This is a genomic window from Altibacter sp. (assembly GCF_019913785.1).
Classification (GTDB): Bacteria; Bacteroidota; Bacteroidia; order Flavobacteriales; family Flavobacteriaceae; genus Altibacter.
Window position 1 is genome coordinate 1 of the sequence record NZ_JAIOHK010000058.1, and the last position, 47,353, is coordinate 47,353.

Sequence of the window (47,353 nt, forward strand, 5' to 3'; positions counted from 1 at the left end):
AAATACGTAAGCTGTTTGGTGGATACACAAGAGGAAAAACCAACTGCAATCAGTAGAAACAGAATCAGACTAGAAAATCTCATAAACGGCAGGATAGTTATGGAACAAATATAACGTAACGAAATTAATAATAAAATATATTTCAGTGTAAGTGGGTAAAATCTGTTTATTTTGCAAAAAATTGAATCTGTGAATTATTTATCTGTTGAGAATGTTTCTAAATCGTACGGAGAACGTGTATTGTTCAACGGAATTTCCTTCGGAATCAACGCCGGACAAAAGATAGGTTTTGTCGCCAAAAATGGAACCGGAAAAACATCGCTACTAAACATACTGTCGGGCGATGATAGTCCGGACGAGGGTGAGGTTGTCTACCGGAAGAACTTGAAAGTCTCCTTTCTTTCTCAAGATCCCAACTTAAACAACGCACTTTCTATCGAGGAAACCATCTTTGCATCGGATAACCCAATTCTCAAGATCATTGCAGCCTACGAAAAAGCCATTGAAAATCCCGATGATTCTAAAGCCTATCAAAAAGCATTCGACCAGATGGAGGCACATCACGCCTGGGATTTTGAAACCCGTTATAAACAGATCCTCTTTAAGTTGAAACTGGAAGACCTTTCTCAAAAAGTATCCAATTTAAGCGGGGGGCAGAAAAAGCGATTGGCACTTGCCAACGCCCTACTTACACAGCCGGACCTCCTTATTATGGACGAACCTACCAACCACCTGGACCTTGAAATGATCGAATGGTTGGAAAATCTCTTCGCCAAAGAAAATATGACCCTCTTTATGGTCACCCACGACCGTTATTTTTTGGAACGAGTTTGCAATGAAATAGTCGAGTTAGACGAAGGAGTGCTGTATAGCTACAAAGGTAATTACAGCTACTATCTTGAAAAAAGGGACGCCCGAATTGAAAACCAACTTACCGAAACCGAAAAGTCAAAACAACTCTATAAGAAAGAGCTGGAATGGATGCGTCGTCAACCCAAGGCGCGAACCACCAAAAGTAAATCGAGAATAGACGATTTCCACGAAATAAAATCCAGAGCCCACCAACGGCGTAACGACCACGAAGTACAGCTGGAACTCAATATGGAACGATTGGGCACGAAGGTGGTAGAACTTCATAAAATCTCAAAATCGTATGATGATATCAACCTCTTCGAGAAATTCGACTATAGCTTTTTGCGAGGCGAACGGGTAGGTATTATTGGTAAGAACGGCACCGGAAAATCTACCTTCTTGAATATCATTACCGGAAGTGTAAAACCGGATAGCGGGAAAGTAGTGATAGGGGATACCGTTAAATTTGGCTACTACACACAAAAAGGAATATCCATCAAAGAAGGTCAAAAAGTGATCGATGTGGTACGGGAGTTTGGCGATTATATTCCTTTAAAGAAAGGCAGGCAAATCTCGGCACAGCAATTACTGGAACGCTTTCTCTTTGACCGCAAGAAGCAGTATGACTTTGTTGAAAAATTAAGTGGTGGAGAACGGAAACGACTTTATTTATGTACTGTCCTTATTAAAAACCCCAATTTCCTAATTCTCGACGAACCCACCAACGATCTCGATATCGTCACTTTGAATGTACTGGAAAGCTTTCTGTTGGATTTTCCGGGCTGTTTAATAGTAGTCTCTCACGACCGGTATTTTATGGATAAGATCGTGGATCATTTGTTTGTGTTTCGTGGCGACGGTGAAATACAGGACTTTCCGGGAAATTATTCCGACTTTAGAGCGTATGAAGACAGTGCGGTTGCTGAAAAAAGAGCGGAAAGCACTTCAGAAACAAAAGCCAAGGTCAATTGGAAGACCGACGATAGCAAGGCGAAGCTCAGTTATAACGAACAGAAAGAATATCAGAAGCTGGAAAAAGAGATTGCTAAATTAGAGTCAGAAAGAGTAGTGCTTCAAAATAAATTTGCCACCGAAAACTGGGATGGAGAAGAAATTGACAAACAGAGCCAGAAGTTACAGGAACTCTTCAATCAAATTGAATTGAAAACCGAACGCTGGTTCGAGTTATCGGCTAAATTGGAGGAATAAAACCCACATGTGCTATCAACTAAAATCATATCTAAAATTTCTGTGGCGGTCCACTAACCAACACGGTGTGCACTCTCCGTTTGTCTACGATCTCGTTACAAAGTGCTTTTATGATACTACCGGATATTGCCAATATGCGCTTTTAAAGGATTTCAGAAAAAAATTATTAATGTCGGCAGAAGAAATTGAAGTCATCGACTTCGGACAGGGCTCCCGTGTCTTTAGATCCAATAAAAGAAAGGTAGCCGCCATAGCGAAACATGCGGGTATTTCTCCAAAACGCCAACGTTTGCTCTTTCGATTGACGCAATATCTCAAGCCTGAAAAAGTGTTGGAATTGGGTACTTCTCTAGGCATCGCCACCACGGCCATCGCATTGGGAAATCCTTCGGCAGTTGTAACAACTATAGAAGGTTGTTCCAATACCGCCAAGGTGGCACAAGAAGCCTTCAATTCTTTCCAGCTTATTGAAATTCAGCTATATGCCAAACCCTTCGAAACGTTTTTTGCTGAAAGGCCATCCGAAAAATACAATCTGGTCTTTGTGGATGGCAACCACAATAAGGAAGCTACGCTTCACTATTTTGAATTGTTACTGAAAAACACCACCACCAATGCAGTTCTTATTTTCGATGATATTTATTGGAGTCCACAAATGACCGAAGCATGGGAAGTCATTCAGAAACACCCAAAAGTGAGCGTAAGTATTGATACCTTTCAATGGGGAATGGTTTTTTTCAGACCCGAACAACAAAAAGAACATTTTATCATTCGTTTGTAACATCCCACCCCCCTATGCGTCTTATGGTAAAAATAGTATCTTGCAGCAAATAAATAACGCACCATTCTGTCTATGAGCTTAGTTATAAAAATTAGAGACATTACCCGAGATTTTCCACTAGGACAAGAAGTAGTAAAAGTGTTAAAAGGTATTGATCTGGATATTGAACGTGGTGAATACGTTGCGTTGATGGGGCCTTCGGGATCGGGGAAATCTACCCTTATGAATCTTTTGGGATGTCTAGATACGGCAACCTCGGGAACGTATGAATTGAACGAGCAGGATGTAAGTGATATGAGCGACGATGAACTCGCCGAAATTAGGAATAAGGAGATTGGGTTTGTATTTCAAACGTTTAACCTCTTACCTCGTACTACAGCATTGGAAAATGTGGCACTTCCTATGATCTATGCAGGGTATTCTAAAAGTGATCGCATCAAACGCGCCACCGAAGTCTTACAGGATGTAGGCTTGGCAGATCGTATGGATCACAAACCCAATCAACTGTCGGGTGGGCAGCGCCAACGTGTTGCCGTTGGGAGAGCTTTGGTGAATAAGCCTTCCATTATTTTGGCAGATGAGCCAACCGGAAATCTGGACTCCAAGACTTCTTTGGAGATCATGAATCTTTTTGATGAAATTCACAGAAACGGAAATACCGTTATTGTTGTGACCCACGAAGAAGAAGTGGCACAGCATGCACACCGCGTTATTCGCCTTAGGGACGGAATGGTTGAGTCGGACGTCCGAAAATAGTCGCTTTCGACGGAGTTCAATTTCGATAATTTGATTTGGGATTTCCCCTATATCACCTATCTTTGAATATGGATTTCTTAGACCTATCAAACCCCTATCTTGTCGTCATCTTATTACTTCTTGTATTGGTGGTACTTGTCTTTTGGAATAGGTACAATTCGAATACCCTTAGAAAACGTCGAAACAGAAGCTTTAGGAATCGCTATCACGAAAAGAAAAATACAAAAGATGAAGATCTATACTAAAACCGGAGATAAAGGCACCACCGCCCTATTTGGTGGAACACGGGTTCCCAAACATCACATTCGCATAGAAAGTTACGGCACGGTGGATGAATTAAATTCCTATTTAGGTTTGATTAGGGATCAACAGATAGCCGAATACTATAAAAAGTTGATCATGCACATTCAGGATCGACTGTTCACCTTGGGCGCCATCTTAGCTACAGATCCGCGGAAGGCGACCTTAAAGAGTGGAAAGGAACGATTGAACATTCCAAAAATTTCGGAGGCGAATATCACACGTCTGGAAAACGAAATAGACCAAATGAACGAATTACTTCCCCCAATGACAAACTTTGTATTGCCGGGGGGACACACCACCGTGTCATATTGTCACATCGCACGCTGTGTATGCCGCCGCGCAGAGCGTTTGGCCACACTATTGCACGAGCAGGAGCCCGTGGACGATCGTGTTTTAATGTACCTTAACCGGCTTTCGGACTTTCTTTTTGTACTGGCACGAAAATTGACTTATGACCTGCAGGCTGAAGAGATTAAGTGGATTCCAGAAAAACTGTAAGCCCTTCAGAAAAAATATTTTTAAAACATTGTTATTCAGTGTTTTATACACGTTCTTGAAAATACTGCAGAAATAATTACGATTTTCCTTGACTTTTTAATCTAAAAAATTATTTTTGCACAAAATTAAAACCCTAAGTGTTATGTACTGGACATTAGAATTAGCATCTTATTTAAGTGATGCACCTTGGCCGGCAACAAAAGACGAGCTAATTGATTACGCAATTAGAACCGGAGCTCCTTTGGAGGTGGTAGAAAACCTACAAGCAATTGAAGATGAAGGCGATTCATACGATTCTATTGAAGAAATTTGGCCCGACTATCCAACAGATGAAGATTATCTGTGGAATGAAGATGAATATTAAACAACAATAAGTAACAATATAAAAGTCTCGTTTTGAGGCTTTTTTTTTGCTTAAAAAACAACATTATAAAACACAAGAACCTCTTGGCAATCTGTTTTTTTTACAGTTCTTTTGTGGAAGAAATTACAAGCGTGCTACCTTTGTGTTCTGAGCAATATTTACAACAATAGATCATGGGATTATTAGATAATGTATTAAAAGTTTTTGTAGGAGATAAATCCAAAAAAGACATAGGCGATATTCAACCCTTTGTAATCGAAATAAAAAAATACGAAGCGGCCTTTGAAAAGCTTACGCTAGATGAATTAAGGGCGAAGTCGGATGCATTCCGAAATAAAATAAAGGAAGACCAGAAGGAGATTCAAACACAGATCGATCAGCTCTCTATTGAAGCGGATGGCATGGAGGATATCGACAAGAAAGAAGAGATCTACAACCAGATTGATAGCCTGAAGAACGATCGCTACGAAGTCGAAAAGCAAACCCTTGACGAAATTTTACCCGAAGCCTTTGCCGTAGTAAAAGAAACCGCAAAGCGTTTTAAGGATAATGAAACCCTAACGGTTACTGCAACCCCATTTGATCGTGAATTATCAGGTTTGAAGGATTATGTCGCTTTGGACGGTGAAAAGGCCATTTGGAAGAATTCTTGGGACGCTGCCGGAAAAGAAGTCACCTGGGATATGGTACATTACGATGTACAGCTCATTGGTGGTGTGGCATTACATCAGGGGAAAGTAGCCGAAATGCATACCGGAGAAGGAAAAACATTGGTGGCTACCCTGCCTGTTTATTTGAATGCCCTAGCCGGAAACGGTGTCCACTTGGTTACGGTGAACGACTATCTGGCCAAACGTGATAGTGCCTGGATGGCACCTATCTTTGAGTTTCACGGACTTAGTGTAGATTGTATAGATCATCACCGACCCAATTCGGAAGAGCGAAGAAAGGCCTATAACGCCGATGTAACCTACGGAACAAACAACGAGTTTGGTTTCGATTACCTGCGTGATAATATGGCCCATGCCCCACTGGATCTGGTGCAACGCCCACACCATTACGCAATTGTGGATGAGGTGGATAGTGTTTTAATCGATGATGCACGTACCCCCTTGATTATTTCAGGACCGGTTCCTCAAGGAGATCGTCATGAGTTCAACGAACTGAAGCCAAAGATCGAAAGTATAGTCGAAGTACAGCGAAAATACCTAACCGGAGTCTTAGCCGAAGCCAAGCGTTTAATCAAAGAAGGCGATACCAAAGAGGGAGGCCTCCAATTGTTTCGGGTGTATCGAGGATTACCAAAGAATAAGGCTTTGATCAAATTCTTATCGGAAGAAGGTGTAAAACAAATTCTTCAAAAGACCGAGAACTTCTATATGCAGGACAACAATCGGGAAATGCCGAAGGTAGATACCGAACTGTATTTTGTGATTGAAGAGAAGAACAACCAAATAGAACTTACCGATAAGGGAATTGAATTTATTTCGGGAAAAGACGACCCTGAATTTTTTGTCATGCCCGAAATTGGCACCGAGATCGCTATGATCGACTCCGAAGATCTATCTCCTGCCGAAGCTGCCGAAAAGAAAGAAGAACTCTTCCGTGAATTCGGAATAAAGAGTGAACGCATTCACACCTTGAACCAATTACTAAAGGCCTATACCTTATTTGAAAAAGACACCCAATATGTGGTGATGGAAAACAAGGTAATGATCGTGGACGAATCTACCGGACGTATCATGGACGGGCGTCGTTATAGCGATGGTTTACACCAAGCGATCGAAGCCAAGGAAAACGTAAAGATTGAAGCCGCGACCCAAACCTTTGCAACGATAACGCTTCAGAACTACTTCCGTATGTACCGCAAACTTTCAGGGATGACCGGTACGGCTGTTACCGAAGCCGGGGAACTCTGGGAGATCTACAAATTGGATGTGGTTGAAATTCCCACCAATAGACCGATTGCACGTGACGATCGCGAAGATAAAATTTATAAGACTAAGCGTGAAAAATACAATGCAGTCATCGATGAAGTGACCGAACTTTCAAATGCAGGACGACCTATTCTTATTGGTACGACTTCGGTAGAAATTTCAGAATTACTGAGTCGGATGTTGAGCATTAGAAATATTCAGCACAACGTTTTGAACGCAAAACTGCATAAGAAAGAAGCAGACATTGTAGCCGAAGCCGGTAAAAGCGGCATGGTCACCATTGCTACCAATATGGCAGGTCGTGGAACCGATATCAAGCTTAGCGACGCAGTAAAAAAAGCGGGAGGACTGGCCATTGTAGGTACAGAGCGTCACGATTCGCGTCGGGTGGACCGTCAGTTACGGGGTCGTAGTGGACGACAAGGGGATCCCGGGAGTTCGCAGTTCTACGTTTCATTAGAGGATAATCTAATGCGTCTCTTCGGAAGTGAGCGTATTGCCAAAATGATGGACCGTTTGGGCTTGAAAGAAGGTGAAGTGATTCAGCATTCTATGATTTCAAAATCCATTGAACGCGCACAGAAGAAAGTAGAAGAAAACAACTTTGGTATTCGTAAGCGATTGCTTGAATACGATGACGTAATGAACGCACAACGTGAAGTGGTATACAAACGTCGCTATCACGCGCTATTCGGAGAGCGTCTTCGCGTTGATATTGCCAATATGATCTATGATACTTCGGAATTAATTGCCGAAACCAACAAGCTGGCACAGGATTATAAGAATTTCGAATTCGAATTGATCCGCTATTTCTCTATGAGTTCTCCTATTTCCGAAGCAGAATTCGAAAAGATGGATGTAAAGCAAATTGCCGGTAAGGCCTATAAAGCTGCGTACAAACACTATCAAGAAAAGATGACCCGAAGTGCCGAAGCTGCCTTCCCGGTGATCAAAAATGTATACGAAACACAAAAAGACAAATACAAACGTATTTTAGTACCGTTCACAGACGGAATAAAAACCTTAAATGTAGCTACCGATCTAGAAAAGGCCTACAATACAGAAGGAAAGCAATTGGTAAATGATTTCGAAAAGAACATTACCTTGGCCATCATCGATGATTCCTGGAAGACCCATTTGCGCAAGATGGACGAGTTGAAACAGTCGGTTCAGTTAGCGGTGCACGAACAAAAAGATCCCTTACTCATCTACAAATTTGAAGCGTTCGAATTGTTTAAATCCATGATCGAAAAGGTGAATAAAGAAGTTATTTCTTTCTTGTTCAAAGGTGAATTACCACAGGAAAATCAGCAACAGATTCAGGAGGCCCGTGAGGTAAAATCGAAAGAAAAGCTAAACGAACAAAAAGACGAGATTCCAAACATGGACGAACGTGCGGCGCAATCGCGTGCTGCAGGGAATACGCAACGTCAACAAGTCACCGAAACTATTGTCCGCGACCGACCCAAAATTGGTCGAAACGACAAGGTGACTATCAAACATGTGATGAGTGGTGAAAATAAGACCATGAAATTCAAGCAGGCCATTCCGTTATTGGATAAGGGAGAATGGGTCCTGGTAGACGAATAGCGAATAAGTAATGATTTATAAAACCTCGGAGCTCACTAGTTTCGAGGTTTTTTATTTTTAGTATCTTCGAAATAGTCATTCAACTACTAACAAATGAAACATATAAAGATTGAACTGAAATGGGCCTTTATCTTTACCGTAATGGCACTGGCCTGGATGTTGCTTGAAAAAACTTTGGGTTGGCACGATGAGGATATAGCAGATCATTACTGGCTAACTATGTTATTTCTGCCCTTTGTAGTTTTTATGTATGTATTGGCCATTCGGGAGAAACGCAGACGTTTTTATGCCAAAAAAATAACTTGGAAGCAGGCTTTTTTTAGCGGTGTGATCATGAGTGTATTTGTGGCGATGCTCTCTCCGTTGGGTCAGTATGTTACGCACAATTATATAACCCCTGAGTATTTTAAAAACGTTATAGACTATTCGGTGACCAATAATCTTATGACCATTAAAAAGGCAAATGCGTATTTCAATATCAATAATTATATCATGCAGGCTGCCTTTGGAGCTCTTATTAGTGGTGTACTCATCTCGGCCATCGTGGCTATTTTTATGCGAAGAAAATAGCTTAGCGATATTGCTTTCCCAAATAGTGTTTTAAAAAAGGAATTTGCACCAGGAATAAGGCTGTAAATCCGATGGCATATACCACGGTTTTTGACAGTTTTAATGGACGCATTGAAAAGTTTAAATAGGTGTCCAAATGCAAGGCGCCAAAAATAGCATCGTCGCCTAATGGGAACGCTATAATAACCACTAACAAGATTGTTAGTACTACTGCAAGCACTCCCCATGTTCGATTTGAAATTAAGGGTTGATAAACACTTTGGGTTACCTTCCTCCTAGTCACTTCGGTCATTACTCGCATGGTAAAATCAACGGAAGGTTTCGAAAGTCCTGCTTCCTTTACTAATTTTTTAGTAAATAATTCCTCATTTTTATATGGCTTGTCCATTGTTATTTGATATTTCCGGCAGCACAAAATGTTTTAGTAAAGTAAACAATTTTTTTCTGCTTCGGTATAATTTTATTTTAATATTATCTTCTGAAAGCCCCGTGATTGCAGCGACTTCCTTTACAGATTGGTCTTCAAAATAATAGAAGGTGATGATCGCTGCCTCCGCTTTGGGTAATTGGGTTATGCATTCTTGAATAATCTGTTTTCGTTCCTGATCCTCCAAATAGCCTAATGCATTTTCAATTGATTCAAGGTTTCCTTCGGTAATTTCTTCTATTAACTCGGTAGCCACATATTTTTTATTTTTCCGAAGACGGTCCAATGCCTTTCGGTAGGCAATGCTGTACAACCAGCTCGAAAACTTCGATTCACCCCTAAAACTCGAAAGCGATTCGAACGCCTTAATAAAGGCATCCTGCGCTACTTCTTCGGCTTCTTCCCGAATCTTCAACATCCGCAACACTACGGTAAAGATAAAATCCTGATACCGTTCCACCAGTACCCCAAAGGCCTGTGTATCACCTTGCATCGTTTTGTCGATGTAATATTGGTCAGTGTTCCGGTTCATTATAAGGTAAGACGCATTACGATTCCAATTGGTTACAGAATAGCCTCTGAAAAAAAATATGGAAGACTTGTAACCAATTATTTAAAAGCTACGTCCTAGAAGAAAACGAACAGTAAAATCAATCTAAAAATCAAAATTATGGGATCAGAAATTGTTATAATGCCTATCATCTTCGGAGTGTTATTCGGAATCTTTTATTTGTTTATATCATCCAGACATAAAGAACGGCTTGCCTTAATTGAAAAGGGAGCAGATGCTTCTATCTTTTACAGTAAGGACAGGAAGGTCACGCCCATGTGGAAAGTGATCATCATCAATTTAGCATTATTACTAATGGGAATTGGAATTGGAATTTTTATTGCAGCCATGCTGCATTACAATCTAGGTGTAGACGAGGATGTGGCCTATCCCGGGACCATCTTTCTAATGGCGGGAATTGGACTTTTCTTAGGATTCTATTTTACAAAGAAATTGAATAACGACGCGTAGAACCGCTTTGTATTTAGTTGAAGTAAGATCATTTTGGACAGTCTCAGACTATTCGAAATGATCTTTTTTATTGCATTTTTACGTTGCTATACGTAGCATTGATGGTAACCGTTTTTCCCGAATTGTTTGACTTGTTAAATCCTTTCACCTTAACAAGCCCATTTTCTTTTGATGTGTTGAGTTGTAATGATTTGGGATACAGCAAGGTAGACTTTTTTCCATTGTAGGTAAATGTATAGGCCGTGACAGGCAATTTGAGCTTGGCATCGGTATTTTCCAAAACAATATCGATATTCCCAAAATCAGTCGAAATATCATTAATAAACAAGTTTCCAAACGAACCGGAAAGCATCGCATTTTTAAGAATTGTATTAATCACCACGTCACTGGAATTTGCATTTAATTGGATGTTCTTTACCGTATTTATTTTGCATTCATCTACATACTTGATCGCCAAGGTTCCGTCCTGCCAATTATTGACAATTACAGGAGCATAAGAGGCATTGATGAGGGTTTTACCCCCATCAATGCTATTAGCTGTCATTGTAGTATAATTGAGATTAGCTTTTAGGTTGTAGGCATCGGCCATTTTTAATTCGCCATGTCGCACATTGACCTCGGTCTTGGTTCCCTTTGGCATTCTTACAATAATGGTTCGGTTGACCTTCCCTTTGGCATGGGATTCATTATCATTATAGTACACATCAAAATTTTTACCGAATTCTTCTCCCCATTTTTCAGCATCCTTTTCAAATTCTTCGCTCCATTTCTCCATGCTCTCGCCAAATTCCTCGCCCCACTTTTCCATGCTCTTGCCAAATTCTTCACCCCACTTTTCCATCTTAACTTCAAATTCAGGTCCAAATTTTAACTCAAATTCTTTTCCAAACTTTTCACCCCATTTACCCATTACCTCTTCAATATTCTCGGACCAGGCTTCTACTTCCTCCAACCAATTGTCCACTTGAGCAACCGTTGCTTTCGAGTTGTACTTTTTGTTCAGTTCATCTACATAGGCTTGCTTGTTCTTTTTGTACTTATTGGAGTCGAAATGAATTGAATTATTGGAATTAAAATTATAGTTATAGTTGCCGTCACCCGAGATAACGGTAGGTTGCTTCTCTCCAAACGGCCACTTTGGCAATTTTTCCAATTCGGGGACCTCCGGGATCTCAATATTAAATTTAAGATCGTGTAAGTTTTTTAAGACCGGCATTTCGTGAATTCCTTCTAAAGCCTTTAAGGCTTCTTTTGGCATCACAAAGTCATAATTATAGGAAGTGTTGTAATTTTTCCAATGATTACCCACATTCGAAGTAATTACAATTTTCTTACTATTTCCCAGAATTTCAAATTTCCAATCCTTAAAGATGTCTTTCTTTTCTTGTTCCGAAAGTTTTTCACCATCGACATAGGCTTCAACTTCCACCTTGTCTTTATTCCATGTTTCAAAAATAACGTTCGTAAAGGAGGTATTCACCGATACCAAAACATCATTTGTCACATTAAAGCTCTCTACGTGTTTCGTTTGCGAAAATACATACGAGGAAGCGAATAGCACTATAAGTATTACTAGGCTATGCTTCGATACTATTGACTTGTTCATTGTTTTGATTTTTAAGTTCTTTTAATTTGTTTTTAAGTTTGAACAGCAATTCCAAACGTAATTTCAAATTATCTATTAAAGCGGTGATGGTTGCTTCGGTAGGACCCACTTCGTTTAACTCTAAATTAAGTGCTGCATATTCGGTATCCAGTTCACCTAAGCGAAGCAAATAACCGGTGATAAGCTCTTTATTTTCATCACTTTGATCGAGTGAGGCCAGTTGTACATTAATTCCGGTGAGATAAAAATCTTCCACCTTCTTTAAATCGGGTGAAATATCACCTATCGTAATTTGTGCGACATTCTCATTTTCAGCTTCTTTAATTTCTGAAGGGGTCTCGGCTATGGTATTGGACGAATCGGGTGACAACTTTTGAAACCCAAAATACCCAATACTCAAGAACACAATCACAACGGCCGCTACTTTTAACCAAAAGAAGGAACTGTTTTTCTGCTTGGGTGAAAACTCATTATCCAGTCTCGCTTCAAAACGAGCTTCGTGTCCTTTCGCTAGCCCGGAAGCCTGCTCCGGTTGTTCCTGCATCAACTTTCTAATATCCTGTGCCATATTGCAAATGTTTTAAATGTTCTTTTAATTGTAATTTTCCACGGTGCAGATTGGTCCTTGAGGCATTTTCAGAAATATCCAAAATTTCAGAAATTTCTTGATGGTCATAGCCTTCTAATAAGTACAATTGCACCACGGTCCTATAATTATGCGGAAGTTTTTTAATCGCACTAATAACCTCGGCATAGGTAATTTCATCCGAAACCTGCCAATCGTTATCAACATCCGGAAGACTCATCACCTCTTCATTTATGGAGTACAATTCCATTTTCCTAGCTTTGATGGCATCCAAACAGGTATTGATCACTATCCTTTTCAACCAGGCTCCAAAGGTGACGTCGCCTTTGAACTGGTCTAATTTCTGAAACGCTTTTACAAACGCTTCCTGCATGGCATCTTCTGCCGCTGCGGTGTCCCTTAAATACCTGCGAGCCACTATAAACATCCCCTCACAATAACGCTTATAAAGCGCCATCTGTGCCTTGCGGTTGCTTTGTTTGCATTGTTCAACAAGTAAAGAATCGGACAATTTCGATGGTTTTTTGGTTGCTGTTCGTGCTAAAGACGATAAAAACAAATAGGTGTTTCAAAAGTGAATGAAAATTTTATAAATTTCTATTAAAGAAAAATTAAATTACATGGAATTCTATTAATTTTGATCCAATTTTAAGTGACCCATGAAAAAGTACCCCGATTTCGAAAAACTAAACCGATTGTTGGTTGCCAGCTTTGAAGCTGAAAAATTGTACTACAATGCGGCCATGGAAGCACAAAAAACTGAATTGAAGCGCTTCTTGAATTATATGTCGGTAGAACGCAATCGAATGAGTCACGACATCTCCAACGAATTACATTCCAGAGATATCGAACCACTTAAGGAAGATGTGGAAAAGAATATTTTGGATCATTCCAAGAGTATTCCACAAAATGTAGATTTGGCAACGGCCATCAAACAATGTCTCTCCAGAGATCGCAACAATATAAAACGCTATGATGAGCTGCTGGAGCGAAAAGAATTGCCCGATTCGGTTTTGACGATTTTAGAACGCCAGCGACAAAAGATCGATCAGTACATCACCGAAGTTGAAAAACATTTAAAATAAAAAGCCCTATAACTAGGGCTTTCTAATCTATATTGTTGTTGAAATTATTCGTCCAATAACAAATTTAAATTTACTGTAATATTATCCTGAGTTGCTTTTGAAAAGGGGCAGATCTTATGCGCCGCCTTAATAATAGCTTCTCCTGTCTTTAGATCGACATTAGGAATATAGCAATCTAAGGTAGCTTCCAAAAATGCGCCATCTTCATCTTCACAAAACCCAATGGTGGCTGTAACACTGTAATCCGTACCTATATCAATGCGTTTCTTTTCGGCGATTACCGCAATAGCCCCGCCAAAACAGGCCGAATAGGCACAGCCAAACAACTGTTCCGGGTTTACACCATCACCGCCATCACCGCCCATGGATTTTGGCACTGATAACTTGAGATTTAGTTTTTTATCTTCGGTAGTGGCATGCCCTGCCCTACCACCTACTGTTGTTGAGCTGGCTTCGTATAACGTCTTCATAATATGTATATAATGATTAATAAGTCTAATATACCATCTAATTATGGGGTATAAAAGATGATATTCATAAAATTGTTATAAATTTCGGAAGTGACACGAAAAGCAAAACATAGCAGCGCCCTATCTGAAAAAGAAGGAGTACCACCTCAAAAGGCGGTAAGCGAAACCGCTACCAAAAAAATACAAGCCGAACGTAAAAAAACACCTTCGCCTGCACAATTGGTTGCAGGTATTCTAAACGGAGATAAAACAGCACTCAGCCGAGCTATTACCCTAGTGGAGAGTACCGCTGCCAAACACCAGTTATTGGCAAAGGAGGTAATTGAAGGCTGTTTGCCTTATGCCAACAATTCGGTACGGATTGGAATCACAGGTGTTCCAGGCGTAGGGAAGAGTACCTTTATTGAACAATTCGGGAAGCTGCTCATTCAGCAAAATCGGAAGGTGGCGGTTTTAACCGTTGACCCCAGTAGTTCTATCAGTAAAGGCAGCATTCTTGGCGACAAAACCCGAATGGAAGACTTGGTAAAGGCACCCAATGCCTTTATCCGTCCTTCGGCCAGTGGTGATTCGTTAGGTGGTGTCGCTCGAAAAACGAGGGAGGCCATTATTTTGTGCGAAGCCGCCGGGTTCGATACCATCATCATAGAAACGGTAGGTGTTGGGCAAAGTGAAACAGCGGTGCATTCCATGACCGATTTCTTTTTGTTGCTGAAATTGGCGGGTGCAGGCGATGAACTACAGGGAATAAAACGCGGTATTATGGAAATGGCCGACGCTATTGTGATCAATAAGGCAGATGGAGACAATATAAAAGCGGCGAAGCTGGCAAAAACCGAATTTAATAGGGCTTTGCATTTATATCCTCCCAAAGAGAGCAATTGGATCCCAAAGACCCTGAGCTGTAGTGCCATTAAAAATGAGGGCATCGAAGAAATTTGGGAATTGATTTCCCTTTATTTTTCTGAAACGAAATCCAATGGCTATTTTTCTGAAAAGCGGAAACAACAAAATAAGTTTTGGTTGCTCCAAACGATTGAAAATCGTTTAAATAGTGAATTTTTCAGGAATCCGGAAGTAAAAAAAGAACTGGAAAAACAGCTAAAGGCCTTGGATAAAAACACGACGACTCCTTTTGAAGCGGCTGAAAAAGTGCTTTCAAAAAAGAATGCATTAAGAAATTAATTTCCTTTTAGTTGCTTCATAATATCTCCCATCATTTCAATTTGTATTTGCTGAATATTGAGTAACTCTTCTTGTTGATGGATAATCAGGTGGTCAATTTTTTCATGAAGCATTCTAATCTCCAACTCCGATTTCAAATTAATCATATAATCTTGTTTCGACCGCTCTCTGTCCTTTTCTTCCTGTCGGTTTTGACTCATCATTATAACCGGGGCCTGAAGTGCCGCCAAACAAGAGAGAATTAAATTGAGAAGGATAAAAGGATAAGGATCAAAGGCTTTGGAAGCCAAAAAAATGATATTTATGATCATCCAGACAAAAATGAAACAACCAAAAATTATAATGAAATTCCAACTGCCTCCAAAGGCTGCAATCTTGTCTGCCAAACGTTGCCCAAACGTAAAACCACGTGCGTCTTCTTCGTCGCTGATTTTAGCTGAAAGTGTTTCTTGATTTTGAATTGTTTTTAAAACATCTTTCTCTAATACGGATAATTCACCCACTTCTCGCATTAAATATTCTGCAATATATTTTTGTCGATAGTGATTTAATTCAGAAACAGAGATAAGACTGTTTCTTGTAAAACTACTATGATCCTTTTTAATTAATTCAAAAATGGTCTTACGAATTGTTTTGGCATGTGTTTTTTCAGCTTCGGGAAATTCTTTGCCTGAAATACTGCTTATAAATGATTTCATATTTCGTACATATAGTATTCTTGAAAAGGTATTAACTTTCCTTTAAAGTTCGCTTTTTTTCTTCAAATACAACAAAGAGGAGTAGCACTACTAAAATTCCAAAGAGCACACCTGAAGAACCTATTGTACCTAGATCGAAACCTCCTTTATCGGTAGACTTTGTGAGCAAATCTCCAAAGGTTGCACCAAAAGGGCGAGTAAGGACAAAGGCGACCCAGAAAAGAATAACCGTGGAGATTTTAGTAAAAAACTTAGCCAACACCACCAATAGAATAAGCGATCCTATAAGCAAAGCACCACCTCCAAATCCAAGTCCGCTATCATCGGCTAAATAATCTCCTAGTGCAGTACCCAATGTATTGGATATTAAAATGGTAACCCAATAGAACATTTCGGGCCGAAACGTTTTTATATCTGTAACAGACAAGGATTTTTCACTTTTATGCCAAATCAACAACATCGAAACCAACATAAAAACTAATATCGTAGACCCCATTGCATATCCTAGCCCGAGAGTTCTATCCATATAATCAGACATGGTAGTTCCGGCCGTACTTGTTGTTAAAATGACAAGCCAATACAAGGCAGGATTGTATTTTTTTGACATTAGTTGGGCAATTAATGAAACGACAAAAAAGCTTATCAAAATGATTGAGCTAAGCCCATAACCTATATTAAAGGTCATCGACAGCATATCACCGGCTGTTTCCCCTAAGGTGGTGGCACAGATTTTCATGATCCAGAAAATAAGGTTCACCTCTGCCACTTTTTTCATGTTTGCCATACTTATTATTTATTTGACTTTAGGTTAAAAGGTAATTGTCACCCCTACGACACTAATTCCGTTGAATTTTGAGAAGGAATAATTAGTTTCAAAAACCGTTTTTCGAGTAGATAATTCGGTTTCAATCTTTTTATGAATTCTTCTGTTGGCAGCATTCTTACCAATGGCATAGCCTATTAAAATGGCTAAGGGATAGTCGGATGCCCAATGGACCCGCGAACTCATCATTTCGAAAGCCAATAATCCCATTAACGAATAACCCACTGGTTTTATCCATTTTACTTCGGGATAATTAATTGCTAAAACCGTCACGGTCGCCATAAAAGTAGCCACATGTCCGGATGGCATCGCATCGTAATTTGGAGTATCCTCATAATACGATTTGAAACTGGGAAAAGGCGTCCAATGCCCTCCCGGATTCCCGCTTTCAATGGCTGCACTTGGACTCTGCCGGCCTGTGATTCGTTTAATCACCTGTGTAGTGACTCCAGCTGAAATCAGGACTTCAATGAGCTCGTTGGCGGTATTTAACGCCCTGTAATCGTTGTAAATGAGTCCGCTGGCATAAAATCCGGCACTTATGAGAATTGGAGTCATTCCGTAACCAATGTAGTAGATTGCTCCGTTGATGTCTTGAGGGATTAATTCGACTCCCAACACCCTTATATATCGCACATCTTCAGACAATCCTAATGGTTCACCCAATTCGATAGAATTGTCCAATAACTTTTGATCAACGGGGATAAGTGCTACCGTACTCCCAACGGCCAAACTACTCCAAAGAACATTTTCCTTTTTCACCAAAAAGCTGCCGAAATCTGCTAAATCTTGTGGTAAATATGTAATTACATCAAATAGTTTAGGTTTTGTATATCCATAGCTTGTTGTTTCATTAATCCGTACATACTGGTACGAATCGACGATCGAATCGGCATTTTGCCCGAGAAGAAAATTACAATTAAGAAGCAATACTAAAAAAAGGAGAATACTTTTTCGGCCTTTATTTCTGGAAAGATTCGAAGTATCCATAATTCAAAATTTGTATTTGATTCCCAATAAATATACATCATTATCGCTTGAAAAAGTAAGCTCGTAATGATCTCTTTGATAAGGCGTGGTAAAGATGTATGTACTTCCAATTCCCACGATGGCACCTGCTAAGACATCCCAACCATCGTGGCGGTCGTTATAACCTTCGATCCTGCTATAGGCAACAAATCCGGCTAACGCATAGGCAGGAGCTCCATAGGTCCAACCATAGCGCCTTTGAATAAACGAAGCTCCTGAGAAAGCGGAGGCTGTATGCCCGGAAGGAAATGCCAAACCATCCGATGCTCCTTCTGGACGCGGCTTATTGATTAAGTATTTTACTCCGTAGGTAATAGCTATTGTGGTACCATAAGATTTCATTAACTGCCAAAAACCTTCTTCATCCTTAACAAATAAGGTCGTTAAGCCGGCACCAACAGGTAATGCAAGTTGGAGAATATCTCCGGTTTTTTGATATGCCTTTTCCCTTCGAATCTCTTTAGGTGAATCAACTTGTGCATAGGCATAGTTGATACAAAAAAACAGGAAGATACACATCAATTTATTCATAATTAATTGGTTTACGGAATACATACTTTTAATTTTCTGGGCAATACTGTTATTGCTATGTTGTTATCAATTGATTCGAGTAGCTCACCGTCCTTCTGAGCTACCATTTTTTGTTGGGAGGTATTGCAAATATGAAGGGAACTCGTTTTAACAAAGCGCACTTTCTTCAACCAATAATGTTTCTTTATAAGGAATAGCATTCCGAAGAGCACCATATAAAAGAAGGATAGTTTTGGTACGATGAGCATATCCAAGACCCCATCCTGTAGTGATGCTTGCGGAGTCAAGCTCATATGGTATCCCAACTCATTAGAATTGGAAACGAATAATAGAAAAGGGGATATCGTCTCGGTGGTATTGTCATAGGAAAGTTTGACTGTGTTTGAATAATTATATTTCTTAAGAGTTCGTAACACTGAAGTGATATAACTCCACAGTTTTCTTTTCGTAGATTTTTCAAAATCTGAAATAACATGGGCGTCAAAACCAATACCCATATTGCTGAAGAATATTTCGTTATTGATCGTCCCAACATCGATATCTATGCTTTTATACGACTTAATAATTTGAAGCGCCTTTTTTATATGCTTTGGAATTTTCAAATTGGACGCTAAACCATTTCCGGAACCCATGGGAATAATCCCTAGTAATATTTGTGTGTTCAGTAAGCAGGAAGCCACTTCATTGATAGTACCATCACCGCCACAAGCCACAATAATATCTGCGCCTTCATCAATAGATCTTTTTGTTAGCTCATGCGCATGTTTTGGGTATTGTGATTTCTTTACCTGAATTTCATAGAAGCCATTGCCAAAGAATTCTGACAAAAACTCTTCATCAAGTTTATTATGCCCCGAACCTGCAATAGGGTTCACTATAAAATGAATCTTAGTAATCATTTTTCAACGATTTTAATTTCAAACCTTCATTGTTGTATAAATAGTCCGATACCTGGTAATAAGAGATTGTTTCGGTAAAAAAGGTCGTATCAATTGGAACTGATTTAAGTTCATTGGATTCCCTGTCCCATGAATAAAAATTTGATTTTTTCATATCACCCAATACCATAAGCTTATTTCCTTTTAGCAACCCTAGTTTACGATAGTTGCCAATAAAGGCACGTGCTTCAGAATGAGAAGTTGTGAGGATATCACTGCCAAATAAGTTTGAATTGTACTTCCAATGTAATTGGGCAAATAGGGTGGGAAATACGTCAATTTGCGAAGCCAATGTTGAAATCTTAGCTGAAACACTTTCCGGAAGATTAAAGATCATACCAGGAATTAGATAATTTGCTACATCCAACTCCTGTCGCCCGGCACTCGATGCACAATGGTCTGACATAATCACAAAAACCGTATTCTTATACCAAGGCTTCGTTTTGGCAATTTTCAAGAACTCTCCTATGGCATAATCGGTATATTTAATAGCACCTTCTCTCCCACTGCCAGATGGAATGTCAATTTTACCTTCAGGATACGTGTAAGGCCTGTGATTGGAAGTGGTCATCACAAAATTGAAAAAAGGCATATCTAATTCAGAAGCTTTGTCCGCCTCCTTGATCACCTTATTGTAAATATCTATATCTGCAACACCCCAAGCGTTTTCAAAGGTGACCTCATCATCTTCAATGTTGGTTCTTGTTGTTGTGATATTTTTGTCTAATAAAAATCCTCTTCCACGATCAATAATATTAAATCCATTTCCTCCGAAATACGTATTCATATTATCGAAGTAACCATCGCCTCCATAGAAAAAATTGCGCGTATATCCTTTCTCTTTGAAAACATCCCCTATAGTAAACAGCCCTTGATTATTTTTCCGTTTTACAATGCTTCTTCCCGGGGTTGGAGGTATAGAAAGTGTTACAGCTTCCATTCCTCTTACAGTCCGGGTTCCGGTTGCAAAAAGATTCGTAAAAAACAAGCTTTCATTGGCCAACGAATCCAATGTTGGTGTAATAGACAGATTACTTCCGAAGGAATTTAAATAAGAAGCACTTAGACTTTCAATAAAAATAAAGATCACATTTGGTCTTTGTTCCGGTAGGGTATCAAAGGCATTTACCCTTCTATAGATTGACGTTGTTTCCTCTTTTATAAATTGATCTCCCTGTTTTTGGTATTTTTTTTTCAATTCAGAAAAAGCGTGTTTGGTTTCGATGGTATTATAAAATTCGGGATAGGATAGTTCGTTATTTCTAAAGGCGGCAAAAAAGGAATAGATACCTGTTTTGGCAAGCTCATTATTGTATCTATTTTCAGAAAATTCGGCTGCATTGTTAGTTACGAGTCCTGAAAAAACCGCAACAATAGCAACGATGATTGAGGCAGGAATCAGTTTTTCCTTAAAAGAGGAGGTGCTAGCAAATGTTTTTGAAAAGACTTGTTTTTTCCTGGTGAAATAAATAAGTAGGGCTGCAAGAATAAGCATCCCGCTAAGGAGAAATGGAATTGGGTAGGATTCATTGATATTCTGAACCACCTCATAGGTGTAGATCAAATAATCCACCGCTATAAAATTAAATCGACGCCTGAACTCTTCCCAGAAGGTAATTTCAGCAAAAAAAGAAAATAAGAAAATGAGTAACCCCAGTGTATATGCGACATACGTAATACATTTATCTACTAGACTACCATGCCACTTGCTTGGAAATAATACTAAATACAATGCATAGGGTACCGCAAAAAAGCTTACCGAACCTATATCAAATAAAAAACCTATCAAGAAGGTATTTCCCAGTATAAAAAAGGATGTATCCGCCTCGCTGAAGCTCCAAATAAGAAAGATAATTCTAACAATTGTCGAGAATAGGACAAATAGAAAAACGAAATACCAAAGGAGCAAAAACCTAGTGGGAAAGATCTTCTTTAAGATCATAGTTGAGTTTTTAAATTAGACTGTGAACGTTCCATTCTGAAAAAAGGGAGCGAGCGTCGCGTATAGTTCTATTTGGAACAATACACATCGTGCATACTAATTATCCAGTAGTATTACGGGATCCGTAAAGATTTGGATTAACTAAAAGGACTATGCCTTAGTCATCGTCGTTATCATCATCGTCAGGGTCGTCATTGGCTGCAACATTTTTTTGGACGACTCCTTCGGGAGTAATGGTAACATCAATGGTGGTCTCGCCTCGTTCAAGTTCAAACTCATAGAGCATTCCTGATGCAGTTTCCGAAATTTCCATTTCATCCACATCATAATCGGCAAAATCTTTTTTCAATATAGCAATTACGGCGGCGGGAACTTCGGCGATTCCAATTACCTTTTCGGTTTCTAGCCAGGTGCCGCTTACATCAAAATTTGCGGCATGTGCTACCCCTTCCAGCTTGAATTCAGCTTCCCATTCATTTTCGTTTTCTTGGTCCCAAATGACTTCCGTTGCGTTTTGAAATTTGGTTTGGAAAGTAGTTAGAACAGCTTCCGGGATTGTTTGCTTAGAATTTAGCACCTGCGCAACTTCTTCGCCTCCCGTATCAGTAGATTCTTTTTTGGTCTCGGCACAGCTTAAAAGACCTACACTTAAAAGTACCATCCATAAATAAAAGAGGGTTTTCATTTGTTATAAAATTTTAGCTATTGCATTATTGCACTGCAAGAACGGGAGATATTATGCGCTTGGTATTTTGAACAAGTTCGGTATGCCTATATTGGACTTATTCGTTATTTGAAGACAGGGATTTTTTGTATTCGTATGGTGTTAATCCCTTAATTTTCTTATAGGTGGTGTAGAAATTAGACTTTGAATTAAAACCTACTTCGTTGGCAATTCCCATAAGTGTTAAATGGGCATATTGTTCTTTTTGCACACAATTTTCAAATGCTTCCACCCGATATCCGTTTACAAAATCCTGAAAATTGGTATTTAGGTGAATGCTGAGAATCTCTGAAATATATTGTTTTGGGATGTTTAAATTTTGGGACATGGTAGTAAGAGACAATTTAGGATCGGTGTATCCTTTCTCCGTTTCCATAAACGAAATAATCTTATTTTTATAGCCTGCTACCATTTTTTCATTAAGCCCCGAACTTTTATACTTCTCTTCCTTTAAAGCAAGTAAAACTTCCTTAGGTGCAAGAATTAATTTCATCGTAATGAAATAAAATAACAGTGCTACGGTCAATAAAGTAAAAGTGTTGAAATTAGCATCATTGAACAATTCAATTTCTGTGAGTCCAAACCATCCTAAAACCTCATTTACCATGGAAGCACTCATGAGCAAAGCAAGAGGGATCATAAAAATAAGCATCCACTTCTGTTTTTTACTTTGGAACAATCGCACCATGCTGTGTACTAAGTAATACAGAAAGGATAATTCTATTATCAATTCAAAAATTTCTACAGCTAAAACCTCTTCAAACGCAGCAGTAACTTCATAGATCTCATTAATAAAATACGCAATGTTTGGAACAAAATACAGCAGGTCAAGTTTGTTGAATATTTCTCTTCCCGAAACGGAATATTTTACAAAGAGAAATAGGAATGTAATAAACAGCGAAGCATCAAAAAAGAACCAATCTACCCCTTTGGCAATCATATTATTGTCATCGTCACCTAAGATGAAAAATATAATAGAAAGGATACTTCCTATGAGCAACCAGAGTGTAGGTTTTTTATAGGAATCGCGTTTCACGAATAAAACCCCCATTAAAAAAAATCCTTGTATTAAGGCCACTAATTGGATTGCTATAAGCATTGGGTGATGTTTAAAAATTTAGGTTTAGGTCGGACAAGCTATTGGATTAAAAATTCTGCCGAAACCACTTAACTTGCTCCTCCAAGCCTTCCTTTAACGATGTTTTCGGATTGTAATGTAATAATTTTCTGGCTTTATCGATATTCGCACAGGTACGGGCTTGATCTCCGGGGCGAGCCGGTTTGTGCTCCATTGTTATTTTTTTCTGAAGGATTTCTTCCACCGTGGCAATACCTGTGGCGGTGGTGTTCTCTTCTTCGGTACCCAAATTGAAAATCTCTGCATTGCAAACTGCTTCCTTCCCTATCACACTCACAATGCCGTCCACTATGTCTTGTACATAGGTAAAACTGCGTAGGTGTTCCAAACTACCTTCATATAAGGGAAATGACTTGTCATTTAAACCGCAGTCTATGAGTCGGGTATAGAGTTTATCCGGCCGTTCCCGAGGTCCATACACCGAATACAATCGCAACGAACAACTTTGTAAGAGTGCTCTTCGTGAATACGCCAACACCAACTGCTCTGCCGCCAATTTGGTAACACCATACCAAGAAGCGGGCAAGGGCGCTTGATCTTCGGTAAAGGTCGCATTCAAACCATAGATTGAAGAGGTCGCAATATTGACAAAGAATGGTTTGGATAAAAGTGTTTCTATGGTATCAAGGATGCGCTGTGTTCCGAAGAAATTATTGCTGAAATAATCTTCAAACGTACTCGAAATCGAAATGCCAGGTTGTGCTGCGAAATGAAAGATATGTGAAATATCCTCGGTAATAACGCTGCTTAGGTCATCCGTTCTCAAGTCTATCTTTTGAACAGCAATTCCTTTTTTTGCTAAGGCTTCGGCGTTTAACTTTTTTAAAGACACCTCGTAGTAGTCCGAAAAATTATCGATGGCGACTACTTCATGTCCCAAATCGGCTAAGCGTTCGGCCGTATGAGATCCTATAAATCCGGCTGCGCCTGTGACGAGTATTTTCATTCTGTATGTTGTATTCAGAAGTAAAAGTAATAAAATTCAAAAGGGGCAAAACAATATTTGCAATAACTTGTTTAAAAAACTCGGACATAAAATGATTCATTGGCAAACCATTCCACTCCTAACTTAAAAAAAATTACTTTTGCAAAAACCTATTTACATCTTATATGTACGAATTTACCATTATTGTACCGGTTTATAATGAGGAGGATAATTTAGAACGTGTGGAAAAGGAATTGCTGGCCTATACCAAAATAGCCACCAAGAAAACGGCCGTACTTTTTGTGAATGATGGTTCAAAAGATAGGAGTCAGGAGCTAATCGAAGCGATCTGCACCAGAAACAAAGCCTTTTACTTTATCAATTTCAAAGAAAATCGTGGTCTTAGTGCTGCGATTAAAGCCGGGTTCGACCATGTGGAAAGTCCGCTGGTAGGATATATAGATTCCGATCTCCAAACGGCTCCCGAAGATTTTAATTTGTTATTGGAACACAGCGATGAATACGAATTAGTCACCGGTGTTCGCTCCAACCGAAAAGATTCCTTCGTGAAAAACATGTCTTCTAAAATCGCCAATGGTATTCGCCGTGCGTTTACACATGATGGAATGGACGATACCGGATGTCCCTTAAAAGTGATTAAGACCGAGAATGCGAAGCGAATTCCAATGTTCAAAGGCTTGCACCGCTTTTTACCGGCTATGATCTTATTGCAAAACGGCAAGGTGTTGCAAGTACCTGTGCAACATTTTCCACGAATAGCAGGCACTGCCAAGTTTGGTCTGTGGAATCGTTTGCTAGGGCCACTAATGGATTGCTTTGCCTACCTTTGGATGAAGAAAAAGTACATCAACTACGAGATCAAAAGCAAGGGATGAGCAACTGGCTTATTTACAGTATCGGTTTTTTGGCACAGATCCTCTTTTCGGGAAGGCTCATTGTACAATGGATACTTTCAGAAAAAAACAAACGGGTAGTTACTCCTTCCCTATTTTGGAAACTGAGTTTGTTAGCCTCTTTCTTGTTGTTTGTCTATGGGTATCTACGCGACGATTTCGCCATTATGCTGGGACAAGCGCTTACCTATTTTATCTATATAAGAAATTTACAACTGCAGGGAGAATGGCGGAAAGCTCCAAAACTACTGCGATGGTTTTTAGTCGTTTTTCCGGTGATTATTGTGGTCTACGGATACAACAATGGTGAATACGACTTGGAAAAATTGTTTAAAAACGAAGCCATTCCGCTATGGCTTATGTTGTTGGGGATCATCTCGCAAGTTCTTTTTACATTGCGGTTTGTGTACCAGTGGATGTATTCAGAAAAAACCAAGACCTCACAGCTTCCGGTTGGATTTTGGCGTATGAGTGTACTTGGGGCTTCCTTAATTTTAACCTATGCAATTTTTCGGGAAGACCCGGTATTATTTGTTGGTCATATTGCCGGATTGATTATTTATATACGCAATATTTTTATTTGGAAAAAACAGGTCGATGCCAGCGCTTAAGAACAATTATATCGTATTGGTCATACTTACGTGTATCGCCATCTTCTTTGTGAATCTCGATGCCTTGTACGTCAACATCATGGAGGCACGTAACTTTACGACCGCACGTGAAATGTTAAACGACGGGCATTGGCTGCTTACTACGCTAAACGGAGAAGCACGCTACCAAAAGCCGCCTTTACCTACCTGGTTAACGGCTGTTTCGGCGGCCATCTTCGGACTTAAAAGCTTGTTTGCTTTACGATTGCCAGCAGCGCTATTAGCACTACTCTTGGTGGTCACCTCATATAAATTTTCACTTCGGCTAACACAACAAAAGACCTATGCCTTTTTGGCTTCCTTGATCCTGGCGACCTCCTTTTATGTGGTGTCGGCAGGAAGAGATGGCAACTGGGATATCTTTACACACGGCTTTATGATGGTGTGTATCTACCAGCTCTTTTTATTCTTTACCGAGTCTGAAAAAAAATACCAGCGCGCCTTTTTGGCGGCCTTGTTCTTTGGGTTTTCGTTTATGAGTAAGGGGCCGGTATCCATGTATGCGTTGTGGTTACCTTTTTTGATTTCCTTCGGAATAGTATACAGGTACAATAATTTTAAAAGTCGAATCCTGCCGCTAGTATTTTTTTTAGTGATTAGCGTAGTCGTCTCAGGTTGGTGGCATTGGTATACCTATACCTTCGACCCCGAAGCAGTTGCAGCAATCACGAAGCGGGAAACCGAAAATTGGACCGGTTATAATGTACGTCCCTTCTATTATTACTGGAGTTTCTTTACACAAAGCGGAGTGTGGACCATTCCTGCGTTTATAGGCTTGTTGTATCCGTATCTTAAAAATAGAGTATTTAATAAAAAAGCGTATCTCTTTACTTTTTTATGGACCATGGCGTCACTAGTGTTATTGTCTATCATTCCTGAAAAAAAATCACGGTACTTGTTACCGGTACTTATTCCGTTGGCTTTGAATACCGCCTTTTATATCGAGTATTTATTTAGACGATTTGCTGAATTAAAAGACAGACGGGAAACGATCCCGGTCTACTTCAATTTTGGATTAATCGCAAGCATTGGTTTGGTGTTTCCAATTGGCGGATATTTCTTTCTGAAGGATGCACTTGCCGAAAAGTGGATTTGGTTCATCCTACTGGCGGTCGTTTTAGTTACTATTGGCTTTTTTATCTTCCGAAACCTTTTCAGAAAAAAAATAAAACCCGTTTTCTATTTGACCGTGGCCTTTATCGCATCGGTGATCTGTTTTGGAATGCCCTTGGCCAAGACCCTCACCATTAACCCGGAATACAAAGGACTTTCACAATTGAACGATTGGCAGGCTGACACCAATGTCAGGGTATTCGAATTTACCTATTTCACCCCGGAGCTTATCTGGGATTATGGCGATACTATTGAAGTGTTAAAAAAAGAAGATGGCATTGCTATCCCTTCGGAAGTAGCATTTGGCGTTTTGGTTGCTGAAGAAGACCAAGAACTTTTCAGAAAAACCTTTTCTACCTATTCTATTGAAAAAGTAACACGCTACGACATGAATGCCAAGGGAAAGGACGATCGTTCACATAAAACGCGCCTGTGGCGTGACCTCTATTTGGTTAGGAAGCAGGAATAAATCTATGGCGAGCCCAACGCTGTACCTGAAAAAACACGGCTCCAATAATTCCCCCGAAGAACATTCCCGTAATTACATCCAACGGATAATGCACGCCCAAATAAATACGGCTGTAGCCAATGATCACGGCCCAAAACAGCAATAGAAATGGCAGATAGTTATACCACTTTTTCAGCAACAGCCCTAAAAAAACAGCAGCAGCCATGGAGCTTGCAGCATGTGCCGAAAAATACCCGTACCGACCACAGTTTTCAGCGACAAAGCGAATACTGTCTTTTAAACTTGCTACCTGACAGGGCCGCGGACGCTGGATTCCGTATTTAAAAAGATTGGCAAGTTGGTCGGTCGCAGTGATCATCAGTGTGATGGAAACGAGAATAAGGAGTGTTGCCTTAATTCCGAAGTGCTTATATACGAGGTACAATAGTAGAGCGTACAGTGGAATAGACGACCATTTTGCCGTGACCACAAGCCAAAAACCGTCCCAAGTCTCACTCCCTAAGGTGTTGAGAAACAAAAAAAGTTCGGTGTCATATTTCAGTAATTCTTCAATCATCTTCGTAGCGGGCTATTTCTCTATCGTAGAAAGCGGTTGCTTCCCGAATATAATTCTCGGTTTCCGATTCCAATTCCTTTTGATCGTGGTTGTCAAATTCCTCTAGCCATTCTACCTCATCGTTTTCAAGATTGATGATAAACCGGGGGAATTCGGTATGAATTACAAAAATAGCTGTGGGATAATCGGTATTGTCGCCTAATAAGTATTTTGGAAAGTCCATAGTTTAGAGCAATTACATTAATGAATGGATTCTGAATGTACCAATCGTTTCGAAAGATAATTAAATCTAATGAAAAGCATCACCGCCGAGGCTGTAAGTCCGGCCAGCAATCCCATCCATATGCCGGAACTTGCGTATTCGGTATACATGCCAAGGTAAAACGAAATGGGGAATCCAATAACCCAGTACGCAATAAATGTGATAAGCGTAGGTATTTTAACGTCCTGCATTCCTCGAAGCGCGCCAAGTGTCACTACCTGAATGGCATCACTAATTTGAAAAACAGCAGCAATTAGCATGAGTTTTGAAGCAATTGTAACTACTTGGTAGTTGTCCTGAAAATTAGTAGCATCGTCAAAATCGAGGTATAATCTTGGCAGCGTTACGTTAAAGACCATAAATGCAATGGCGAATACCATGGCCAACAACACCGTTAATAGGAAAATAGAAAATGCAATTCGCCGAAGTTCTTTAAAACGCCCCATGCCTTTTTGGTTTCCAACGCGGATCATAGCGGTTACACTAAATCCCATCGCGACCATAAAGGTCATGGATGATAGGTTAAGTGCAATTTGATTAGCGGCCTGTGGATTTTTTCCCAATATTCCTGAAAGCCAAATAGCGGCGGTAAATATGGCCACTTCAAAAAACATTTGCATGGCCGAAGGAAAGCCTAGGTTTAGTACCTTTTTTAACATGCGCTTGGACAGATCGAATAGTTTTATATGCAGTACAAACTCACGGGATTTATAGTGTTGCGACAACATATACCATAGATATCCAACCATAATTACCCGAGAAGCTAGTGTGCCAATAGCAGCCCCTACCACACCCATTTCGGGGGCACCCCATTTACCAAAGATGAACATATAGTTAAGAATCACATTGGCAACGTTTGCAGCAATTGTCGCATACATAGGATACCGCGTCAATGAAAGTCCGTCACTAAATTGCTTAAATGCCTGAAAAATGATGAGGGGAAGTAAGGATACCGCTACTAAATTTAGATACGGCATGGCCAATGCTACCACCTCTTCGGGTTGTTCCATGGCGTACATTAAGGGTTTAGCCAGAAAGACCATAAGGACCAGAGCAATTCCGAGGACCGTACACAAAAAAAGACCGTGCTTAAAGGCCGATTTGCCTGCTTCCACATTCCCTTCACCATCGGCTTCGGCGACAAGAGGTGTAATGGCGGTGGAAAAACCAATTCCAAGCGACATGGCGATAAACATAAAACTATTTCCCAAAGAAACAGCGGCCAGTTCGGCTGTACCTAATTGGCCCACCATGATATTGTCCACGAGTGCAACGACAACATGCCCTAGCATTCCAAGAATTACAGGTGTGGCCAGCGAAATATTGTATTTAAATTCTTTGGTGTAGTTTGAAAGCAAAGCGAATTCTTAAAATGAGGTGCTAAGTTAAAAAACACGCGTACGTAAAAGCACAAAACTTTCTTATATTTAGGTTTTAAATTCTCTTGATATGCAATCCAAGGCCAAAACTCCCGAACAATACATAGATGAATTACCTGAAGATAGAAAGGAGGTAATTTCAAAATTAAGAAAAACTATTCTGGATAATCTTCCCAAGGGTTTTGAAGAGGGAATAGGATATGGGATGCTGGGGTATGTTGTACCACATTCAAAATATCCCGATGGTTATCATTGCGATCCAAAATTGCCCTTACCCTTTATAAGTTTGGCCTCTCAGAAAAATCATATTGGGTTTTACCATATGGGTATTTATAGTGATCCAGAATTAATGCAATGGTTTACTGCGGAATATCCGAAACATGTTTCGGGTAAATTGGATATGGGAAAAAGTTGTATTCGATTTAAGAATATGAATAAAATCCCCTATGAACTCCTTGGAGAATTAGTGCGTAAGGTCACTCCCGATCAATGGATAGCAAGATACGAAGCAGTGATCAAAAATTAAAAACCGTCTGTAAGTTGCTTTACAGACGGTCCATTAACTAACACATAACCTACTTATGGTGTTGTGAACAAAAGCCTGAAAGGTTAAAATTTAATTTGCAATTATCTTCCGTATATAAAGACTAAGTTGAGTGGAAGCGCAATTGCATAACAGGCATTCATTTAACTATATTCAAATATCGTTCGAATGACGAACAAAAAGGGTAAAGCCTATAATCCCTTACTTTTCAGATAGAAAAAAACAAATAAAATTAACTTTGAAGTGACAGCAAGAATTGGGAAGGAGTTTTAGCGTGGATCTTCTTAAAACTTTTATTGAAGGTTACCTTATTGTTAAAACCTACCTCGTATGCGACTTCAATTATACTCATATCTTCCTTATTCTTGAGAATCTCCGAGGCTTCATCAATGCGATATTTGTTGATGAACTCAAAGAAGTTCAGTCCAAAATGCTCATTGATAACCTGCGATGTATTATGCCGTGTCGTATCTAATTTCTCGGCCAGAGAATCTAGATTTATTGTATTAACTCTATAGACTTTCTCTTCCTCCATTAGATGAAGTAATTTTTCTTTTAAGTCTTCAGAAAAACCTGGTGTAAGTCCAGATTTCTTATACTTAAACAAATCTATTGGGTCAACTAATTTAACGGTTCCTTTAAAGATTTCAGGTCGTTCATGTGAGATATATGCCACATAAAATACCAAACCTACCATCACCAAAATCTGTAAATGAATTAAAGAAGGCGCATTGATAATTTTCGTAATTATCCCTGCATAAACAATGTATGAAGCCAGATAGACAAAATTGATAGCCATGATATTTCGTTGCCAAAGCATCTTATTCTTGTCCACTGCATTGCTAGGTGCTTTATTCGACATATAGATTCTATAAATGAGAAAAGCATACACCGCCAAGGATAGAATTTTTACGGTAATAATAGTGTATGCCCCCGGCAGCATAAAACCCTCTTTGTCGAAGATCACATTAAACTTTTCATTGGCCGTCATCATATAATACGGCATAATATAGGCCAATAGCACAATCGAGGGTATTAGATGTAAGCCGTCCCACCATCTAAATTTGTAATTAAATGTGACTCTTTTGAAATAAAAATAGAGTAACGGACCATACAAAAATGAAAAGGTAGTTGATATAAAAAGTGAATGTGGTAAGTGATACTGATAATTTATCACGTAGAGACTTAGGTGCAAAATGAACAGCGAATGGAATAAGACAAATAGTCCAATTAACAAATTGCCTTTTCGATCTACTTTTTTCTTGAGCACTAAAATGAGGAAAATATAGAACCCCAGGAATCCAGCATACAGGTACAGGACAGACAAAAATGTAAATTCCGGGGTATATTGTTCTTTAATATTCTGGTAGGCGACCGAATCCTTTATATTGGCAAATAAGTGATCATTTAAGATCGATAGGTCGGTCGTTGCACCAATGTATTTTAAAATATATTCGGAAGCGATCTCCGGTTCATTATCATTGGCAAATGAAATGGCGTGCGCCTTAAATGCCTCAATAGAATCCTGGGACATATTAAGTACTTCATTCACATCGGCCAAGACAAACTTTATCCTACCATTTTCATATTTTTCAACTCTGAAATCGGGTAAGTGATGCTCGGCATTGGATTGTGTCAATCCAACAATTGTCCAAAAACAGAACAACAGCAAAGCAAAATTCCGAAAGAATGCTATTTGGAAAGTACGTCTCACACGAATTGGTTTGATTTACTTAAAGATACGATTAGTTTCCTAAAAATAGAGTCAATAGGTATATGCCGATAATAGTTTACTAATAAATGTTAGTAAATTTTAGCTATTTAAAGGTAAGCTTTTATCATTAAACGCTTGTATTTTAACGTTTTTGAGGATTATTTAGAAGTTATTTTTAACAAATTGGCAGTTTTTTAGTTTTTAATAGGAGTTGCCTCGGTTTTGGTGCCATAGGTATCCATCAAATAAATCAAACTAGCCATGGCCGCCCCACCCAATTCCAATTCACGTTTATTTACGGCATCAAATGTATCGCTTGCGGCATGATGGTGATCAAAATATCGTTGCGTGTCCGGTCTTAAGCCGGCGAGGACAATCCCATCCTCTTTCAATGGACCAATATCTGCTCCGCCACCACCTTTTTCAAAATAATGGATCAGATAGGGTTCAAATAAGGATGTCCAACTTTTAATTTGCATAAAATTAGCCGAATCGGCATCGACGGTAAAGCCACGAGGTGTAAATCCGCCAGCATCACTTTCTAAGGCAAATACATGTTTTTCTCCCTTGAGTTTTGCCTCTTCTGCATATTTGGTGCCACCACGCAGTCCGTTTTCTTCATTCATAAACAAAACCACACGTATACTGTGCTTCGGTTTATAGTTTAGTTTTTTGAACAAGCGAAGTACTTCCATAGATTGCACACAACCTGCACCATCATCATGAGACCCATCTCCCAGATCCCAAGAATCCAGATGACCACCCACTATCATATATTGATTTGGGAAGGTAGATCCTGTTATTTCGCCAATCACATTATACGACTGTACATCCTCATAGGTTCTACAATTCTGCTTAAAATAAAAAGCTAGATCCGGTTTTAATTTTAAAGCGCTGCTCAAATAATCTGCTCCGTTTGTACTAATGGCACAAGCAGGGATACGCAGATTGACCGGTGTATCACCATAGGTCATAGACCCTGTATGAGGTAGATCGTCCTGTCTTAAATTCATGGAACGCACTACAACGCCCACGGCACCGTACTTTGCAGCCTCCATAGCTCCTGCGTACCGTTGGTCCACACAACCGCCATACGATTGAAAAGTATTGATTAAATTGGCCTGCATGGGTCTATTGTAGAAAACGATCTTTCCTTCAATACCGGCCCGTCCAATTTTCTCCAAATCTTCAATCCCCGATACCTCAACGACCTGTGCTTTTAAACCACCGTCCGGAGTTGCTACCGAACCGCCCAAGGCACAGATATTCGTTGTAGAGCTAATACCGGGAGCCGTTTGAATATAGGCGTATTCTGCCACACCTCGTGTCCATTTTGGCACCATCACCGGCTGCAGCCAAACCTTATCAAGCCCCAGTTTATTTAGTTCTGCTTCGGTATATTTTACGGCTAATTCGGCTTCGAGAGAACCGGACAACCGGCCTCCTATTTCGTTTGAGAGATAATCCAGCCAATCGTAGCTTTTTCCATCCAATAAGGCCGCATCAAAAATATTTTTTATAATAAGTGAATCTTCCACATGACCCTTTTGTGAAATCACTTCAGAAGAAAAAATTAGGGCAATTAGCAATAGAAGTAGGTTTCTCATTCTTACTTTTCGTTTTGGAGTTGTTGTTTATAATCTGAAATTTTTGCCTTGATCTCGTCATCCAATTCGGGCTCAACAATGTCTTTGTATTTTTTGAGCTCTTCCAAAAGTATAGATGCCACTAAAAGCCTGGCCATTGGCTTATTATCTGCCGGAATGTTATACCAAGGAGCATGAGTTTTTGATGTTCGATTTAGAATGTCTTCGTAACAGGTCATATACTTTGACCAAAGCTTTCTTTCATCGAGGTCGCCGGGAGAGAATTTCCAGTTTTTGTTGGGCTTATCCAAACGTCGCAAAAGCCTATTTTTCTGTTCTTCCTTTGAAATATTTAAAAAGAATTTAAAGATCAACGTACCATTTTGAGCGATCGTCTTCTCAAAGGCATTGATCTGCTCAAATCTGCGGTCCCAAAATGTCGAATCAATATCGTCCGTACTTTGGACATCGGGTAAAAATTCGCCTAAAATATAAGAGGGGTGTACCCGTGTCACCAGAAGATTCTCATAGTGAGTCCGGTTAAAAACACCAAATTTTCCACGGGCAGGCAAAGCGATATAATGACGCCATAAATAATCGTGTTTTTTTTCAAGATCTGTAGGGACCTTAAAACTATATACTACCACTCCGCGGGCATTAAAATCCTTAAACACTTCACGAATCAAGCTATCCTTCCCAGCTGTGTCCATGCCTTGCAAACATACCAGCACAGCATATTTGCCATGTGCATAGAGGGTATCCTGTAGATCCCCCAGTTTTCGCCTTGTCTGCTTCAACTGTTTTTCCAATGCTGCTTTAGAAGCGACAACGGGCAGTCTGGTTGGAAGTTCCGAAATATTTACAGGCTTATCAATTAGGCAGATTGAAGTATCAAGAGATTCCATAATATTTTATTTAGTTGCAAATAGTTTTACATCTTCCTCACTGACTTCGCTGCCACCTAATATAATAAGTCGTTCCACTACATTTCGCAATTCACGAATATTTCCGGTCCAATCGTATTCCTGCAATAACTTAAGCGCTTTGGCTGAAAACTTTTTTTCGGAGGTGCCGTGTTCTTCGGTAATTTTTTTTGTGAAATAATCCACCAACAAAGGAATATCTTCCCTGCGTTCGTTCAATCCCGGTACTTTTATCAAGATAACGGCCAAGCGATGATACAGATCTTCTCTGAAGTTTCCTTCTTCAATTTCTTTTTTTAGATTCTTATTAGTAGCAGCAATCACGCGAACATCCACCTTTATATCTCTATCGCTCCCCACGCGCTGTACTTTATTTTCCTGAAGCGCCCGTAATACTTTAGCCTGTGCCGAAAGGCTCATATCCCCAACTTCGTCAAGGAATATCGTTCCGCCGTTAGCGGCTTCAAATTTACCCGCCCTGTCTTTATTAGCCGAAGTAAAAGCTCCTTTCACATGCCCGAATAATTCGCTTTCGATAAGTTCACTGGGAATAGCAGCACAATTCACTTCGATCATGGCACCATTGGAACGTTCACTTTTTTGATGTAGCCAATGTGCTACTAATTCTTTTCCTGTTCCATTGGGACCTGTGATGAGCACCCGCGCTTCTGTTGGTGCTACCTTCTCGATCATATCCTTGATTTGGAGAATCGCTTTAGATTCACCTATCATCTCATAATTTTTACTCACCTTCTTTTTAAGCCGTGTATTCTCAACCACAAGTTCTTTTCGGTCCAAGGCAATGCGAACGGTATTCAACAGTCTATTTAAATCTGGAGGTTTCGAGATATAATCAAAGGCTCCCAATCGCATCGTATTTACGGCCGTATCCAAATCGCCATGTCCCGAAATCATCACAATAGGAATTTCAGGTTTTATTTTTTTTACGGCTTCCAGGACTTCCACCCCATCCATCTTAGGCATTTTTATATCACAAAGTATCAAATCGAAATCTTCCTTTTTAACAAGTTCGACACCTGCAAGTCCGTCTTCGGCTTCAACCACTTCGTAGCTATCACTTTCTTCGGAAAGGATTTTTACCAATACGCGTCGAATCGCAGCTTCATCTTCAATAATTAGTATTCTTGCCATTGTTATATTTTGAATTTAAGTCCGCCCCTAAAATATAATGTATTTTCTTCATTGATCTTGTAGAGGTTATTTCGTTCGGTATCCCGCAATCGGATTTCATTAAAAAATGTATGTCCGCTATAGACATAAACCAATAGATTTTTAGTGAATAAATGTTCATAACCCAGACCGCCGAAAATTAGGGTCATCGAAATATTATCTGCATTGGCACTTGAACCATCGGGATATGTCACTAGCAAATCCCTTTGTATATTCGAAAAGAACCCGTCCAGAGTAATAAACCCCTGAATGGCATTTTTAGTATTTATGTTGTATTTAATATTCGTTTTGGGACTGCCCAGCGAATACGACCATTTAGGATGGAATTCTCTGTAGTAGTTTATTATAGGGATGGGAAACGGACGCCCGGCATTCGTAGAATATTGCAGTCCAATAATAAATCTGTTTGGCTTTTCAACTTCATCACCGGTATTGTCTTTTATCAGGTAAAGTGCTCCGGTGTACCGGATATCTCGATTTTTCACCGTGCGTTCTTCAAAATTTGAAGCGATTTCAAAGCCCGATTTTAGCCCAACTCGCCACTCATTTTTCATCTTAAACGTATACGCTAAGCTCACCCGAAACATTTCAAACTTCCCCAAAGTAGCTACACTGAACGGTACCGGGTCTTCAAAATCGAGGTCCAAATTACGGTATTCAACTCCCGGAACTAGATAGCTGCTATTACCCCAACCCAGTTTAATCGGAAAATTCACAAAAGCGCGTACACGGTTTACAGAATTATCAGATTTGGATTGTGGTATAAATGTATATTCAAGACGAGCAAGATCTGTTTCTTGAGAAAAAAGCGATAACATACAGAACAAACTGCAAACAACTAATAAAAAGAGTTTTTTCATAAATAATATTCCATTAATCGTCCGCCATATTTGCAGAAATATCAGAACCTTTCTGATTCGTAAAAATATGAACATCTCGTTGCGGAAATGGAATGCTTATATTATGCTCGCGGAATAAGGAGTCGACCTTAAAGCGTATGTCACTTTTTATTTTAGGATCGATAAAGCTGTCTGTTATAAAAAAATACACACTAAAGGCGAGTGCAGAATCTCCAAAATCCTCAAACAATACAAATGGTTTCGGATTTTTTAGAACTCCTTTTTGATTCGAAACACTTTCCAATAGCAATGCTTCAACCTTTTTAGTATCACTACCATAGGCCACACCAACACTAACCATTTCACGGGTTGTATTATGATTTTGCGTATAATTAAAAATGGTATCAGTGATGAATTTATGATTCGGGATGACCACTATTTTGTCATCACGAGTAAGAGCTCGCGTGGTTCGGAGTTTAATATCCATCACGCGTCCTATTTTCCCATTTATTTCTATAACATCTCCAACTAATAAGGACTTGTCTATAATTATAAAAATACCACCAATAATATCTTGAAATAGTACTTGTAACGCAAGTCCCAGTCCTACCAAAAGTGCAGCAGATGCTGCCAAAAATGGAGTAATGTTAACACCAGCCAGACTAAGAATGGTAAAAACAACAACGATATAGGTTACGTATTTGATAAACTTAAAAACGCTTATGAATTTAAGTTTGTCGGTCGTTTCCATCTTCCGAGTGAAAAGAATCCTTACCCACTTCAGAAAAAAGCTAGCAATTACAAATGACACAACAACAAGGAGTAACAGTCCAACCGTAATGCTGATTTGTTTTTCACCTTGTCCAAATACAAATCCCCAATCGAGAACTTCTTGGATAGTACCCCAAATATCATCTTTTACAACCTCTGTTATTTTTTCTGTTACGTTCTCTTCTTGCACTATTTAATATTTAAGCCATTTAATTAGTTCGCGATAGCTAGGTTTTTTACCATACATTAAGATACCCACCCGATAGATTTTAGCCGCAAACCATACGGTTCCGATAAAAGTAGCAAATAAAATTACAACTGAAAGAATTTGTTGCCAAAGTGGAACTCCGAATGGGATACGCATAAGCATTACCACCGGGGAGGTAAACGGGATATAAGAGAACACCTGAGAAACCGTGCCATGCGGATTGTCAATCACGGTAAAAAATCCAACGTACACTGCCAAAATAAGCGGCATTAAGATAGGAAGCATAAACTGCTGTGTATCGGTCTCGCTATCTACGGCAGCACCAATGGCAGCATAAAGGGAGGCATATAAAAGGTATCCCCCCACAAAAAACAGAATAAACATCACAATTAGATTTGCAATAGGAAGTTTACTTATTTCCATCATCACTTCCTGCACCATACTGTCTGTAGCCAAACCTCCACTTTCCAGCATTTCTTGCTGTGGCGCTTGAACCGAAGTCGGGTCTATGCCCAAAATAGAGGTCATTAAAGCACTTAAAACACCAATTAAGATAACCCATGCCAAAAATTGGGTAATTCCAGCCAGAGTAGTTCCAAAGATCTTACCGAGTAATAATTTCATGGGCTGCACCGAAGAAATAATCACTTCAATAATTCGGCTGGTCTTTTCTTCAATAACACTCCGCATGATCATATTGCCATAGATAATTATAAACATAAAGAGCAGGTATCCGGCGGCACCGCCAAAGGCTAATTTTAAACCCGATCCTAACTTCGATGTTTCCTCCCCTTTGTAGGTTTCAAGATTTGCTTCTACCCTTATTCGAAGCGACTTAATGGTTTGCGCATCGATGCCCGCTTCTTTCAGTCGTAACGTATTGGCTTTTTCGGCTATGGCATCTTCTATATCATCCATCACCATCAGCGATGGGGAATCTTCCGAATAAAAGGTGGTTGCATTGGAAAGGGCTTTAATACTGTCGGTCTTTGGAATATATAACAGCCCGTAATCGCCATTCTCTTCGGAAGTAATTTTGGCTTCCGCAAGCGTAACCCCATTAAGCATCGTGTATTGTAGACCGGGCGTACTTTCAAATTGATCTGAAAAAAGTCCACTTTCATCCAGAACAGCTATGGTTCTAATCTTATCGTTATTTAGTTCAGAAAGATAGGCAACCAACGTAAAGATACCCACCATGATCAAGGGGCTGAGGAAGGTCATAATAATAAACGATTTATTCCGAACCTTGTTTAAATACTCTCGTTTTATAATGAGTGAAAGATGATTCATTACCCTAGTTTTTTTGGACGGTTTCAATAAAAATATCATTTGCTGACGGGATAACTTCTACGAAATGCGTTAGCTGTCCCTTGCTTATTAAGTAACTTGCCAGATCATTAGCCGAAGCGTTCGCCGGAAGTTTTATTTTGTACTGAAGTTCATCATTAATGCTTTTAAACGAAGCAGGGAAAACTTCGAATCGCTCTTTCAATGCCGAAGTGACACCATTCGGATCGTTGGTATGTATACCCACTTCGAAGGTATTCGACTTATACGCGCGTTTAATATCGATGAGTTTTCCGTCTAATATTTTATTCGATTTGTGAATTAGTGCGATGTGGTCACACATCTCCTCCACCGATTCCATGCGGTGCGTTGAAAAAATGACCGTTGCTCCATCATTCCGTAATTTTAGGATTTCATCCTTTATCAGGTTTGCATTGATAGGATCGAAACCACTAAATGGTTCATCGAAAATAAGTAGTTTGGGTTCATGCAACACAGTGACCACAAACTGAATCTTTTGTGCCATACCCTTTGATAATTCCTGAACTTTCTTATTCCACCAGTCTCCAATTTCCAGGCGCTCAAACCAATGTTTTAAGCGAACCTTTGCTTCCTGCTTTGACAAGCCTTTTAATTGGGCCAGATAAAGGGCTTGTTCACCTACCTTCATTGTTTTATACAAACCGCGTTCTTCGGGTAAATAACCGATGTGCTGAATATGATGTGGTTGCAACGCTTCCCCATCCAAAATAACATGCCCGGTATCGGGCATGGTAATCTGATTGATAATGCGAATGAACGTTGTTTTTCCGGCACCATTAGGGCCTAAAAGTCCAAATATGCTTCCTTTGGGCACTTCAATTGAAATCTTGTTAAGGGCTTTAAAATCGCCAAACGATTTGGAAACATTTTCAGCTACTAAGAGTTTTTCCATAGAAAAATGTAAGAAGTTATAAAGATATTGAATTGCAAACGAAGCAAAACTAAGTATTAAGAGTAATTTATGTTGTTTGTAGGCCAACGCGCCTATTTGTTACATAATTTTGAAAAGATCTGAAAACAAAACCCACCCTAAAAATATGCCAAGGGTGGGAAAAAAATTGCTATGAAAAAGAAAAATTATCGCCGTTAGAATTAGCGATTCCCAAATATAATTAAAAATATTAGAATATTAACTTTTTCTTAAGAAAACATGTCCTTTACCTTTTCGAAAAACGACTTGTCTTCCTTCTCGGGTTTGGGTTGAAAATGATCGTCATTTGACATTTTTTCAAAGAATTCTTTCTGTTCTTTACTCAGCGATTTTGGCGTCCAAACATTAATGTGAACTAACAGATCACCGGTGCCATACCCATTTATACTTGGGATTCCCTTGTTTCTGAGTCTCAATATTTTTCCGCTTTGAGTTCCCGATTCTATTTTAATACGCACCTTTCCGGTTACCGTATCGATCTCCTTGGATGTCCCTAAGGCAGCCTCAGAAAAACTAATATACAGATCGAAATGTAGGTTGTCTCCTTCCCTTTGTAAGGTAGGATGTGGCTTCTCTTCGATGGCTACTAAAAGGTCTCCGGCTATTCCATTTCCCGCTGCATCGTTACCTTTACCCGACACTTTTAATTGCATACCATCAACCACACCGGCCGGAATTTTTATAGACACCGTTTCTTCCGTCACCAACATGCCGTTTGCATCGGCATTGGCAGGTTTTTTATCGATTATTTGTCCACTACCACCACACGTACTACAGGTAGCTGAAGTTTGCATCCTTCCCAAAATTGTATTTTGGATACGAGTGACTTGACCATGTCCATTACAGGTTCCACAAGTGGAATAAGTAGTTCCCTGCGCTACTTTTTTCCGCTTTACCTTTATCTTTTTCTCAACGCCGTTGGCAATTTCTTCTAAACTCAGTTGAACTCGTATACGAAGGTTACTTCCTTTAACGGTTCTTCTACCACCGCCAAAACCACTAAAGCCTCCAAAACCTCCACCGCTGCCACCGCTAAATGCACCGCCAAAAATATCCCCAAACTGACTGAAGATATCATCCATATTCATACCGCCGCCACTAAAACCACCGCCTTCAAAGGCCTGATGCCCAAATTGGTCATAGCGTGCTTTTTTATCAGGGTCGCTTAGTACTTCATAGGCTTCGGCTGCTTTTTTAAAGCGCTCTTCTGCTTTGGCATCCCCCGGATTTTTATCTGGGTGATATTCAATGGCCTTCTTTCGGTACGCCTTTTTTATCTCGGCGGCCGATGCTCCTTTAGCGATACCTAATATTTCGTAATAATCTTCCTTCATATTATTGTCCTATAACCACTTTTGGAAAGCGGATAATTTTGTCACCAAGAGTATATCCCTTTTCAACAACATCGATAATCTTTCCCTTTAAGTCTTTACTAGGTGCCGGAATCTGTGAGATTGCTTCGTGAATCTCTGCATCAAATGCATCACCTTGAACTGTTGAAATAAGCTCCAAGCCTTTTAAACGCAAGGTCTCACGAAATTTATTACTGATGAGTTCAACGCCTTTTAACAGTGTGTCGTCTTCCGATCTTTCAATCTCTTTTAAGGCGCGATCAAAATCGTCCATGACTGGTAGTAAGGAAACCATTACGTCCTGACTTGCCGTTTTGAATAATTCGATACGCTCACGGCCGGTTCTTTTTTTATAATTCTCAAATTCGGCAAATAACCGCAAATAGCGATCCCTTTCGGTCTCTAAATCAGATTGGAGTTTCGCCACAGGGTCTTCTTGTTCTTTCTTTGATTTTTTATCAGAAGTAGTTTGCTCTTTTGTTTTCACTTCCTCTTCAGCAATGGCCTCTTTGCCTTTATCTTTTTTGCTCATAAATGAGTTCATTTTCAGTTTAAATCACAGGAAGCAAAAGTACTGCCAATTCTTATAATTTGTCAAAATGTCACCTTTTATTTTAATAAATAATTATGATAAAAACAGTTGTCATCTTGATACTTTTGCCCGCTTAACTATAAAAAAAAGAATCGCATGAAAAGAATTGTTTTAAACATCACTTTTGCAACACTGTTATTAACTGGATTGGTTGCTTGTAAAGAAAAGGGGGGCGACGCCACTACGGGAGAGGCACAAGAAGTGGCCGAAGCTACTGCAACCGCAACAGACTATCAAGTAAATACTGAAATATCACAGATTGTTTGGCTTGGACAAAAACCTACCGGAAAACATCACGGTACCGTACAACTTGCATCGGGAACCTTAGCGGTAAGTGAAGGAACCATTGAGGCAGGTAAATTTACTATTGACATGAATTCTATTACCGATCTTGATTTGGAAGGTGAAATGAAGGAAAATTTAGAAGCACACCTTAAAGGAACTGTCGCCGGAAAAGAAGGAGACTTCTTTGACGTAACTAAATATCCGGTTGCCTCATTCGAATTGACCGGAATTTCCAAAAAGGAGGGTAAATCTATGGTAGCAGGAAATCTAACAATTAAAGAAAAAACACATGCTATCGAATTTCCCGCTACAATTTTAACGGAAGATACTATGATAACTCTTAGCAGTGAGCCGTTTCAAATAGACCGTACAAAATGGGATGTAAATTATGGATCAAAAACTATTTTTGGTGATCTGGGAGATAAATTTATCAATGATATGATTGAGTTAACCATTAAGGTGGTTGCGAACAAATCGTAAAACACAAATAGATTTTATTATTAGATGTTAGGGCGGCCAATGGCCGCCCTAATAATTTATAGCAAATCGGAAATTGCTGCTTCTAGGTTAAAATACTGAAAGTGATATTTGTGCTCTTCGATCTTACGGGAACTCACTAATTGTCCTTCCAGAATTATCTGAGACATTTCCCCCAATACACCTTTTAACAAGAAAGCGGGAATATTTGGAAGCCACAAAGGCTTTCCTAGTTGCGTCGCAATCTGCTTCGTAAGCTTCTTTTGCGTCACCGGATTGGGGGCTACTCCGTTGTACACGCCTTCCAATTCATTTTGAAGGATATGAAAATAAATTCCCACAATATCATCAATATGAATCCAGGATTGCCATTGGTCACCGCTTCCTAAAGGTGCTCCTATCCACGACCGAATGGGTTTAGTCAACTTAGGCAAAGCGCCCTCTTCCGAAGATAAAACAAGCCCGGTACGCACTTTTGCCACATCAATTCCCGCGGCTTTAAATTGATCGGCTCCCGCCTCCCAAGCTGCGACAACCTTGCCTAAAAAGCGAGTATCCCTTTCGGTATTTTCTTCGGTGTATAATTTTGTTTTTGAAGCCGGATAAATGGCTATCCCACTGGCTGAAATAAAATGCCTAATATCGTGCTGAATTGTGCGTAGGGTATTAAAAATTAGATCGGATGTCTGAGTCCTACTTTCCAGTATCTCTTTTTTATACGATGCAGTCCATCGCTTTGAAACCGAGGCTCCTGCCAAATTAACAATCACACTTACCCTGTGAAACGCCTTGGAATCAATCTCTTTTTTTATGGGATTCCAATAAAATCCTTTGTAGTTGGGTTTGTCTTCAATTTTCTCCTTGCGAGTCGTTAAATAATGAACAACCATCCCCGCTTGCATACATTTCGCGGTCAATTCCTTACCAATAAGACCGGTTGCACCTGTAATTAATACTTTCATTAAAATAGTTTACAAAAAGATACAAATTGCATCGAAAAAAGCAGCTGCCTTTAACGGAACATTGTGAGAAACACCGCTCACTTTGTCGCTCGTAACATCTGGAAAAACCGAATGTCACTCACTTAGACACTCGTAACATTTGGAAAAAACCGAATGTCACTCACTTAGACGCTCGTAACATTTCACGTTTTCCCGGTGGACCGGGTAAGCGACTCACGGTAAACCCCACCGTTTGCATCGCCCTTCGAACGCTTCCCTTGGCTGCATAAGTGACCAAGACACCTCCCGGCACAAGTGCTTCGAACATTTTTTTGAAAATGGCCTCTGTCCAGAGTTCGGGTTGTACACGTGCCCCAAACGCATCAAAATAGATGAGTTGATATTGCTTATGGTCTGCTATTTCTGAAAAAAACTGTTGCCGTTTGGTCAGTTGAAAATTTCGGCTTATTGCCGAAGCAACCTCCCATGGGATCTTGTGAAGTCTAAAAAAATCATTTTCCGAAGCATTCAATTTTTTCGGATAATTCAATTGTGCTACTTCTGAAAAAGCGACCGGATAGGCTTCAATCCCCGTATAATGGACCTGCCAAGAATTCCTTTCCGCCTCCAGAAGGGTAAGAAAGGCATTTAATCCCGTACCGAAACCAATTTCCAAAATCGAAATGTGTTCGGTAGCATTTTCAGCGAGAAAATGGTGTAATCCCGTTTGAATAAATACGTGTTGGGCTTCGGCTATTGCACCGTGTTTTGAGTGGTATTGTTCATTCCATTCCGGTAGATGAATCGTTACCGATCCATCCCCGGTTGTAAGGAATTCACGTTTCAAAATCTTATTGTTTTTCGGCCTCGCCCGTAACGGTGGTAGGAATTAAGACTCCAGAGGAAATAAAAGAGAGTGTCCGTTTTGGTTCGGTAATGGCTTCAATTTCTTCTTTGGTCTTTCCGGCATCTTCAGCAAAGTGTCTCTGGTCTTCCACACTCATTTCTTCCACAAAAGCTACCCCATCAACTATCACTTCCTGTCCCGCAATATCTTTCGGCATAAAGAAACCATAGTCCTTAAACTTGACCATCGCCTCGTTTTCGCCCAAATCCAATCGCATCCAACATCCTTTGTTTTGACAAACCTCCTTTACTTCGGAAGAAAATTTAACGGCTACGGTATCCCCGAGTTGGAGGCTATTGTATTTCTCGATAATTTCTGACTTTGATAAAACACCATCATCCGATATTTTTTCGCCAAAAGTATCATATGTCATGGCAGTTTCCTCCACTTCATTCAAGGGTACTTCTTGTTTCTTATTTTCGTTACAGCCTATTAATAGGGCAAAAGTTGCTATAAAAAGTAAATGCTTCATTTTGTTTTTTTTCAATGTTTAATTAGCTATTAAGATACTGCAATTTTAATACTTTTTTAGGTTTTTTATGGTCAAAATTTTGTATAATTTTGTACGCTAAAACCACCTCTTCATGAATTATATCACCCAAGATAAAGTCTCCGTAAAAAAATCGAATACCTCAAGATTACAAGAAGTTGATTTTAGCAACTTAGTCTTCGGAAAAACCTTTACCGATCATATGTTTGAATGTGATTATAAAGACGGGGCGTGGGTGAACCCAACAATTCGACCCTACGGACCCTTATCCATGTATCCCGGAGCTAAAGTGTTTCACTATGGGCAGGCCGTTTTCGAAGGCATGAAGGCGTATAAAGATGACAGCGGAAAGGTGTTTTTATTTCGTCCTGAAGAGAATTTTCTGCGAATCAACAAGTCGTCCAAACGATTGGCCATCCCGGAATTCCCGAAAGATCTATTTTTTGAAGCCATGCATAAGTTGATGGAATTAGACCGGGAATGGGTCAGACCCGGACTTGGAAACTCATTATACATTCGGCCGTTTGCAATGGCGACCGAAGAAGGGGTCTCTGCATCCCCTTCAAATGAATATAAATTCATGATCCTATTATCCCCTGCGCAAGCCTATTATACCGGCGACGTCAAAGTATTGATTGCCGAAAAATACAGTCGTTCGGCAAATGGTGGTGTGGGAGCTGCCAAGGCTGCCGGAAATTATGGAGCACAGTTTTACCCTACCAATCTAGCTCGCGAAAGAGGTTTCCAACAAGTTATTTGGACCGATGCCAATACACATGAATATTTGGAAGAAGCCGGAACCATGAACGTCTTTTTCAGAATAAACGACACCTTGATAACGGCCCCAACCGGAGACCGAATTCTTGATGGTATTACCCGTAAAAGTGTTATTGCGTTAGCAAAAAGAGATGGCATTCAGGTTGATGAACGTCCCTTAACCGTCACCGAATTACTGGCGGCTGCGAAAGACGGCAGTCTTAAAGAAATCTTTGGGACAGGCACGGCTGCGGTGATAAGCCCGGTGAGCGCATTTGGATACCAAGACAAGGTATACGAACTTCAAAAAGTTGAAAATGGATTCGCATCCAGATTTAAAAAGGAGCTTATGGACATTCAATATAATAGAAGCGAAGACCCTTATGGCTGGCGCTATGAAGTGTAATGCTCTTTTGTTTGAAGGGACAGCTGCTTTAAAAAATTGAGCGTTTATTTTTCTAAGATAGCTTGAATATTTGGCTTAAAATAATTGGGGCCCTTTAACACCTTTCCATCTTCTCGATAGATAGGTTTCCCATTGGCACCCAGCTTACTCATATTACTGCGTTGAATTTCATTAAAAACTGCTTCAATCTTATGCTGCATGCCGTGTTCGATAATGGTACCACACAAGATATAGAGCATATCGCCCAGTGCATCGGCGACTTCTACGAGATCATTATTATTGGCCGCTTCTAAATACTCCTCATTTTCTTCGCGCATTAATTTATAACGCAGTAAGTTTTTGGCCTCCCCAAGGTCACCCACAGGTGTTTCATTACTTCCCAAACCAAAAGCATCGTGAAATTGACGAACTGCAGCAATTTTATTTTTCATATTTCTCTCCCAATAAGATGGGTAACTATTTAATTTGTATTGTATTTTTGTATTTGTAAAACTACAAATTAATGTTTAGCACCAACCAACTAATTTTCGCGATTTGCTTCGTAATTGCTTTTAGTGTATTCATCATTATAAGTTATAGAATGGATAGAAAGCTTGACAAGAAATACTATAAAGGCACCTTTTGGATCTTGGTTGGATTTATTGTTTTTGTACTCTTGCTTCTTGCTATAAAGACCTTTTTGAAGGGCTAATTATGCTGAAATTAAGCAACTTATTCCTCCCCTTACACATCTTTTAAATTTTTAAGAAATAGGATTATCCGATTTTTTAATATACTTTTAACATTAAACTAACTAAAACCAAAATTATGTTAAAAAAGATTACTCTTTTAACGTGCCTATTGTTATTGGGGAACATTTGTAGCGCACAAGAATCTGACACAGACAAAACCCCTCCCTTAGACGAAAATTTCACAGCAAGAGGACAAGACGTCATTGATTGGCGCGAGAGCTCTGTGGGACTTTTCTTTATGCCCTTACCCTTGAATATTGATAATATTGAAATTGAACGCGGAAATGGTACAGAAACACTGCAAGGAAGTGATAACCTTTTTAGTGTAGGTTTTGGCCTTTCTCTCAACTTCGATTTTGATGCTTCTGGCTCTGGATTAGGGAATATCACATATTTTGCCATCATTTTTGGTTCTGGAGATTATTCGCTTCAGGCCATGGATCTTTTTACAGCAGTTAAGTACGATATTAAACTAGGACCGCTAAGTAAGTTTGAGCTATCCCCCTTATTGGGAGTAGGTAATCTGGCATTTAGCGATACCGATTCCTCCCAAAATGTTGGAAGCTCATTGTACGTTTCGGGCGGAGCTCGAATAACATGGTTGGCCGCAAAGGACTTTTTTGTTGGAGCCGATTTACAATCTGTACCTCTTGTTTTTAATACTGAAAAATTATTGGGGGTCGAAGATGAAGTAAATAGTGCTAAACTTAAGTATACGTTCCCGGTGCAGGTAAACCTTTCACTTCGTTACAACATATTTTAATATCTCAAAAACTACACAAATGAAAAACTATATATATATAATAGCACTAATTGTGATGGCTACTTTTTCTTCTTGCGAAAGCGAGGTTTCATTTTTAGAATTAGCCGAATCACAAGGATTTGCCTTTACCGGCTCGACCCAAAGTATTCAGGAATTGATAGGTGCCGACGCCTACCAGAAGCTAACACAAGATCTGGGAATAATTGTTAACACAGGGGACAATCCTCCAAACATTAATGGAAACTATCCAATTTGGGAAGTGGAAATCGCAGCAGACATAGCA

The 47,353-nt window shown here is 39.6% G+C and carries 50 protein-coding genes; 18 read left to right on the forward strand and 32 right to left on the reverse strand.

Annotated elements, in window-relative coordinates:
- Positions 1 to 189 precede the first annotated feature (189 nt).
- From K8F54_RS09590 to K8F54_RS09620, 7 genes are all read left to right on the forward strand, one after another.
- The gene (locus K8F54_RS09590) at positions 190 to 2,061 is read left to right on the forward strand and encodes an ABC-F family ATP-binding cassette domain-containing protein (protein WP_290790096.1); all 1,872 of its coding nucleotides are present in this window, start codon (positions 190 to 192) and stop codon (positions 2,059 to 2,061) included.
- Positions 2,062 to 2,230: 169 nt separating this feature from the next.
- Positions 2,231 to 2,842 (forward strand): class I SAM-dependent methyltransferase, encoded by a 612-nt coding sequence (locus K8F54_RS09595; RefSeq protein WP_363299605.1) that lies wholly within the window; start codon positions 2,231 to 2,233, stop codon positions 2,840 to 2,842.
- A gap of 72 nt (positions 2,843 to 2,914) precedes the next feature.
- Complete coding sequence (locus K8F54_RS09600; RefSeq protein ID WP_290790101.1) at positions 2,915 to 3,598, forward strand: ABC transporter ATP-binding protein; 684 nt, start codon at positions 2,915 to 2,917, stop codon at positions 3,596 to 3,598.
- 228 nt (positions 3,599 to 3,826) lie between these two features.
- A complete protein-coding gene (locus tag K8F54_RS09605) occupies positions 3,827 to 4,399 on the forward strand; it encodes a cob(I)yrinic acid a,c-diamide adenosyltransferase (RefSeq protein ID WP_290790105.1) in 573 nt (190 codons plus the stop codon).
- Positions 4,400 to 4,541: 142 nt separating this feature from the next.
- On the forward strand, positions 4,542 to 4,763 hold the full coding sequence (locus tag K8F54_RS09610; protein ID WP_008272287.1) for a DUF2795 domain-containing protein: 222 nt from the start codon (positions 4,542 to 4,544) through the stop codon (positions 4,761 to 4,763).
- 173 nt (positions 4,764 to 4,936) lie between these two features.
- Positions 4,937 to 8,290 (forward strand): preprotein translocase subunit SecA, encoded by a 3,354-nt coding sequence (gene secA, locus K8F54_RS09615; RefSeq protein WP_290790108.1) that lies wholly within the window; start codon positions 4,937 to 4,939, stop codon positions 8,288 to 8,290.
- A gap of 93 nt (positions 8,291 to 8,383) precedes the next feature.
- Positions 8,384 to 8,860: a DUF4199 domain-containing protein gene (locus tag K8F54_RS09620; RefSeq protein WP_290790111.1), complete on the forward strand. Its 477-nt coding sequence runs from the start codon at positions 8,384 to 8,386 to the stop codon at positions 8,858 to 8,860.
- Between the two features lies 1 nt (position 8,861).
- On the opposite strand, the gene K8F54_RS09625 is transcribed toward K8F54_RS09620, so the two are convergent.
- Both K8F54_RS09625 and K8F54_RS09630 read right to left on the reverse strand, forming a co-directional pair.
- The gene (locus tag K8F54_RS09625; RefSeq protein WP_290790113.1) at positions 8,862 to 9,248 is read right to left on the reverse strand and encodes a hypothetical protein; all 387 of its coding nucleotides are present in this window, start codon (positions 9,246 to 9,248) and stop codon (positions 8,862 to 8,864) included.
- Complete coding sequence (locus tag K8F54_RS09630) at positions 9,232 to 9,819, reverse strand: RNA polymerase sigma factor (RefSeq protein WP_290790116.1); 588 nt, start codon at positions 9,817 to 9,819, stop codon at positions 9,232 to 9,234. Before K8F54_RS09630 ends, K8F54_RS09625 begins: the two co-directional genes overlap by 17 nt.
- A gap of 138 nt (positions 9,820 to 9,957) precedes the next feature.
- Here K8F54_RS09630 and K8F54_RS09635 point away from each other — a divergent pair, with 138 nt between their 5' ends.
- Positions 9,958 to 10,308 carry a DUF6249 domain-containing protein gene (locus K8F54_RS09635; RefSeq protein WP_290790118.1) on the forward strand — a complete coding sequence of 117 codons (351 nt, stop codon included), beginning with the start codon at positions 9,958 to 9,960 and terminating at the stop codon, positions 10,306 to 10,308.
- Between the two features lie 67 nt (positions 10,309 to 10,375).
- On the opposite strand, the gene K8F54_RS09640 is transcribed toward K8F54_RS09635, so the two are convergent.
- From K8F54_RS09640 to K8F54_RS09650, 3 genes are read right to left on the reverse strand one after another with little or no spacing between them, the layout of a single operon-like run.
- Positions 10,376 to 11,914, reverse strand: coding sequence for a hypothetical protein (locus K8F54_RS09640; protein ID WP_290790120.1), 1,539 nt, complete (start codon positions 11,912 to 11,914; stop codon positions 10,376 to 10,378).
- Positions 11,886 to 12,482, reverse strand: a complete 597-nt coding sequence (locus K8F54_RS09645; protein ID WP_290790123.1) for a hypothetical protein — start codon at positions 12,480 to 12,482, stop codon at positions 11,886 to 11,888. Before K8F54_RS09645 ends, K8F54_RS09640 begins: the two co-directional genes overlap by 29 nt.
- Entirely contained in the window at positions 12,466 to 13,011 is a 546-nt protein-coding gene (locus K8F54_RS09650) for an RNA polymerase sigma factor (RefSeq protein ID WP_290790126.1), read from the reverse strand. The genes K8F54_RS09645 and K8F54_RS09650 overlap by 17 nt, the downstream gene beginning before the upstream one ends.
- A gap of 148 nt (positions 13,012 to 13,159) precedes the next feature.
- Here K8F54_RS09650 and K8F54_RS09655 point away from each other — a divergent pair, with 148 nt between their 5' ends.
- Complete coding sequence (locus tag K8F54_RS09655; protein WP_290790129.1) at positions 13,160 to 13,585, forward strand: hypothetical protein; 426 nt, start codon at positions 13,160 to 13,162, stop codon at positions 13,583 to 13,585.
- A 44-nt stretch (positions 13,586 to 13,629) separates the two neighbouring features.
- Here K8F54_RS09655 and K8F54_RS09660 read toward each other — a convergent pair whose 3' ends face one another.
- On the reverse strand, positions 13,630 to 14,055 hold the full coding sequence (locus K8F54_RS09660; protein WP_290790131.1) for an organic hydroperoxide resistance protein: 426 nt from the start codon (positions 14,053 to 14,055) through the stop codon (positions 13,630 to 13,632).
- Positions 14,056 to 14,145: 90 nt separating this feature from the next.
- On the opposite strand from K8F54_RS09660, the gene meaB reads away from it, so the two are divergent.
- Positions 14,146 to 15,240: a methylmalonyl Co-A mutase-associated GTPase MeaB gene (gene meaB / locus K8F54_RS09665; protein ID WP_290790134.1), complete on the forward strand. Its 1,095-nt coding sequence runs from the start codon at positions 14,146 to 14,148 to the stop codon at positions 15,238 to 15,240.
- Here meaB and K8F54_RS09670 read toward each other — a convergent pair.
- From K8F54_RS09670 to K8F54_RS09710, 9 genes are all read right to left on the reverse strand, one after another.
- Complete coding sequence (locus K8F54_RS09670; RefSeq protein ID WP_290790137.1) at positions 15,237 to 15,938, reverse strand: DUF1003 domain-containing protein; 702 nt, start codon at positions 15,936 to 15,938, stop codon at positions 15,237 to 15,239. The genes meaB and K8F54_RS09670 overlap by 4 nt on opposite strands.
- Positions 15,939 to 15,969: 31 nt before the next feature.
- A complete protein-coding gene (locus K8F54_RS09675) occupies positions 15,970 to 16,722 on the reverse strand; it encodes a hypothetical protein (protein ID WP_290790139.1) in 753 nt (250 codons plus the stop codon).
- 24 nt (positions 16,723 to 16,746) lie between these two features.
- Complete coding sequence (locus tag K8F54_RS09680) at positions 16,747 to 17,751, reverse strand: phosphatase PAP2 family protein (protein WP_290790141.1); 1,005 nt, start codon at positions 17,749 to 17,751, stop codon at positions 16,747 to 16,749.
- Between the two features lie 3 nt (positions 17,752 to 17,754).
- Positions 17,755 to 18,321, reverse strand: a complete 567-nt coding sequence (locus tag K8F54_RS09685) for a phosphatase PAP2 family protein (RefSeq protein WP_290790144.1) — start codon at positions 18,319 to 18,321, stop codon at positions 17,755 to 17,757.
- An 11-nt stretch (positions 18,322 to 18,332) separates the two neighbouring features.
- Entirely contained in the window at positions 18,333 to 19,220 is an 888-nt protein-coding gene (locus K8F54_RS09690; protein WP_290790147.1) for a diacylglycerol kinase family protein, read from the reverse strand.
- A complete protein-coding gene (locus K8F54_RS09695) occupies positions 19,210 to 21,201 on the reverse strand; it encodes an alkaline phosphatase family protein (RefSeq protein ID WP_290790150.1) in 1,992 nt (663 codons plus the stop codon). Before K8F54_RS09695 ends, K8F54_RS09690 begins: the two co-directional genes overlap by 11 nt.
- Positions 21,202 to 21,358: 157 nt before the next feature.
- Positions 21,359 to 21,886, reverse strand: coding sequence for a PepSY-like domain-containing protein (locus tag K8F54_RS09700; protein ID WP_290790154.1), 528 nt, complete (start codon positions 21,884 to 21,886; stop codon positions 21,359 to 21,361).
- A 97-nt stretch (positions 21,887 to 21,983) separates the two neighbouring features.
- Positions 21,984 to 23,024, reverse strand: a complete 1,041-nt coding sequence (locus K8F54_RS09705; RefSeq protein ID WP_290790157.1) for an AraC family transcriptional regulator — start codon at positions 23,022 to 23,024, stop codon at positions 21,984 to 21,986.
- 46 nt (positions 23,025 to 23,070) lie between these two features.
- A complete protein-coding gene (locus K8F54_RS09710; protein ID WP_290790160.1) occupies positions 23,071 to 24,009 on the reverse strand; it encodes a GDP-mannose 4,6-dehydratase in 939 nt (312 codons plus the stop codon).
- Positions 24,010 to 24,173: 164 nt separating this feature from the next.
- Between K8F54_RS09710 and K8F54_RS09715 the strand changes: the two genes are divergently transcribed.
- From K8F54_RS09715 to K8F54_RS09725, 3 genes are read left to right on the forward strand one after another with little or no spacing between them, the layout of a single operon-like run.
- A complete protein-coding gene (locus K8F54_RS09715; protein ID WP_290790163.1) occupies positions 24,174 to 24,884 on the forward strand; it encodes a glycosyltransferase family 2 protein in 711 nt (236 codons plus the stop codon).
- Complete coding sequence (locus K8F54_RS09720) at positions 24,881 to 25,513, forward strand: lipid-A-disaccharide synthase N-terminal domain-containing protein (protein WP_290790166.1); 633 nt, start codon at positions 24,881 to 24,883, stop codon at positions 25,511 to 25,513. The genes K8F54_RS09715 and K8F54_RS09720 overlap by 4 nt, the downstream gene beginning before the upstream one ends.
- On the forward strand, positions 25,500 to 27,134 hold the full coding sequence (locus tag K8F54_RS09725; RefSeq protein WP_290790169.1) for a glycosyltransferase family 39 protein: 1,635 nt from the start codon (positions 25,500 to 25,502) through the stop codon (positions 27,132 to 27,134). The genes K8F54_RS09720 and K8F54_RS09725 overlap by 14 nt, the downstream gene beginning before the upstream one ends.
- On the opposite strand, the gene K8F54_RS09730 is transcribed toward K8F54_RS09725, so the two are convergent.
- From K8F54_RS09730 to K8F54_RS09740, 3 genes are read right to left on the reverse strand one after another with little or no spacing between them, the layout of a single operon-like run.
- Positions 27,118 to 27,690 carry a phosphatase PAP2 family protein gene (locus K8F54_RS09730; protein ID WP_290790171.1) on the reverse strand — a complete coding sequence of 191 codons (573 nt, stop codon included), beginning with the start codon at positions 27,688 to 27,690 and terminating at the stop codon, positions 27,118 to 27,120. The two genes, K8F54_RS09725 and K8F54_RS09730, sit on opposite strands and share 17 nt — an antisense overlap.
- Positions 27,683 to 27,913, reverse strand: coding sequence for a hypothetical protein (locus K8F54_RS09735; RefSeq protein WP_290790174.1), 231 nt, complete (start codon positions 27,911 to 27,913; stop codon positions 27,683 to 27,685). The genes K8F54_RS09730 and K8F54_RS09735 overlap by 8 nt, the downstream gene beginning before the upstream one ends.
- A gap of 17 nt (positions 27,914 to 27,930) precedes the next feature.
- Positions 27,931 to 29,310 carry an MATE family efflux transporter gene (locus K8F54_RS09740; protein WP_290790177.1) on the reverse strand — a complete coding sequence of 460 codons (1,380 nt, stop codon included), beginning with the start codon at positions 29,308 to 29,310 and terminating at the stop codon, positions 27,931 to 27,933.
- Between the two features lie 91 nt (positions 29,311 to 29,401).
- On the opposite strand from K8F54_RS09740, the gene K8F54_RS09745 reads away from it, so the two are divergent.
- On the forward strand, positions 29,402 to 29,857 hold the full coding sequence (locus tag K8F54_RS09745) for a DUF1801 domain-containing protein (protein WP_290790179.1): 456 nt from the start codon (positions 29,402 to 29,404) through the stop codon (positions 29,855 to 29,857).
- 250 nt (positions 29,858 to 30,107) lie between these two features.
- On the opposite strand, the gene K8F54_RS09750 is transcribed toward K8F54_RS09745, so the two are convergent.
- The 10 genes from K8F54_RS09750 to K8F54_RS09795 all read right to left on the reverse strand — a co-directional run bounded on the left by K8F54_RS09750 (position 30,108) and on the right by K8F54_RS09795 (position 41,254).
- Complete coding sequence (locus K8F54_RS09750; RefSeq protein ID WP_290790182.1) at positions 30,108 to 31,589, reverse strand: helix-turn-helix domain-containing protein; 1,482 nt, start codon at positions 31,587 to 31,589, stop codon at positions 30,108 to 30,110.
- Positions 31,590 to 31,783: 194 nt separating this feature from the next.
- Positions 31,784 to 33,196, reverse strand: a complete 1,413-nt coding sequence (locus K8F54_RS09755; RefSeq protein ID WP_290790185.1) for a M20/M25/M40 family metallo-hydrolase — start codon at positions 33,194 to 33,196, stop codon at positions 31,784 to 31,786.
- A gap of 2 nt (positions 33,197 to 33,198) precedes the next feature.
- Positions 33,199 to 34,080 (reverse strand): PPK2 family polyphosphate kinase, encoded by an 882-nt coding sequence (locus K8F54_RS09760; RefSeq protein WP_290790188.1) that lies wholly within the window; start codon positions 34,078 to 34,080, stop codon positions 33,199 to 33,201.
- A gap of 6 nt (positions 34,081 to 34,086) precedes the next feature.
- Positions 34,087 to 35,250 carry a sigma-54 dependent transcriptional regulator gene (locus K8F54_RS09765; protein WP_290790190.1) on the reverse strand — a complete coding sequence of 388 codons (1,164 nt, stop codon included), beginning with the start codon at positions 35,248 to 35,250 and terminating at the stop codon, positions 34,087 to 34,089.
- A 2-nt stretch (positions 35,251 to 35,252) separates the two neighbouring features.
- Positions 35,253 to 36,005 carry a DUF6268 family outer membrane beta-barrel protein gene (locus K8F54_RS09770; protein ID WP_290790193.1) on the reverse strand — a complete coding sequence of 251 codons (753 nt, stop codon included), beginning with the start codon at positions 36,003 to 36,005 and terminating at the stop codon, positions 35,253 to 35,255.
- A gap of 157 nt (positions 36,006 to 36,162) precedes the next feature.
- A complete protein-coding gene (locus tag K8F54_RS09775) occupies positions 36,163 to 37,089 on the reverse strand; it encodes a mechanosensitive ion channel domain-containing protein (protein WP_363299619.1) in 927 nt (308 codons plus the stop codon).
- A 3-nt stretch (positions 37,090 to 37,092) separates the two neighbouring features.
- On the reverse strand, positions 37,093 to 38,400 hold the full coding sequence (locus K8F54_RS09780; protein ID WP_290790195.1) for an ABC transporter permease: 1,308 nt from the start codon (positions 38,398 to 38,400) through the stop codon (positions 37,093 to 37,095).
- Between the two features lie 4 nt (positions 38,401 to 38,404).
- Positions 38,405 to 39,331 (reverse strand): ATP-binding cassette domain-containing protein, encoded by a 927-nt coding sequence (locus K8F54_RS09785; RefSeq protein WP_290790197.1) that lies wholly within the window; start codon positions 39,329 to 39,331, stop codon positions 38,405 to 38,407.
- A gap of 248 nt (positions 39,332 to 39,579) precedes the next feature.
- Complete coding sequence (dnaJ, locus tag K8F54_RS09790) at positions 39,580 to 40,704, reverse strand: molecular chaperone DnaJ (RefSeq protein ID WP_290790200.1); 1,125 nt, start codon at positions 40,702 to 40,704, stop codon at positions 39,580 to 39,582.
- A gap of 1 nt (position 40,705) precedes the next feature.
- Entirely contained in the window at positions 40,706 to 41,254 is a 549-nt protein-coding gene (locus K8F54_RS09795; protein ID WP_290790203.1) for a nucleotide exchange factor GrpE, read from the reverse strand.
- 156 nt (positions 41,255 to 41,410) lie between these two features.
- Here K8F54_RS09795 and K8F54_RS09800 point away from each other — a divergent pair, with 156 nt between their 5' ends.
- Positions 41,411 to 42,079, forward strand: coding sequence for a YceI family protein (locus K8F54_RS09800; protein ID WP_290790205.1), 669 nt, complete (start codon positions 41,411 to 41,413; stop codon positions 42,077 to 42,079).
- 56 nt (positions 42,080 to 42,135) lie between these two features.
- Here K8F54_RS09800 and K8F54_RS09805 read toward each other — a convergent pair whose 3' ends face one another.
- The 3 genes from K8F54_RS09805 to K8F54_RS09815 form a co-directional block, all read right to left on the reverse strand.
- Positions 42,136 to 43,038, reverse strand: coding sequence for a TIGR01777 family oxidoreductase (locus K8F54_RS09805; RefSeq protein ID WP_290790208.1), 903 nt, complete (start codon positions 43,036 to 43,038; stop codon positions 42,136 to 42,138).
- Positions 43,039 to 43,198: 160 nt separating this feature from the next.
- Complete coding sequence (gene mnmD, locus K8F54_RS09810; protein ID WP_290790210.1) at positions 43,199 to 43,864, reverse strand: tRNA (5-methylaminomethyl-2-thiouridine)(34)-methyltransferase MnmD; 666 nt, start codon at positions 43,862 to 43,864, stop codon at positions 43,199 to 43,201.
- Positions 43,865 to 43,868: 4 nt separating this feature from the next.
- Positions 43,869 to 44,396, reverse strand: coding sequence for a DUF4920 domain-containing protein (locus tag K8F54_RS09815; protein WP_290790213.1), 528 nt, complete (start codon positions 44,394 to 44,396; stop codon positions 43,869 to 43,871).
- Positions 44,397 to 44,508: 112 nt separating this feature from the next.
- On the opposite strand from K8F54_RS09815, the gene K8F54_RS09820 reads away from it, so the two are divergent.
- The gene (locus K8F54_RS09820; RefSeq protein WP_290790216.1) at positions 44,509 to 45,576 is read left to right on the forward strand and encodes a branched-chain amino acid aminotransferase; all 1,068 of its coding nucleotides are present in this window, start codon (positions 44,509 to 44,511) and stop codon (positions 45,574 to 45,576) included.
- Positions 45,577 to 45,620: 44 nt separating this feature from the next.
- On the opposite strand, the gene K8F54_RS09825 is transcribed toward K8F54_RS09820, so the two are convergent.
- The gene (locus tag K8F54_RS09825) at positions 45,621 to 46,007 is read right to left on the reverse strand and encodes a nucleoside triphosphate pyrophosphohydrolase family protein (RefSeq protein ID WP_290790218.1); all 387 of its coding nucleotides are present in this window, start codon (positions 46,005 to 46,007) and stop codon (positions 45,621 to 45,623) included.
- 376 nt (positions 46,008 to 46,383) lie between these two features.
- On the opposite strand from K8F54_RS09825, the gene K8F54_RS09835 reads away from it, so the two are divergent.
- Positions 46,384 to 47,070: a hypothetical protein gene (locus K8F54_RS09835; RefSeq protein ID WP_290790224.1), complete on the forward strand. Its 687-nt coding sequence runs from the start codon at positions 46,384 to 46,386 to the stop codon at positions 47,068 to 47,070.
- Positions 47,071 to 47,089: 19 nt separating this feature from the next.
- Positions 47,090 to 47,353: hypothetical protein (locus K8F54_RS09840; RefSeq protein WP_290790227.1), on the forward strand; the 264-nt coding region annotated here is incomplete at its 3' end.

Excerpts from the sequence above, each read along its gene's own strand:
- K8F54_RS09595 (WP_363299605.1), top strand. The coding sequence starts at position 2,231 with ATGTCGGCAGAAGAAATTGAAGTCATCGACTTCGGACAGGGCTCCCGT.
- K8F54_RS09600 (WP_290790101.1), top strand. The coding sequence starts at position 2,915 with ATGAGCTTAGTTATAAAAATTAGAGACATTACCCGAGATTTTCCACTA.
- K8F54_RS09605 (WP_290790105.1), top strand. The coding sequence starts at position 3,827 with ATGAAGATCTATACTAAAACCGGAGATAAAGGCACCACCGCCCTATTT.
- K8F54_RS09610 (WP_008272287.1), top strand. The coding sequence starts at position 4,542 with ATGTACTGGACATTAGAATTAGCATCTTATTTAAGTGATGCACCTTGG.
- secA (WP_290790108.1), top strand. The coding sequence starts at position 4,937 with ATGGGATTATTAGATAATGTATTAAAAGTTTTTGTAGGAGATAAATCC.
- K8F54_RS09620 (WP_290790111.1), top strand. The coding sequence starts at position 8,384 with ATGAAACATATAAAGATTGAACTGAAATGGGCCTTTATCTTTACCGTA.
- K8F54_RS09625 (WP_290790113.1), bottom strand. The coding sequence starts at position 9,248 with ATGGACAAGCCATATAAAAATGAGGAATTATTTACTAAAAAATTAGTA.
- K8F54_RS09630 (WP_290790116.1), bottom strand. The coding sequence starts at position 9,819 with ATGAACCGGAACACTGACCAATATTACATCGACAAAACGATGCAAGGT.
- K8F54_RS09635 (WP_290790118.1), top strand. The coding sequence starts at position 9,958 with ATGGGATCAGAAATTGTTATAATGCCTATCATCTTCGGAGTGTTATTC.
- K8F54_RS09640 (WP_290790120.1), bottom strand. The coding sequence starts at position 11,914 with ATGAACAAGTCAATAGTATCGAAGCATAGCCTAGTAATACTTATAGTG.
- K8F54_RS09645 (WP_290790123.1), bottom strand. The coding sequence starts at position 12,482 with ATGGCACAGGATATTAGAAAGTTGATGCAGGAACAACCGGAGCAGGCT.
- K8F54_RS09655 (WP_290790129.1), top strand. The coding sequence starts at position 13,160 with ATGAAAAAGTACCCCGATTTCGAAAAACTAAACCGATTGTTGGTTGCC.
- K8F54_RS09660 (WP_290790131.1), bottom strand. The coding sequence starts at position 14,055 with ATGAAGACGTTATACGAAGCCAGCTCAACAACAGTAGGTGGTAGGGCA.
- K8F54_RS09670 (WP_290790137.1), bottom strand. The coding sequence starts at position 15,938 with ATGAAATCATTTATAAGCAGTATTTCAGGCAAAGAATTTCCCGAAGCT.
- K8F54_RS09675 (WP_290790139.1), bottom strand. The coding sequence starts at position 16,722 with ATGGCAAACATGAAAAAAGTGGCAGAGGTGAACCTTATTTTCTGGATC.
- K8F54_RS09680 (WP_290790141.1), bottom strand. The coding sequence starts at position 17,751 with ATGGATACTTCGAATCTTTCCAGAAATAAAGGCCGAAAAAGTATTCTC.
- K8F54_RS09685 (WP_290790144.1), bottom strand. The coding sequence starts at position 18,321 with ATGAATAAATTGATGTGTATCTTCCTGTTTTTTTGTATCAACTATGCC.
- K8F54_RS09690 (WP_290790147.1), bottom strand. The coding sequence starts at position 19,220 with ATGATTACTAAGATTCATTTTATAGTGAACCCTATTGCAGGTTCGGGG.
- K8F54_RS09695 (WP_290790150.1), bottom strand. The coding sequence starts at position 21,201 with ATGATCTTAAAGAAGATCTTTCCCACTAGGTTTTTGCTCCTTTGGTAT.
- K8F54_RS09700 (WP_290790154.1), bottom strand. The coding sequence starts at position 21,886 with ATGAAAACCCTCTTTTATTTATGGATGGTACTTTTAAGTGTAGGTCTT.
- K8F54_RS09705 (WP_290790157.1), bottom strand. The coding sequence starts at position 23,024 with ATGCTTATAGCAATCCAATTAGTGGCCTTAATACAAGGATTTTTTTTA.
- K8F54_RS09710 (WP_290790160.1), bottom strand. The coding sequence starts at position 24,009 with ATGAAAATACTCGTCACAGGCGCAGCCGGATTTATAGGATCTCATACG.
- K8F54_RS09715 (WP_290790163.1), top strand. The coding sequence starts at position 24,174 with ATGTACGAATTTACCATTATTGTACCGGTTTATAATGAGGAGGATAAT.
- K8F54_RS09720 (WP_290790166.1), top strand. The coding sequence starts at position 24,881 with ATGAGCAACTGGCTTATTTACAGTATCGGTTTTTTGGCACAGATCCTC.
- K8F54_RS09725 (WP_290790169.1), top strand. The coding sequence starts at position 25,500 with ATGCCAGCGCTTAAGAACAATTATATCGTATTGGTCATACTTACGTGT.
- K8F54_RS09730 (WP_290790171.1), bottom strand. The coding sequence starts at position 27,690 with ATGATTGAAGAATTACTGAAATATGACACCGAACTTTTTTTGTTTCTC.
- K8F54_RS09735 (WP_290790174.1), bottom strand. The coding sequence starts at position 27,913 with ATGGACTTTCCAAAATACTTATTAGGCGACAATACCGATTATCCCACA.
- K8F54_RS09745 (WP_290790179.1), top strand. The coding sequence starts at position 29,402 with ATGCAATCCAAGGCCAAAACTCCCGAACAATACATAGATGAATTACCT.
- K8F54_RS09755 (WP_290790185.1), bottom strand. The coding sequence starts at position 33,196 with ATGAGAAACCTACTTCTATTGCTAATTGCCCTAATTTTTTCTTCTGAA.
- K8F54_RS09760 (WP_290790188.1), bottom strand. The coding sequence starts at position 34,080 with ATGGAATCTCTTGATACTTCAATCTGCCTAATTGATAAGCCTGTAAAT.
- K8F54_RS09765 (WP_290790190.1), bottom strand. The coding sequence starts at position 35,250 with ATGGCAAGAATACTAATTATTGAAGATGAAGCTGCGATTCGACGCGTA.
- K8F54_RS09780 (WP_290790195.1), bottom strand. The coding sequence starts at position 38,400 with ATGAATCATCTTTCACTCATTATAAAACGAGAGTATTTAAACAAGGTT.
- K8F54_RS09785 (WP_290790197.1), bottom strand. The coding sequence starts at position 39,331 with ATGGAAAAACTCTTAGTAGCTGAAAATGTTTCCAAATCGTTTGGCGAT.
- dnaJ (WP_290790200.1), bottom strand. The coding sequence starts at position 40,704 with ATGAAGGAAGATTATTACGAAATATTAGGTATCGCTAAAGGAGCATCG.
- K8F54_RS09795 (WP_290790203.1), bottom strand. The coding sequence starts at position 41,254 with ATGAGCAAAAAAGATAAAGGCAAAGAGGCCATTGCTGAAGAGGAAGTG.
- K8F54_RS09800 (WP_290790205.1), top strand. The coding sequence starts at position 41,411 with ATGAAAAGAATTGTTTTAAACATCACTTTTGCAACACTGTTATTAACT.
- K8F54_RS09805 (WP_290790208.1), bottom strand. The coding sequence starts at position 43,038 with ATGAAAGTATTAATTACAGGTGCAACCGGTCTTATTGGTAAGGAATTG.
- K8F54_RS09815 (WP_290790213.1), bottom strand. The coding sequence starts at position 44,396 with ATGAAGCATTTACTTTTTATAGCAACTTTTGCCCTATTAATAGGCTGT.
- K8F54_RS09820 (WP_290790216.1), top strand. The coding sequence starts at position 44,509 with ATGAATTATATCACCCAAGATAAAGTCTCCGTAAAAAAATCGAATACC.
- K8F54_RS09825 (WP_290790218.1), bottom strand. The coding sequence starts at position 46,007 with ATGAAAAATAAAATTGCTGCAGTTCGTCAATTTCACGATGCTTTTGGT.
- K8F54_RS09835 (WP_290790224.1), top strand. The coding sequence starts at position 46,384 with ATGTTAAAAAAGATTACTCTTTTAACGTGCCTATTGTTATTGGGGAAC.